This window comes from Pseudomonas kairouanensis, assembly GCF_004682055.1.
In the GTDB taxonomy this organism is placed as follows: domain Bacteria; phylum Pseudomonadota; class Gammaproteobacteria; order Pseudomonadales; family Pseudomonadaceae; genus Aquipseudomonas; species Aquipseudomonas kairouanensis.
This window is the reverse complement of record NZ_QUZU01000042.1, coordinates 1-49875: the sequence shown is the minus strand read 5'-3', so window position 1 is coordinate 49875 and position 49875 is coordinate 1. Positions and strand designations below refer to the sequence as shown.

Here is a 49875-nt window from a genome sequence, read left to right as displayed (position 1 = left end):
TTGACTGCATTCCAACGTTGGAACTCGGTCGAATGTGGGAGCGGGCTTGCTCGCGAAAGCGGTTTCAGGGTTTCTCTTGATCCCTGGGCCAACTCAAGCTGAAACATGCACCTCCAAGGTTGTTGCTCTTGCCGATCAGCGCCCGCCCACCATGCCAATGGATAATCCGCCGAACAATCGATAACCCCAGCCCATGCCCGCCCGAAGCACGGGTGCGGCTGTCGTCCAGGCGCAGGAACGGCGTGAAGATGCGCTCCCAGGCACTTTCCGGCACACCGGGCCCGTCATCCTCCACGTCGATGCGGCAGCGCACCTGGCCCACCTGGTAACTGATCAACACCTGCCCCTGCGCATGGCGCATGGCGTTGCCCACCAGGTTTTGCAGCGCGCGGTGCAGGTAGCGTGGTTCGGCGTCGACCCAGGCATCGTCCCAATGCGCCGACGACAGGCAAATACCTCGGGTGACCGTCACCTGCGGGCGCAGGGGCGATAACTCATCAATAACCTGATCAAGCAACGCACTGAGGTCGACCCGCTGGAAATTCAGCGCTGGCGCGCCTTGCTCAAGACGGGCGTAGGTGAGCATTTCATCCACCAGACCGTCCAGGTCCTGGATGTCGTTATCCATGCCTTCCATGTATTTGCGCCGAGCATCGGGAGTGGCCGCGTCGCCGATCATCTCCAGGCCAAAGCGCAAGCGCGCCACCGGGGTGCGCAGTTCATGGGATACCGCGCGCACCAGTTCACGCTGGATCGCCAGCAATTGCTGCAAGTGCTCGGCCATGCCGTTGAATGCTGCCGCCAGGCGCCCTACCGAGTCGGCGCCGCGGGCCGGCACGCGAACTTCCAGATTGCCCTTGGCAATACGCGTGGCGGCGGCTTCCAGGCCTTTGAGGCGGCGCTCAAGCTGGCGCACCAATAAATAGACGATCAGGCCGATCAGGGTCAGGCCGATCAAGGCGATCAGGATCAGCCATTGCGCCGGGTAGGGGTTCATTTGAAACAACGGGCCGATTTCCAGCACCCAGGGGGTGCCGACCATACCGGCAAACACGCGAATCGAGTCGCCGCCCTTGCCCAGGGCCATTACTGTGTCGCCCTCCGAGACGCGGCGCCGCTGGTCGTCGTCCATATCCGCCTGATCGAGGGCCATCAGGTGCATCTCAAAGCCAAAGCCCTTGGCTTCTTTTATGTCCGCCAACCGTTGTGGCTGCTCGGCTACCGGAAAACGCACCAATTCGTCGGCCAATAGGTAAATCGTCGCACGGGCCAGTTGTTCGCTGATTTGCTGCACTTCGCCGGTGAGCACCAGTTGTTCCTGGTCGCTGACCAAGCGCAGAACGCGCGCTGCATGGGGGCCGGTCTGCTCCACCAGCACCTGGCCGCGTTGCAGGCGGTTGCGCTGGCCCAGGTCCAACTGCGCATCGGTGAGGGTGCGCAGTTCCAGGGGGATGCCCAACAGGCGCTCCCATACGGCCAGGGCGCGTTGACGCTCAATGGGGCTCATGGGCTTCAGGTTGTCGCCCATCAGGGCAAAGGTGCCGTGGGCCAGGCGCTCGCGGTATTGGCCGCTGCGCACCTCGTTGAGCAGATGCAAGGCGAGCACGCCGAGCAGGGCTACCAGGATCAGCGCCGCGCACATGCCGCCATAGATACGCAGGAAGATCGAGTTCACAGCGGTAGGTCGACACAGGCTTCAGGCACGAACAGGTAGCCTTTGCTGCGGATGGTCTTGATCAGGCGTGGGTGGATCGGATCGTCGCCTATCTTGGGGCGAATGCGCGAGATGCGCACATCAATGGAGCGGTCCTGGCCGTCATAGCCAATACCCCGAAGGGCGATGAAGATTTCTTCGCGGGACAGGATGCGCCCCGCGTTGGCCACCAGCAGCCACAACAGGTCGAATTCGGCGCTGGTCAACTCGATTCCGCCTTCGTGCAACCAGGCTTCGCGCAGGGCGTTGTCCACCACCAGGGGGCCGAATTGCAGGCGGCGCAGGTTTTCCACTGCGACAGGTTCAGTGGGTTCGCTGCGCCGCAGCAGCGCCTGGATACGCGCCAGCAACAAGCGCGGGCGTACGGGCTTGCACACGTAGTCGTCGGCACCCATGTCCAGGCCGAGCACTTGGTCCATGTCGTCGGTTCGGGCAGTGAGCATCAGGATCACCCCGTCGTAGCGCTCGCGTACCTTGCGGCAGATGCTCAGGCCGTCTTCGCCAGGGAGCATCAGGTCGAGGATCACCAGGTCCGGTTGCTGCTCGATGATGCGCGCCGCGGCCTGGGCGCCGTCGCCTTCGATCGACACCCGCAGGCCGTTGCTCTCCAGATAGTCGCGGGTCAACTCAGCGAGTCGCTGGTCATCTTCGACAATCAATACCTGCCAGGCTTCTTGCTCCACGGGGGGGCCTCATTGTTATTAGAAGTTCTTCTTACCGATGGAGATCAACGGTGGGAGCGGGCTTGCTCGCGAAAGCGCAGTGTCAGTCACTGAATGTGTAGCTGATAGACCGCTTTCGCGAGCAAGCGCGCTCCCACAGTTTGATCTTCATCAGTCATCGCTTGTTTGTCATGTTTCAGGGGCATAACAAAAGCCGATTGTAGCCATGGGCCAGCCCTCTAGCACAAGCCAGGAAATCCATTCGGTGATCGCGTTTTTTTGTGATAGGGTTCGCGCCCTTCGAAAATGGGACGGCTGTTTTAAGGCTGAAACATCTAATGACAAACGGTGCAACGCAGCAGTAATGCGGCCTACACGCACATTCCACCTTTCATACACATTTTACCCACAGCGTTATCCACAGGTTACTGCGTTGCCAACCCCTACGAAACGCATTATCTTGTACCTCGGCCTCAGAGAAGACCCTATATGTGGGGTTTTTGACGAAATCGCCCAACCACACAAGTGGCTCGAAATTCAAGCGTTTTATTGCTAGCGCAGCATGGAACCAAGAGACTTTCAGTAGACCAAACCGCTCACGCGGATGGCAGCTGTTTCCCATCCCCGATATGGAAAACGGTACGGGTGTTGCAGGAAGAGCCTGGCACTCGCAATCAAATATAGAACGTGGAGACAACCCCCCATGCAAACCGACACAACTCGCGAGAACCCGCAGGGCTCCGTGCCGCAGGCCGCTGATTCGAACCTGGATCTGTCCGCCACCGCACCTGGCCAACTGCGCGTGATCAAGCGTAACGGCACTGTCGTTCCTTACACCGATGACAAAATCACCGTCGCTATCACCAAAGCGTTCCTTGCAGTTGAAGGCGGCACCGCTGCTGCCTCGTCGCGCATCCACGACACCGTTGCCCGCCTGACCGAACAAGTCACCGCGACCTTCAAGCGTCGCATGCCTTCGGGCGGCACCATCCACATCGAAGAAATCCAGGACCAGGTCGAACTGGCCCTGATGCGTGCCGGCGAGCAGAAAGTAGCCCGCGACTACGTGATCTACCGTGACGCCCGTTCCAAGGAACGCGCTGTACGCACCCCAGCCGAAGAAGCCGCGGTACAAGCTCACCCATCGATCCGCATCACCCTGGCCGACGGTAGCTTTGCACCGCTGGACCTGGGCCGCCTGAACACCATCGTGACCGAGGCCTGCGAAGGCCTGGAAGAAGTCGACGGTGACCTGATCCAGCGCGAAACCCTGAAGAACCTGTACGACGGCGTGGCCCTGACCGACGTCAATACCGCCCTGGTGATGACTGCCCGTACCCTGGTTGAACGTGAGCCGAACTACTCGTTCGTGACCGCGCGCCTGCTGATGGACACCCTGCGCGCCGAAGGCCTGGGCTTCCTGGGCGTGGCCGACAGCGCCACCCACCACGAGATGGCCGACCTGTACGCCAAGGCCCTGCCTGCCTACATCGCCAAGGGTATCGAATTCGAATTGCTCAACCCGGTCCTGGCCACCTTCGACCTGGAAAAACTCGGCAAGGCGATCAACCACGAGCGCGACCAGCAGTTCACCTACCTGGGCCTGCAAACCCTGTACGACCGCTACTTCATCCACAAGGACGGTATCCGCTTCGAACTGCCGCAAGTGTTCTTCATGCGCGTGGCCATGGGCCTGGCGATTGAAGAGAAGCACAAAGAAGATCGTGCGATCGAGTTCTACAACCTGTTGTCGTCTTTCGACTACATGTCGTCGACCCCGACCCTGTTCAACGCCGGTACCCTGCGTCCACAGCTGTCCAGCTGCTACCTGACCACCGTGCCGGATGACCTGTCGGGCATCTACCACGCGATCCACGACAACGCCATGCTGTCCAAATTCGCTGGCGGCCTGGGTAACGACTGGACGCCGGTACGTGCACTGGGTTCGTACATCAAGGGCACCAACGGCAAGTCCCAAGGCGTTGTACCGTTCCTGAAAGTGGTGAACGACACCGCCGTAGCCGTGAACCAGGGTGGCAAGCGCAAAGGCGCTGTGTGCGCCTACCTGGAAACCTGGCACATGGACATCGAAGAGTTCATCGAGCTGCGCAAGAACACCGGTGATGACCGTCGTCGTACCCACGACATGAACACTGCCAACTGGATCCCTGACCTGTTCATGAAGCGCGTCTTCGATGACGGCCAGTGGACCCTGTTCTCGCCGTCCGAAGTACCGGACCTGCACGACCTGACCGGCAAGGCCTTCGAAGAGCGCTACGAGTACTACGAAGCCCTGGCTCAGTACCCAGGCAAGATCAAGCTGTTCAAGACCATCCAGGCCAAAGACCTGTGGCGCAAAATGCTGTCCATGCTGTTTGAGACCGGCCACCCATGGCTGACCTTCAAAGACCCGTGCAACCTGCGCAGCCCGCAGCAGCACGTGGGCGTGGTCCACAGCTCGAACCTGTGCACCGAGATCACCTTGAACACCAACAAGGACGAGATCGCCGTTTGCAACCTGGGCTCGATCAACCTGCCGAACCACATCGTCAACGGCAAGCTGGACACCGCCAAGCTGGAACGCACCGTCAACACCGCCGTACGCATGCTCGATAACGTGATCGACATCAACTACTACTCGGTGCCACAGGCGCAGAACTCCAACTTCAAGCACCGTCCAGTCGGCCTGGGCATCATGGGCTTCCAGGACGCTTTGTACCTGCAGCACATTCCTTACGGTTCGGATGCTGCGGTCGAGTTCGCCGACAAGTCCATGGAAGCGGTCAGCTACTACGCGATCCAGGCTTCCTGCGACCTGGCCGACGAGCGCGGTGCCTACGAGACGTTCCAGGGTTCGCTGTGGTCCAAAGGCATCCTGCCGCTGGATTCGCAACAGATCCTGATCGAAGCCCGTGGCCAGAAGTACATCGACGTTGACCTGAACGAAACCCTGGACTGGGAGCCGGTACGTGCCCGTGTGCAGAAAGGTATTCGTAACTCCAACATCATGGCCATCGCACCGACCGCCACCATCGCCAACATCACTGGCGTATCGCAGTCGATCGAACCGACCTACCAGAACCTGTATGTGAAATCGAACCTGTCGGGCGAATTCACCGTGATCAACCCGTACCTGGTTCGCGACCTCAAGGCCCGCGGCCTGTGGGACTCGGTCATGATCAACGACCTGAAGTACTACGACGGTTCCGTGCAGCAGATCGAGCGCATCCCGCAAGAACTCAAAGAGCTCTACGCGACGGCCTTCGAAGTGGACACCAAGTGGATCGTTGACGCCGCCAGCCGTCGTCAGAAGTGGATCGACCAGGCCCAGTCCCTGAACCTGTACATCGCCGGCGCTTCGGGCAAGAAGCTGGACGTGACCTACCGCATGGCGTGGTACCGTGGCCTGAAAACCACTTACTACCTCCGTGCCCTGGCTGCGACCAGCACCGAGAAGTCGACCATCAACACCGGTAAGCTGAACGCTGTTTCCAGCGGCGGCAACCACGGTGATGACTCGGTACTCGCCGCTCCAGCCGGCCCGGCACCTGTGCCGAAAGCCTGCGCGATTGACGAGCCGGATTGCGAAGCTTGCCAATAAGCTGAGCCGGTAAGCGCCGAAAGGCGCTGACCTGAAACCCCCGCCAAGCCCACTGGGTTTGGCGGGGGTTTTCTTTTGCCCACTGATAAGTCCAATCAATGCTGCGCGCGTGCAGGCTTTTGTGGGAGCGGGCTTGCTCGCCAAAGCGGTCTGTCTGCTTGAAAATGCATTGGCTGAAACTGCGCCTTCGCGAGCAAGCCCACTCCCACATTTGCCCCCCATTGCCCTGAAGACCAGCCACAAAAAAGCCCCTCGTGTGAGGGGCTTCTTGTGGAGCGCTACCGCATCAGGTCATCTGGATGATGGTCTGCATGATGGTGCTCTGGGTGGAGATGGTCTTGGCGTTTGCCTGATAGTTGCTCTGGGCCTTGATCAGGTCCACCAGCTCGTTGGTCAGGTTGACGTTGGAGTTCTCCAGGGAGTTGGCCACGATCGAACCCAGGGTACCGGCTTGCGGGGTGTCATAACCCGGCTGGCCCGACGCGAACGTCTCTCTCCAAGTGGTACCGCCAGCAGGTTGCAGGCCCTGTTCGTTGTTGAAGCTGGCCAGGGAGATCTGGCCGATGGCCTTGCTCTGCTGGTTGCTGAACGTGGCGAACAGCACGCCGCTGCCGTCGATTTTCAGGCCGGTGATCTGGCCGGTGGCATAGCCATCGGTGACCGGCGGGTTGCGGTAGCTGGCGGAGTTGTACTGGGTGATGTTGCTCATGTTCACCGCAATGCTTTTGGAATCCGCGCCGTTGTCTGTCCACACGCCGTTAACCAGCGAACCGGGGTTCCAGTCAGCGATGGTCCAGGTGGTGTTGGAAACGGTGGCCGGCGGAACAGTGATCGTATCGAGCTTGCCTGCACCGTCAAACGACAGCAGCCGACCTTCAGGCGCCGTGGTGGTACCGTCGGGGTTGCGCCCGTCGATCAGGGTGTAGGCCATCCACTTGTTGGAGTCGGTCTTCACCATGTACTGCACCATCGGGTGCGCGTTGCCCTGGGAATCGTACAACGTGGTGCTGTATTGGGTCGTGAACGTGCTGGTGTCGGTCGGATCGAACGCCTTGACGGTCTGATCGATCGCCGGCTCCGAGGAGTTAAGGTTACTGGTGGAGTCCACTTTGCTGGACGCCTGCGGTGGCAGGTTCGCCAGGTTCAGTTGCAGGTCGGTCAGCGCGCCCTTGATGATCTTGCCATCGGCATCGGCAGCGTAGCCTTGCAGGCGCGAGGTGCCGGTATTGTTGGTGATGTAACCGTCCTTGTCGGCACGGAAGGCACCGCTGCGGGTGTACTCCAGCGAACCATCGCTGCCCTTCTGCACGAAGAAGCCACCACCCTGGATCGCCATGTCCAGGATGCCGCCGCTGCCGTTCACATCACCCTGGGTGAACTGCTGGGACACTGCCGCCAGGTTCACACCGTTGCCGATGCTGTTCTGGCCAGTACCCAGTTTGGACGCCGCGTAGATGTCGGCGAATTCCGCACGGGACGACTTGAAACCAGTAGTCGCGACGTTGGCGATGTTGTTGCCGGTCACGTCCAGTTGTTTGTTGGCCGCATAGAGGCCGCTAAGGCCGATGTTAAAAGACATGTTTCTCTCCCTCTGCCGTATTTAGCCGGCTCTATGTACCGATAGTCTGAATTTGCGACAGCTTGACGCTGCCCATGCCGCCCGCGAGGTTCAACACCATTTCGCCGCCGGTCTTGCTCAGGGTCACACTGGTGACCGTGGCTGGCAGCGACGTCACCAGGGCAACCGAATCGCCCGCGTCATTTTTGGTGGTGGCGGTGAAGGTGTAAGTACCAGCAGCGGCCACTTCACCTGCGTCGTTCTTGCCGTCCCAGATAAAGTCCGAAGAACCGGCGCTCTGGGCCCCCATGTCGATGGTGCGCACCACGTTGCCGTTCGCGTCGGTGATCTTCACCGAGACGTTACCGGTGGCAGCCGTTACGGCGACCGAACCGGTCATGCTCTTGCTGGTATCCACCAACGCCTTGTCGGTCTGGGTGATGATCGAACGCCCCACCAGCGACGACGCTTGCAACGCTTGCGACGAGCTGAAGTTGCTGGAGATCGCATTCACCGAGTCGTTCAGGGTGTTGATGCCTTCCAGGCTGCTGAACTGCGCCAACTGAGCCACGAACGCGCCGTTGTCTTGCGGTGACAGCGGGTTCTGGTTTTTCAGCTGGGTTACCAGCAGTTGCAGGAATGCGTCCTTGCCCAGGGACTGGTTACCCGTGGCAGCGGTGGCAGTGCTTGCAACGTTGTTCGTCGCCGTGGAGACCTTGGTGTTGAAAAGGTCCTGCACCGCAGTGTTGGTTGATGTGGTATCAACGATGGCCATTATTCGGTGCCCCTTATCACTGACCCAGGGTCAGGACCTTCTGCATCATGGTTTTGGCGGTGTTCATCATTTCCGCATTGGTCTGGAACGAGCGGCTGGCGGAAATCATGTCGGCCATTTCCTCGACCACGTTGACGTTGGGGTAGTAGACATAACCCTTTTCGTTCGCGGCGGGATGGTTGGGCTCGTAACGGGCTTCGAGGTTGCTTTGGTCTTCAACCACACCCAGCACCTGTACACCGGAACCTGCGGCGCCCTGCTCCTGGAACAGCGAATCGCTGCCGCCGTTCTGGCCGGCCTGGAACATGGTGGCGAACACGGGGTGACGGGCACGGTAGGTCTGGTCAATGCTCGAAGACACGGTCTCGGCGTTGGCGATGTTACTGGCGACGGTGTTCAAACGCGTGGTTTGAGCGCTCATGCCACTACCGGCAATACTGAAAACACTGGACAGGGACATGGCTTACTCTCCACGCAGGGCTGACATCAGCCCTTTGAATTTGCTGTTGAGCAGGGTGAAGCTGGCCTGGAAGTTCACCGAGTTCTCGGCATAGGCCGATTGCTCCAACTGGGCGTCGACGGTGTTCTGGTCAATCGACGGCTGCATCGGCGTGCGGTACAGCAACGATTCGTCACCATTGCTCAAACCCTGGGCTTCGATATGACGGCTGTTGGTCATGTTCAGCGCGAAGGTGCCGTTCTTGGTCTTGTCCTGCTGTGCGGCGAGCACGGCGGAGAAGTCCAGGTCCCGAGCCTTGTAGTTCGGGGTATCGGCGTTGGCAATGTTGTTGGCCAGGACTTCGGCACGCTGGGCGCGGAAGCCCAGGGCTTGTTCATGGATACCGAGCGCTTTATCGAAGCTGATGCTCATGGCGGAAACCTTTAGGCTGACCTGCTGTTCGTTAACAGGGTTATAGCAAGGTGTGTGCCAATCTACTGATAGCCCGTGTTTACAGGGCTTGGTGGACATTTGCCGGGCGGCAATGCCAGAAAAGCGGCAACGGGTTTCCGCGTGGTGCCAGTAAAGCGGCAATGGGCGTTGCCGCTATTGTCAGGATTACCGCATAACAAATGTGGGAGGGGGCTTGCCCCCGATGGCGGTGTGTCAGTGATAGATGCATCAACTGAACCACTGCTATCGGGGGCAAGCCCCCTCCCACATTTTTTACCCAGTGTTGCTTACTTGGCCTGGTAGATGATGCCCGGGCTGCACTGCACCATCTGGTAGTGATCCGGCAAACCGTTCAGTGCCTCGGAAGCACCGAGGAACAGATAGCCGCCACGCTTGAGGGTGCCGTGGATGCGCAACAGGATGTCCTTCTTTACTTCGGCCGAAAAGTAGATCAGTACGTTGCGGCAGAACACCATGTCGAACTTGCCCAGGCTGGCGTAGCTGTCCAGCAGGTTGAACGAGCGGAACTCTACCCGGCTCTTGATCGGCGCCTTGACCGCCCAACGCCCTGCCCCTTTCGGGTCGAAGTAACGCTGCAGGCGTTCCTGGGACAAACCACGGCCCAGTGCCAGGCTGTCGTACTCGCCGGTCTTGCAGTTGGTGAGCATGGTACCGGACAGGTCGGTGGCCACGATCTGCGCACCGGCCTTCAACTGGCCCATGTTGGTCCGCTCGAACTCATCGATGGACATCGAGATCGAATACGGTTCCTGCCCCGAGGAACACGCCGCCGACCAGATGCGCAAGCGCTGACCAGGGCTGGCCTTGATGGCCTCCGGCAGCACTTTGCTCTTGAGCACTTCAAAGGGGTAGGTGTCGCGAAACCACAAGGTTTCGTTGGTGGTCATGGCATCGACCACCATTTCCTTGAGACCGCTGCGCGGTTGGCCCTGGATACGCTGGACCAACTCGCCCAACGACTTGATGCCCTGCTGTTCCATCAGTTTGTTGAGACGGCTGGATACCAGGTACTGCTTGTTTTCACCGAGCAATATGCCACAGGCTTTTTCCAGGAAGACCCGGAACTGTTCAAAATCCAAATTACCCGTAGACACTGATACCGCCTCTAAAATCGTATGACCGCCAGGGACAGAAACCCTAGCCGTGATCTGCTGCCTTGATCCGGTCGACTACCCGGGCTGCCAGGTCGTCAGGACGGAATTTGGCCAAGAAGTCATCGGCACCGACCTTCTTGACCATCGCCTGGTTGAATACACCCGACAACGAAGTATGCAGGATGATATGCAGTTTTTGCATGCGTGGATCGTTGCGTATCTCAGCGGTGAGGGTGTAGCCGTCCATTTCCGGCATTTCAATGTCGGAAATCATCATCAGGAATTCATCTTCCGGTTTCTTGCCTTCGTCCACCAGCTTGCGCAGGTAATCCAAGGCTTGGCGACCATCATTAAGGGCCACCACTTCCACGCCGACGGTTTGCAGGCAACGGGTTACCTGCTTGCGCGCCACCGAAGAGTCGTCCACCGTCAGTACCCGCAGGGAGATGGCTTTGTGCGCCGTCTCTGCATCCACCACACCCACGGAAATCGATTCCGAGGTCGGCGCCACTTCGGCGAGGATCTTCTCCACGTCGATGATTTCCACCAACTGGTTGTCCACCCGCGTCACCGCCGTGAGGTAGTGGTCGCGGCCGGTGCCCTTGGGTGGCGGATGGATCTCTTCCCAGTTCATGTTGACGATACGTTCCACCGAGCGCACCAGGAAACCCTGGGTCTTGGTGTTGTACTCGGTGATGATCACGAACGGGTTTTCACGGTCCTGCAAACCTGCAGAACCGGTGGCCAATGCCAAATCAAGAATCGGGATGGTCGCGCCACGGATGTTGGCCACGCCACACACCACCGGGCTGGACTTGGGCATGATCGTCAGCTTGGGACACTGCAGCACTTCCCGCACCTTGAACACGTTGATGCCATATAACTGTTTGCCGTCCAGGCGGAAAAGCAACAACTCCAGGCGATTCTGCCCTACCAGCTGTGTGCGCTGGTTTACTGAATCCATTACACCTGCCATGCCCAGACTCCTACGCTAAAACCTTCAGGGATGCGACGCGCACCCAACACTAAACGGCACGAGCTTTGCTATTTATTGGCCATGGACATTAAAACGACAGTTTCCCGACGCCTTCAATTCCCCCTCTATCGCAGAGTGCTCTGCGCCTGGGTGGCGTTGCTCGCTTTCAGCCTGGGCACCACGGCCCGTGCAGACAACGTCACCCTGCCTGATCTACTTATCGGCGTCACCCAAGGGTTTCTTGAGTTCACTGTAGAAGATTATCTGGCGACCACGCAGACACCGGGGCGTTATGAAATCCAGGTCAACCCTCTGGACCCCCGGCTGCGCATGCCTATGTGCGACAAGGAATTGACAGCCACCCTTGAAAGCCCCGCCCAGCCCATCGGCCGCGTGACGGTGAAGGTGCGTTGTGAAGGCGCGTCGCCCTGGACGGTGTTCGTGCCGGCACAGGTCAAGCTGTTCCGCGATGTGGTCGTGGTGGCACGCCCGCTCAAGCGCCTGGGCATCATCGGGTTCGAGGACGTTGTACTGCGCGAACGGGACATCAGCCTGATCAACCAGGGCTACCTGACCTCCCTTGACCAAGCCGTCGGACAAAAGCTGACCCGACCGGTGGTCACTGACCAGGTGATCACACTGGTTCAACTGGAACAGGCCGAAGTCATTCGCAAGGGCGATCAAGTAGTGATTTCCGCCAGCAGTGGCGCCTTGAACGTAAAAATGCCGGGGGAGGCCTTGTCCAACGGCGGCATGAGCGAACAGATCAGGGTGAAGAACCTCAATTCCAATCGTGTGATCAAGGCGCGGGTGACAGCACCCGGCCAAGTCGAGGTGGCCTTATAGACTACTGGTATCGGACGCCAGCTTTTCCTACACTGTCGACGGTGATGTCGGCCAGTGTGTTTTATTGTCAATCGAGCCTAAAGTTTGTCCGGGTATGGCCGAAAACATGGCAAGCGTCCAAATACCCAGAGGTTTTTTTATTATGGTCATCGATTTCAGTCGTTTAAATAACACCCAGGCTTTGCCCGGCAGTACGCGCACCACCGGTGCCAAGGACAGCGTAGAAGCCCAGTCGCCCGCCAAGGCGGAACAGGCCAGCGCCAGCCAGAGCGGGGAATCCGTACACCTGAGCAATGAGGCTCAACAGTTGCAGAAGGTCACTGACTCGCTGCGCGATCAACCGGTTGTCAATAAAGCCCGCGTGGCCGAATTGAAACAGGCAATCGCCGATGGCAGCTATAAAGTCGACAGCAACCGTGTAGCCAGCAAGCTGCTTAATTTCGAAGCCGAGCGCTAGGCAAAGGCCTGCGCCGGGCTTTTGGACGCTTAAACCCCAAGGCCAGCCATGCATCACGACGAAAATCTGCTTCAACTGATCATTGATGATCTAGCGCCGACGCAGCACCTGCTGGAGCTGCTCAAGGAAGAATCCCTGGCCCTCTACGGCCGGGATATGCGGTTGCTGGAAGACATCCTGGCGCGCAAGCAGTCGCTGATTGTCCTGCTGGAACAGCACGGCAAGAAACGCAGCCAGATCCTCACCAGCCTGGGTCTCCCCGCAGATCATGACGGACTGGCGCAGCTGGCCAGCCACTCCTCGGTCGGCGATCAATTGCTGGCCCAGAGCAAAGCCCTCAATCATTTGCTCGCCCAGTGCCAGGAAGCCAACCTGCTCAACGGTCAGTCGATCCAGCTTCAGCAAACCACGACCGCCAACCAGTTGCGTATACTTCACGGCGGAGAGCCACCGGCGCTGTACAACGCCCAGGGCTCCACCTCACGCCTGGTCAAGCCAAGCACCCGCAGCCAAGCCTGATGCCGGTTTACAGTGCGGCCTATCCAAGGCGCGCCACATACTGGCAAAATGCCTTTTCTTGCGTGTAGTCGTATTTTGTCTGGAGATGGAAGAACCGTGTTCAACGCCCTTAATGCGGAAGATGCACCGCAGCCACCCAAGGTCCTCACCACGCCTCTGGAAATCGCCAGCACCCTGCGGATGCTGCAAGACAGCCACGACCCGCTGATCATCACCTTTCACGAACGCAGCCAGCGCTTCCAGAGCTACCTGGTGGATGTCGATCGTGACAGCGGCACCGTGGCCTTGGACGAAATGATCCCCCGCGACGGCGAACGCCACCTCGAAAACGGCGAGCCCTTCCGCATCGAAGGCTTCCACGAAGGCGTGCGTGTTGCCTGGGAAAGCAGTGGCAGCATGGCAATCAGCGAAAAAGACGGCCACCGCATCTACACCGGCAGCATGCCTGACGAGGTGGTTTACCATCAGCGTCGCAATGCTTTCCGTGCGGCGCTGAAACTGGCCCAACTGGTCAATATCGAGATGGGCGGCGAGAAGCTCAAGGCTCCCATCGGCGGCAAGCTGCTGGATATTTCCGCCACCGGCTGCAAATTGCGCTTCGAAGGCGACATCTCCGAACGCCTGCAACTGGGCCAGGTCTACGACCGCTTTATCGCCGCCCTGCCCTTTGGCAGCATGACCACCTCCGTCGAGCTGCGTTACCTGCACTTCGAAGAGAAGATCAACACCACCTTTGCCGGTGTGCGCTTCCACAACATGAGTGGGCTGGTGCAGCGTCAGGTCGAGCGTTTCGTGTACCAACTGCAACGCGAAGCGCGGCGCTTCGATAAAGACGACGACTTTTAAAGCTTAAAGATCGCGGCAAAAAAAACGGGCAGATCCTGATGGGGTCTGCCCGTTTTTGCTTTCAGGGGCGCGCCCTGCTCAGGTCATGGGGATGCTCGTCCGGCCCCGGCGGCTCGGGAGGACCGACAAAGGGTAGCTCCTCCACCGCAGGGGTCGGCTCCGTTTCCGGTTCAGGGTCTGGGACAGCAGTTTGCATCTGCTCCTGCACCACCTGCTCATCCACCCGAGGGTCCAACGCGGCCACCAAGGGTGAGCTGGACATGCTGTCAGGCATCGCCACATGCTGCAGAGGCGCGTCATCCACTTGGTGCAGGTTGGTCACCGCCTTCGGCCGGATGCGCCACACCAGGATCAACGCACACAGGCTGAAAAATGCGTACAGCATATGGCTGCCAAACATCTTCATCACTACGCCCGCCAGCAACGGCCCGACACTGGCACCAACGCCGTAGGTCACCAGCAGCATGGCTGTGAGCGATACCCGACGATCACCTTCCACATGGTCGTTGGAGAATGCCACGGCCAGCGGGTACAGGCAGAATTGCACCAGGGAGCACACAAAGCCGGCCACAAACAACACTTCCAACGGCACCTGAGTCAGTACTGCCAACGGCAATGCCGCCACCGCCAGGCACAGGGCAAAGCAGCGAATCAGCAGGGCACGGTCATAGCGGTCCGACAACCACCCCAGGGGCCACTGCACCAACAACCCGGCGAAAATGCAGCTACCCATGAACAGACCCACCTGCTCGGTGGTCAACCCTTGCTGCGATGCATAGAGCGGCGCCAAACCGTAGAACGAACCCACGATCAACCCTGCGCCCAGCACCGTACTCAACGACTGCGGCACCCGCTTGATGAAAAAACGCGGCTCCATTGGCGCAGGGTGCAGGGGCGCCGGGTGAATTCGCCGGGTCATGGCCACCGGCACCAGGCACAGGGCGAAGCACAGCGCCACGAGCATCAGCAGTTCCAGGCCAAGTTCGGGGTGCATTACCAGGATCAACTGACCCAGCACCAACCCCAGGTAGGACGCGATCATATAGCCACTGAACACCACGCCACGCTGCTTGGCGTCGGCCTGCTCGTTCAGCCAACTCTCGATGACCATGTACTGGCACATCATCCCCAGGCCCACGATCATCCGCAGCACGATCCAGGCCGGTAACCAGTTGACCAGGCCATGGCCCAACACCGCCGCACCGACAATACCGGCGCAGGTGGCATAAGCCCGGATATGCCCGACCCGGGCAATCAGGCGATGCCCGATCTTGCCGCCCAGCACCAGGCCAAAGTAGTTGGCCGCCATCAGTGCACCGACCCACAGGCTGTCCACATGGTCGGCCGCCAGGCGCAAGGCCAGGTAAGTACTGAGCAGGCCGGAGCCGATCAGCATCATCAAGGAGGCGAAATAAAGGGCTCGAAAAGATTTCCAGATCTGGCGCATCGGCGTTCCGAGCGGCTCCTTGCAGTAGGGGGACAGGGCTATCGGCATGATAGTCCGGGGCGAGCGGATCCGGACAGGCGGTATGTGCTGATTCCGGGGATTATTTTGCTTAATCGGTCAGATGCTGGCTGGCCGGTCGCAAGCTACACAGATTGCGGTAACTATACGGTGCACCTGCTGTGAACCCTGCGCATCGACAAGGTTCGACCGATCTTTGTCGAACGCCCACAAAAAAGCCCCGCCAGAACTTTCTGTGCGAGGCTTTGAATGTGGTGTCCCAGGGCCGGTTCGAACGGCCAACCTTCCCCTTAGGAGGGGGATGCTCTATCCAATTGAGCTACTGGGACAAATGACACGCATCGAGCAAGGGCTGCTGCGACGGACGGCGTGCATGTTAACGACCAAGGGGGGTTTTGTCATGTCGTCCGTTGGCTTTTTGAGTGTAGGCCGATCCCTGCGCGGGAGACTGGGGCTTCAACCCATGAATACGGGCATTTGGCCCAATCGTGCAAAATGCACTCCCCCAAAATGCCAGTATTGCAAATTGCAACCTACCAGGCGTTTAAAGTAGACTCAAACCATTGATTTTATTGAATTAATAGATTGGCACGACACCTGCAATACTTCTCCTACAAACCCCATTCAGTCACGGCGTTAGGTGGAGAACATGAACATGAACAGTGCCCTTCTGTTAGCCCTTAACACCGTAGCCCTGGCTGCACTGGTGACGTTTCACTTTCAATCGACCGGCAGCAACGACCCTGCGCAAATCAGCCAGGCTGTGCCACATCACCTGCAACAACGCCCGCAACTGGCGGTGATGACCCCCAACGCACAATCGCCAGTCCGTTTGACCCAGGGCACCCAAGCTGCACCTGCATCTGAACATTGGGTTTTCTAAGGAAACCACTCATGACCAAATCTGCCTGGCTGTTTTTGTGCCTGACTGTCGCCACTGCCTTCCTGGGCCTGGATGCCGAGTCTCAAGACGGGAAAACCATTGCGTTCGTGGCGACGGGCGTATTCGTCAGCGTATTTCTGCTAACGCTCATCGTGGGCCGCAGAATCAAATTCGACCCCGTTCTACGCTGATACGTCCCCTTCTTCCCACCTACCTTATGTCGCCTCACCCTCGCAAATCGGCAATTTGCCACTAGTCTTAAAGTTACGGGCAAAAGGCCACTTTCCTATAGGATGTGCGGCCTAAAACCTTGTGGTGGCCTGGACTTGCGGGAAGTTCCCTTGCGCAATCACGTATGGAAAAGTTTTCCAACCAGTCCGCAAAATTGCAAATCAGTGCTGGCATAAAGCCTTTAGGCAGTTCAATATTTGTCACAGAATTGACGCCAAGGAACTGGCAAATCTGAGGCATGATGCGGCCTCTTTGCAATTGAGGTTGAACATTTGGCTGCAAGCCTTGTCCTAACACACATCTTGCGGCCAATTCCAAAAACCGCTCCCCTGAACTAACCGGTTAAATATATGCGCCCATTGAAACAGGCAATTTATTCCAGCCGTACGGCTGACAAGTTCGTCGTACGTCTGCCAGACGGAATGCGGGAACGCATTGCCGAGGTGGCTCGCAATCATCACCGCAGCATGAACTCCGAAATCATCGCTCGCCTGGAACAAAGCCTTATTCAGGAAGGTGCGCTGGGCGACGAGTTGAGCATGCGCCTGGACAGCCCTGAGCTGTCACTGCACGAACGCGAACTGCTGCAGCGTTTTCGTCAGCTCTCCCACCGCCAGCAAAATGCTCTCGTCTCGCTTATCGCGCACGACGTTGAGGCGGCCGCAGAAGCCAATTGATCTGCAACTGAAAGCCGAAGCCAGCCCTGTGCTGGCTTTTTTTTGCGTGGAATTTGAGAAGGGAATGCAAGATGGGGGGGGGCAGAGTTGCCCCCCCCACAGGATAGGATCAGAGCAGGAAGATGGTTGCCAACCCCAGGAAGATGAAGAAGCCACCGCTATCGGTCATGGCGGTAATCATCACACTGGCACCCATTGCCGGGTCGCGCCCCAAACGCGCCAGGGTCATGGGGATCAACACCCCCATCAACGCGGCCAGCAGCAAGTTGAGGGTCATGGCGGCTGTCATCACGACGCCCAGGGACCAACTGCCATATAGCAAGTAGGCCACCACACCAATCACCCCACCCCACACCAGACCATTGATCAGGCCAACCGCCAGCTCCTTGCGCAGCAAGCGCGATGAATTGGCGGTACTCACCTGATCCAGCGCCATGGCGCGCACGATCATGGTGATTGTCTGGTTGCCCGAGTTACCGCCGATCCCGGCAACGATCGGCATCAATGCCGCGAGGGCCACCAGCTTTTCGATCGAGCCTTCAAACAAGCCGATCACGCGCGACGCAATAAAAGCGGTAATCAGGTTAACGGCCAGCCACGCCCAACGGTTATGCAGCGAGCGCCAGACGGAGGCGAAGATATCTTCCTCTTCACGCAAACCGGCCATGTTGAGGACTTCGGTTTCACTCTCTTCACGAATCAGGTCGACCATTTCATCGATGGTCAAACGGCCGATCAACTTGCCGTTCTTGTCGACCACAGGTGCGGAGATCAAGTCATAACGCTCGAACGCCTGGGCGGCCTCGTAGGCGTCTTCATCCGGATGAAAGCTCACCGTGTCGCTGGCCATCAAGTCAGCCACTTTTTTATCCGGGTCATTCACCAGCAGACGCTTGATGGGCAGCACGCCCTTAAGGATGCCTTCGTAATCCACCACAAACAGTTTGTCGGTATGGCCCGGCAACTCTTTGAGACGGCGCAGGTAACGCAGGACCACTTCCAGGCTGACGTCTTCACGGATGGTGACCATCTCGAAGTCCATCAGGGCGCCGACTTGGTCCTCGTCATAGGACAGCGCGGAGCGCACACGCTCACGCTGCTGGCCGTCGAGGGCCTCCATCAGCTCATGCACAACGTCTCGCGGCAGCTCAGGGGCCAGGTCAGCGAGTTCGTCGGCATCCATCTCCTTGGCGGCAGCCAGGAGCTCGTGATCGTCCATGTCGGCGATCAGGGTTTCACGGACCGAGTCGGATACTTCGAGGAGGATGTCGCCGTCGCGGTCAGCCTTGACCAACTGCCAGAGGGTCAGTCGATCATCCAACGGCAAGGCTTCAAGGATGTAGGCAACGTCGGCGGAGTGCAGGTCATCGAGCTTGCGTTGCAACTCGACGAGATTCTGCCGGTGAACCAGGTTTTCGACCAGGTTGTTATTCGGGCCGTCCTGGCGGTGCGTAAGGTCTTCGACCACGCGCTGACGCTGCAGCAGCTCGATGACTTGAGCCAGGCGATCCTGCAGGCTTTCTTGTGTTTTCTTAACTTCTACTTCGGTCATAGGCGAACTCCACTCCCAGCAGCGGGGCACGCCGGAAGGATCAATCAGTCAATTCATGATTGGTAAAACGGGGTACTGAGTAACTACTGGGTAAGTCCATGGAGGTATTCCACAAGCCCCGGCGGGGCTGACGGGCGCAATGATACACGCTGCGTGCGCTTTAGACGTCAAAAAACTGGAAAGAACAAGCGCTTGCGAGACAAAGCTGAGCTTTGGCTGCATCTATGAACTGCGACGACGCAGGCCGGAAGGAAAACACATGGGCCAGGATAAAAAGATAAAACCCCAGACGGCAAAAAGCCCGCACTAGGCGGGCTTTTTGTTTGTATGGTGCACTCGACAGGATTCGAACCTGTGACCGCTCGGTTCGTAGCCGAGTACTCTATCCAGCTGAGCTACGAGTGCAGATTGTGTTTTTAGACCAGATCACAACTGGTTGGAGCCAAGTCACCTGCATTGCTGCAACTGACTCTTAAATGGTGCACTCGACAGGATTCGAACCTGTGACCGCTCGGTTCGTAGCCGAGTACTCTATCCAGCTGAGCTACGAGTGCATTTGTTGCCGCGCATTATAGGCCGTTCAATCTCTATGTAAAGCTATTTTTTCGTTTAATTTCAACCACTTAACGAAAAAACCAGATTGCAACGTACTAAGCAAATAATGGCGGAGAACGGGGGATTCGAACCCCCGACACCCTTTTGAGGTGTACTCCCTTAGCAGGGGAGCGCCTTCGGCCACTCGGCCAGCTCTCCGCAACACGGGGCGTATATTAACCACGTTCATCCCCGTTTGCAAACATAAAAAACGATAAAAATTAAAGGCTTGGTTCTTCGTCCTTCTCTTTCTTGATCCGCAGGTAGATTTCCTCGCGGTGGACCGCTACCTCTTTCGGAGCGTTAACCCCAATACGCACTTGATTGCCTTTGACGCCGAGCACGGTCACGGTGATTTCGCCATCACCGATAATCAGGCTTTCTGCGCAACGACGAGTCAGAATCAGCATACCTTTCTCCTCACGCATTTCAGTTCAGGAACAACAGTCTGCAAAAAAAAGGCCTTCGACCTACAACCAAATGGCCATAGACCTACCGCCTTAGTATTGTCGAGCGCACGAAAAAGAACATGCGCCCTACAAAAAAAGGAAAGGCGCGGTAATCCGCGCCTTCCTGGCATTACATCACTCGCCCTGTCGGGCCGGAGCGTCCAGCTCGAAAGCCGTGTGCAGCGCGCGTACAGCCAGTTCAAGGTACTTCTCTTCGATCACCACCGAGACCTTGATCTCCGAGGTGGAGATCATCTGGATGTTGATGCTTTCCTTGGCCAGGGCCCCAAACATGCGGCTGGCAACGCCGGCGTGGGAACGCATGCCCACGCCCACGATCGACACCTTGGCAATCTTGGTATCGCCGATCACTTCACGGGCGCCAATCTCGCTCGCAGTGTTCTCCAGGATCTTCAGCGCCGCATCGTACTCGTTGCGGTGCACGGTGAAGGTGAAATCGGTGGTGTTATCGTGCGAAACGTTCTGCACGATCATGTCGACTTCAACATTGGCCTCGCTGATCGGGCCCAGGATCTTGAACGCCACGCCCGGGGTGTCTGGCACGCCACGGATAGTCAGCTTGGCTTCATCACGGTTGAATGCGATACCGGAAATGATCGGCTGTTCCATGGATTCCTCTTCATCAATAGTAATGAGGGTACCCGGACCCTCTTTGAAGCTGTGCAATACGCGCAGCGGAACGTTGTACTTGCCGGCGAACTCCACCGCACGGATCTGCAACACCTTGGAACCGAGGCTGGCCATTTCCAGCATCTCTTCAAAGGTGATCTTGTCCAGGCGCTGGGCCACGGACACGACACGCGGGTCAGTGGTGTAGACACCGTCCACATCCGTGTAGATCTGGCATTCATCAGCCTTGAGAGCCGCTGCCAGCGCTACACCGGTGGTGTCCGAACCGCCACGGCCCAGGGTGGTGATATTGCCCTGCTCGTCCACACCCTGGAAGCCTGCTACTACTACCACGCGGCCGGCTTTCAGATCGGTACGGATTTTCTGATCGTCGATCTGCAGGATCCGCGCCTTGGTATGCGCGCTGTCGGTAAGGATGCGCACCTGACTGCCAGTGTAGGACACCGCTGGCACACCACGTTTGTTCAGCGCCATGGCCAGCAAGGCGATCGTCACCTGCTCACCGGTGGACACAATCACATCCAGCTCACGCGGCAGCGGTTGTTGATCGCCGCTGATTGCCTTGGCCAGTTCGATCAGGCGATTGGTCTCGCCGCTCATGGCCGACAGCACCACCACCAGGTCGTCGCCGGCATCGCGGAATTTCTTAACCTTGTCAGCCACCTGTTCGATTCTTTCGACAGAACCGACCGAGGTGCCTCCAAATTTCTGTACGATCAAAGCCATTTCTAAGCCGCCTCAGCCCGTAAAGGGGCGCCCAATAAACCAATCTTCCAGCACTTGAGCGCGCCCATGACTAGACCATGGGCTCGCTCACAGCGCCTTAAATACCCGCCTCGACAAACGGCACGGTCAGGGCCAGGGCCGCGTCCAGGGCACCGGCATCTACACCACCGCCTTGCGCCATGTCCGGACGACCACCGCCCTTCCCGCCCACTGCCGCAGCGGCTTGCTTCATCAAATCACCGGCCTTGAGTTGGCCAGTCAGGTCCTTGGTTACACCGGCAACCAGAACGACCTTATCCTCATGGACACTGCCGAGCAGGATCACTGCGCGGCCGAGCTTGTTCTTCAACTGATCGACCAGCGCCAACAGCGCCTTGCCGTCCTGACCGTCCAGGCGTGCAGCCAGAACCTTCACATCCTTGACGTCCACCGCTGCAGCCGACAGATCGTCGCCCGCCGCGCTGGCTGCCTTGGCCTGCAATTGCTCCAGCTGTTTCTCCAGCGCACGGTTGCGCTCCAGCACAGCCGACAGCTTGTCGATCAGGTTGTCGCGGCTGCCCTTGACCAGGCTGGCCGCTTCCTTGAGTTGTTCTTCTGCGGCATTGAGGTAGGCCAGGGCCGCAGCGCCGGTGACTGCCTCGATACGCCGTACACCGGAGGCCACGCCGCCTTCGCTGATGATTTTAAGCAGGGCAATGTCGCCGGTACGGTTGGCATGGATACCGCCACACAGCTCTACCGAGAAATCGCCGCCCATGCTCAGCACGCGCACGCTGTCGCCGTACTTCTCGCCGAACAGCGCCATGGCGCCCTTGGCCTTGGCGGTCTCAATGTCGGTTTCTTCGGTCTGCACCGGGGTGTTCTTGCGAATCTCGGCGTTGACGATGTCTTCCAGAGCCTTGATCTGCTCAGGCTTGATCGCTTCAAAGTGGCTGAAGTCGAAACGCAGACGCTGGCTATCGACCAACGACCCCTTCTGCTGAACGTGCTCGCCCAGTACCTGGCGCAGCGCAGCGTGCAACAGGTGAGTGGCCGAGTGGTTCAGCGCGGTAGCGTGGCGCACGTCAGCATCAACCTGGGTGTCCACCGGCGCACCGATGGTCAGGTTGCCCAGCACCAGCACGCCGTGGTGCAGGAACGCGCCGCCAGTCTTGGTGGTGTCGCGCACTTCAAAACGGCCGGAGGTCGAACTCAGGAAGCCACAGTCGCCAACCTGGCCACCGGACTCGGCGTAGAACGGCGTCTGGTCCAGGACCACAACGGCCTCTTCGCCCTCGTTCAATACGTCGACCGACTGGCCGTCTTTATAGATGGCAACGATCTTGGCCGAACCCACGGTGGCGCTGTAGCCGGTGAACTCGGTCGGCACGTCGACCTTGACCAGGGTGTTGTAGTCCAGGCCAAACGAGCTGGCGGAACGTGCACGCACGCGCTGGGCTTCCATCTCGCGCTCAAAACCGGCCTCATCGATGGTCAGCTCGCGCTCGCGGGCGATGTCGGCGGTCAGGTCCATCGGGAAGCCGTAGGTGTCATACAGCTTGAACACCACGTCGCCCGGCACCACGGTGCCTTTGAGTTCGGCCAGATCCTGTTCCAGGATCTTCAGGCCATGCTCCAGGGTCTTGGAGAACTGCTCTTCTTCGGCCTTGAGCACGCGCTCGATGTTGCCTTGCTGCTGCTTGAGTTCCGGGAAGGCTTCGCCCATCTCGGCAACCAGTGCAGCGACGATCTTGTAGAAGAAGCTGCCAGTGGCGCCCAGCTTGTTCCCGTGACGGCAGGCGCGACGGATGATACGGCGCAGCACATAACCACGGCCTTCGTTCGACGGCAGCACGCCATCGGCAATCAGGAAGCCGCAGGAACGGATGTGGTCCGACACCACCTTGAGGGACGACTGGCTTTCATTGGCGCAACCAATGGCAGCGGCCGAAGCGCTCAGCAGGTTGGTGAACAGGTCGATTTCGTAGTTGGAATGCACATGCTGCATCACCGCACTGATCCGCTCCAGGCCCATGCCGGTATCCACCGACGGTGCTGGCAACGGATGCAACACGCCATCGGCGGTGCGGTTGAACTGCATGAATACGTTGTTCCAGATCTCGATGTAGCGGTCGCCGTCTTCTTCCGGCGAGCCTGGCGGGCCGCCCCAGATGTCGGCGCCGTGGTCGTAGAAGATCTCGGTGCACGGGCCACACGGGCCGGTATCGCCCATGGTCCAGAAGTTGTCGGACGCGTACGGCGCACCTTTGTTGTCGCCGATGCGGATCATGCGCTCTTGCGGTACGCCGATTTCCTGGGTCCAGATGTCATAGGCTTCGTCGTCGGTGGCGTAGACGGTGACCCAGAGTTTTTCCTTGGGCAGCTTCAACACGCCGGTCAGGAAGGTCCAGGCGAAGGTGATCGCATCTTTCTTGAAATAGTCACCAAAGCTGAAGTTACCCAGCATTTCGAAGAAAGTGTGGTGGCGAGCGGTGTAGCCCACGTTTTCCAGGTCGCTGTTCTTACCGCCGGCCCGCACGCACTTCTGGCTGCTGGTGGCACGGGTGTAGGCACGTTTTTCCTGGCCCAGGAAGCAGTCCTTGAACTGGTTCATCCCCGCGTTGGTGAACAGCAGGGTTGGGTCATTGCCTGGGATCAAGGAGCTGGAGGCGACACGGGTGTGACCTTGCTCTTCGAAGAAGCGAAGGAAGGCTTCACGGATTTCTGCGCTTTTCATTAGGTTCTTCCACGGAGGCTGCGGCCAAAGGCCAGTGCGCAACATCATCAGACGGAGCGACGGCAAAGGGCCGCATTATATCGGCCCTTTGCCGGTGGTACAGCGTGTTTATGCGATAGAGCGGTTCAATTAGACGGCCTGCAAGGTCATTTGCGCGAAAATTCGACGAATGTCGCCAGCACCTGCTCGATCTGCGCCCGGCTGACGTCCAGATGCGTGACCATGCGCAAGCGCGCAGCGGCGCTCAACTTGATCCCACGCTCGGCGGCAAAGGCTTTGAGGGCCTGGGCCTGGTCGCCGATCTGCACATAGACCATGTTGGTCTGCACCGGCTCCACCTCGAAACCGGCCTTGCGCAATTCATCCCCCAGCCATTGGGCGTTGGCGTGGTCGTCGGCCAGGCGCTGAACCTGGTGATCCAGCGCGTACAACCCCGCCGCCGCCAGGGAACCGGCTTGGCGCATGCCGCCGCCAACCATTTTGCGCAAGCGCCGGGCCTTGGCGATCAACGCTGTGGTGCCGCACAACACCGAGCCAATCGGCGCCCCCAAGCCCTTGGACAGGCACACCGACACCGAGTCGAAGTGCTGGGCAATCTCCCGCGCATCCACCCCAAGCTTCACGGCCGCGTTGTAGAGGCGCGCGCCGTCCAGGTGCAAGGCCAGGCCGTGCTCACGGGTGAACGCGCGCGCCTTGGCCAGATAGTCCAGGGGCAGTACTTTGCCCTGCATGGTGTTTTCCAAGGCCAGCAGGCGGGTACGGGCGAAGTGGAAGTCATCGGGCTTGATGGCCGCCAGCACTTGGTCCAGGTCCAGTGAGCCGTCCGCCTGCACCTCCAGCGGCTGCGGCTGGATCGAACCGAGCACTGCCGCGCCCCCGCCTTCGTATTTGTAGGTGTGGGCCTGCTGACCGACGATGTATTCCTCGCCGCGCTCACAGTGGGCCATCAACGCCAGCAGGTTGCTCATGGTGCCGGTGGGCACGAACAACGCGGCTTCAAAGCCCAGGCGCTTGGCCAGCTCAGCCTCCAGATGGTTGACGCTTGGGTCTTCGCCATACACGTCATCGCCACTGGCGGCAGTGGCCATAGCGTCCCGCATGCCGGGGGTGGGTTGGGTCACGGTGTCGCTGCGCAGGTCGATAACAGACATGTAACAAGCCTCTGAAGGTTTGAGTAAGTTCCTTTTGAGGGTGATTACTGCGGGCAAAGCCACGGAATATCAAGCCCCACGCGCATTCAATCGAATACCAACCAAACAAACCGATATAGCCTATCGATACGACAGTGGTGCAGTTTATGAAAAACCATGTTAAAAACTCTCCGCCGCCAGGGTTCTGGCGGCAACGTTCTCAGGGCGGGGTGCAATTCCCCACCGGCGGTAATTGCACGCAATGTGCATAGCCCGCGAGCGCTTGGCGCCTCGAACTGCTCACGCAGGACGGCGACAAGGTCAGCAGACCCGGTGTGATCCCGGGGCCGACGGTCATAGTCCGGATGAAGAGAGAACGGGATTGGCACCTAAGGGCCGCCTTGTTTGCGTACCCTTAAATCCCATTCGATTCATAACGCCCTGTTTTTTTCTTAAACAGGAGTCAGAACATGCAACCCACCGCAATCGACAGCAAAAGCAAAAACCACCACGGCGAGCGCGTCGCGTTTATCCAGGCCTGCTGGCACAAGGATATTGTCGACCAATCCCGTAAAGGCTTCCTCGCCGAAATGATCGCCCAGGGCTATCAGGAATCGGACATCGATTTCTTCGAAGTCGGCGGCGCCTTTGAAATGCCCCTGCACGCCAAGCTGCTGGCCAAGACCGGTCGTTACGCCGGTATCGTTGCCGCGGCGCTCGTGGTGGACGGTGGTATCTACCGTCACGAGTTCGTGGCCCAGTCGGTGGTCAGCGGCCTGATGCAGGTGCAGCTGGAAACCGAAGTGCCGGTGTTCTCGGTGTCCCTGACCCCGCATCACTTCCACGCCGGCAGCGAGCACCATGCATTCTTCCATGATCACTTCGTGCACAAGGGCCAGGAAGCAGCCAAGACTTGCGCAGATACGCTGCACAAAGTCCGTGCGATTCGCCGTAGCGAGCCACGGGCGGTAGCGGTCTAAGCCACACTGCAAACCAAATGTGGGAGCGGGCTTGCTCGCGAATGCAGGGTGTCAGTCACTGAATAAGTTGACTGATACACCGCATTCGCGAGCAAGCCCGCTCCCACATTGGGTAGTGCTAGACCTTGAGATTTACGCCAGGCCAGCATCCGTCGTCGGCACAATCAAGATGCCCGCCCGCAACCCGTTCTTCACTTTCGGGTTAGGGAAGATGATGCGCGCCCCCTCCTCCTCGATCACCCAACGGGTCTTGGCCACGTCTTCGGCCAGCAAATAGCCCTTGGCCAACTCCGAAAAGTTTTCCACGTCCGCCGGCAAATGCAGGATGAACGCATCACTGTGCTTGATCACTTCGCGTGACACGGCAAACAGTTTCAGACCGTCGAGGCTGCCGGTTTCAGGCTCAGCGCCTTCGATGATCTGTTTGAGACGAGCTTCCAGGCGCGACACATCCACACCCTGGTTCTGCCCGAACGGCCGCGCCTTGCCCAACTCCAGGGTAAAGGCCTCGGCACCCAGCTGCTCGTAGGTAAACGCAGTGAAGGTGATGGAGGTCTTGTTCTGCAGCAACACCGCCTCCATGCCGGCGGCACGCAGGCGTTCCAGTTCGCGGCGGGAATGCTGGCGCCCATCCTTCCACGGGTACAGGGCGAACTGCTCGATCTTCGAGCCGCGAATGGCGGTGTGCAGGTCGTAATGCAGGCGCGAACGGTCAGGCAGGCTGAAGAAGCTGCGGGCCAGTTGCTCAAGCTCGGCGGCACGCATGGCCTCCGGGCCGATGTTTTGTTCGTGACGACCATTGAACAGCCGGTTGACGTCCAGCTCCAGGTAACGCTCACCGCGGCGCATGGCCTCGGGGTTGCCGAACAGGAACAGGATTCGGTTGCGGGGTTTGATCTCCCCACGGGCAATGCCATGCAACAGGCGGTCGAGCAGTTCGATCGGCGCCGTTTCGTTGCCATGGATGCCGGACGACAGCAGCAGGTCGCCGCCATGGTCCTTGCCCTGCGGCGGGCGCACTTCAAGTGCGCCCTCGCTGAGCCAGCGCATCTGCACGCCGTCGACAGTCAGTTGAATCTTTTGCGCCGGTTCACGACCGGCGAGGGTCAGTTCAAGCAGTTTGCCGAGGGCGAGCATAAGCACACTTCCTTAGTGGTTGCAGCCTGGGCCGTGGACGTGATCGTCGTCATCACCTTCAACGTCGGCCGGTTCCATTTCCAGTTGCAGGCTCATCAGGTTGGTAGCCAATGGGCGCATCAGCAGGTTGGCGTACTCGGCGTCGCCCTCTTCCACGTCTACACCGATCAGCAGTTGGCCGCGACCGTCGTGCTGGATCCAGATTTCCTTGCCCTGCCAGACCACGGCGACGCGGGTGCAGAAGGTTTCCAGCTGGGTGCCGTCGGTGTCTTCAAGGATCAGCTTCAGGGTGTCGGTGGTCATATTTAGCTCTCAGCCGTGCGGCGTTTAATTGATCTGGAAAGGGTAAACCGAGCCCAGTTTAAGGATTTGCGTCAGTTCATCCAGTGCCGTCCGGCACTCAAGCAGCAACTGCGGGTCAGCCAGGTCGCTTTCGCGCAGGCTGTCGCGGTAGTGCTTGTTAACCCATTGGGTCAGGGTGTCGTACAACGGCGCCGTCATGATAACCCCTGGATTCACCGCCGCCAGTTCCGTTTCGTTCAAGGCCACACGCAAGCGCAGGCACGCCGGGCCGCCGCCGTTCTGCATGCTTTGCTTGAGGTCGAATACTTTCACTTCGCGGATCAGCCCACCGGAGGCGGTCAGGCCTTGCAGGTAATTCCACACGCGTTCGTTGGCGCGGCACTCTTCCGGCACGATCAGCAGCATCGAGCCGTCGGCGCGGGTCAGCAATTGGCTGTTGAACAGGTAGGAACGCACCGCATCTTCAACGCTGACCTGGGCACGAGGCACGCAAACGGACTGGAAGTTGCCCCCCAGCTTGCCCAGCTTGGCTTGCAACTCGGCCAGCATCGGCTCGGTATTGAGGAAGGCGTCCTCGTGAAAGAACAGCACTTCGCCGTTACCCACCGCGATCACGTCGTTGTGGAATACCCCGGCATCGATCACTGCTGGATTCTGCTGGGCGTAGACCACGCCTTGCTCTTTAAGCCCGTGCAGGCGTGCAACCGCCTGGGAAGCTTCAAGGGTCTGGCGCGCCGGGTATTTCTGCGGCGCTGGATAACGCGGGTCGAACGCACTGCGACCGAACACAAAAAACTCAACGCCTGCCTCGCCGTATTCACGGCAGAAACGCGTGTGGTTGGCCGCACCTTCATCGCCAAACTGCGCCACCGCCGGCAAGGCGGCGTGGTGGGCGAAGTGCTTTGCATCGGCAAACATGGCACCCAAAACGCGGCTGGTGGTCGGGTGCTCGATGCTGCGATGGTATTTGCAGTTGAGGTTGGCGGCGGTGAAGTGCACGCGGGCATCAAAGGTGTCGGCGCTCGGGCTGACGGTGGCGGCGTTGGCCACCCACATGCTCGATGCGGAGCAGCTGGCGACCAGCAACGGCATGGCTTCTTTGGCCGCGTGCTGGATAACCTGGGCGTCGGTGCCGCTGAAACCAAGGCTGCGCAAGGCGGCCACATCAGGACGTTCCTGGGGCGCCAATACACCTTGCACAAAGCCCATGTCCATCAGGGCTTTCATTTTCTGCAGGCCCTGCAACGCCGCTTCCTTGGGGTTGGAATGCTGCTGGCTGTTGCTTTGGGACGCGACGTTGCCGAAGGACAAACCGCCGTAGTTATGGGTCGGCCCCACTAGACCGTCAAAATTGACTTCATAGGATTTCATCGGCGAGGCTCCACGAACATCTGTTTTTATAGGCAATCTTCAGCACTACAGAGATCCAATGTGGGAGGGGGCTTGCTCCCGATAGCAATCTGTCAGTTGATAAATCAGGTGACTGACACACCGCCATCGGGAGCAAGCCCCCTCCCACCTTTAGATCAGCGTAATGCCGGGGGTTAGGGTGGCAGGCACCACCAGGCTCGGCGTCTCAAGCGAAGCCACCGGATACGCACAATAATCGGCCGCGTAATACGCACTGGCGCGATGATTGCCCGAGGCCCCTACCCCACCGAACGGCGCGGTGCTGGCGGCGCCCGTCAGCTGCTTGTTCCAGTTGACGATCCCCGCGCGGCTTTCCAGCCAGAACTGCTGGTAGCGCGCTTCGGAGTCCGACAACAAACCCGCAGCCAGGCCGTACTGGGTGTTGTTGGCCTCGGCAATCGCCGCTTCAAAATCTGTGTAGCGAATCACTTGCAACAGCGGCCCGAAGAGTTCTTCGTCTTCACGCTCGGTTACGCCGGTCACGTCGATGATGCCCGGCGTCAACAGCGCGGCCTGATCCTGCGGCTGGGTCATTTCCAGCAGCGCCACGGCACCGTTGGCCAACATCAGCGCCTGGGCATCCATCAAGGCTTTGGCTGCCGCCAGGGAAATCACCGAGCCCATGAATGGCGCCGGTTGCTGATCGAATGCGCCGACTTCAATCGTTGCGCTGACCGCCACCAGACGCGCGAGCAACGCATCGCCCCACGCGCCTTGCGGCACCAGCAGGCGACGGGCACAGGTGCAACGCTGGCCTGCGGAGATAAACGCCGACTGAATAATGGTGTAGACGGCCGCATCCACATCCGCTACCTCATCGACCACCAAAGGGTTGTTGCCGCCCATTTCCAGGGCCAGGATCTTGTCCGGGCGCCCGGAGAATTGCTGGTGCAGATGGTTGCCCGTGCGGCTGGAGCCGGTGAAGAACAACCCGTCGATACCTGGGTTGGCCGCCAGGGCGATGCCGGTTTCCCGCGCGCCTTGCAGCAGGTTCAACACACCCGCCGGCAAACCGGCTTCGATCCAGCACTGCACGGTCAGCTCGGCGACCTTGGGGGTCAGCTCGCTCGGTTTGAACAGCACGGTATTGCCCGCCAGCAGCGCCGGGACGATATGGCCGTTGGGCAAGTGGCCAGGGAAGTTGTACGGGCCAAACACCGCTACCACACCGTGGGGTTTGTGACGCAACACAGCGGTGGCGTCGCCCAGGGGGCCGCTCTTCTCGCCGGTACGCTCGCGGTAGCTTTGCACCGAGATGGCGATCTTGTTGGCCATGCTGGTGACTTCGGTGGCCGATTCCCACAGAGGCTTGCCGGTTTCCTCACCGATGCAACGGGCGATTTCGTCGGCGCGCGCTTTCAGGGTCGCGGCGAAGCTTTCCAGCACGCTGATGCGCTCTTCCAGCGAACGGCGGGCCCAGGCCGGGAATGCCTGGCGGGCAGCCTGCACGGCGGACTCAACCTGTTCGGCCGTAGCGCCATTGCCAGCCCACAGCACCTGCTGGGTCACCGGGTTACGCGACTCGAACAGCTCACCCTGACCAGCCAGCCAGCTACCTGCGATATACAGCGAATTCATGGTTTCGACTCCCGAGCAGCAGATAACGGAACAGCGCGCACTTGATCGCCCACCACCAGTTGCAGGCGCTTGGCGGTCAGAGGGTCGACCACCAATGTGCCTGCCGCCAGACGGGCGGGGGCGGCGGTGATGCGGCACTCCTCGCGCTTGCGGTTGTGGATCAGGAACGGCGTGGCGTCGTCCCCCGGCGTGCCGATGGCCAGTACCAGCGACTGGCTGTCGCGCACCGCACGGATCTTGGTGGTTTCACACTCCACCGCCGGGCCCGCGTCAAAGATATCGACGTAGCCCTGGTAGCTGAACCCTTCGCTCTTGAGCATGCTCAGTGCCGGCTCGGTGTCTGGGTGGACCTTGCCGATCACGTTGCGCGCATCCTCGGACAGGAAGCAGCTGTACAGCGGAAACTTGGGCATCAGTTCGGCGATGAACGCCTTGTTGCCCACGCCAGTGAGGTAGTCGGCCTGGCTGAATTCCATCTTGAAAAAATGCCGACCCAGGCTTTCCCAGAACGGCGAACGCCCCGCGTCGTTGGACACCCCACGCATCTCGGCGATGATCTTGTTGCCAAACAGCTGCGGGAACTCGGCGATAAACAGCATGCGCGCCTTGGCCAGCATGCGGCCATTGAGGCCGGTGCGGTAATCGGCATGCAGAAACAACGAGCACAACTCGGAATTGCCGGTGAGGTCGTTGGCCAGAAACAGCGTGGGGATCTCGCGGTAGATATTCAGCTCCTGGGAGGCGCTGACGGTCAGGCCCACCCGGAAGTTGTACCAAGGCTCGCGCAGGCCAACGGCGCCAGCGATGGCGGAAATGCCCACCACACGGCCTTCGTCGTTTTCGAGCACGAACAGGTAGTCGGCATCGCCGCGCCCGGCATCGCCACGAAAGGTTTTTTCGGCCCAGCCAACCCGGTGGGTCAAGCGCTCTTCGTTGGCCGGCAAGGTGGTGAGGCCGGTGCCGGTGCTGCGCGCCAGATCAATCAGGGCCGGTAAATCGCTGCTGCGTACGGGACGAACGATCATGCTATCTCCTCAGACGGGCCGCTGCGTGGCAGCCACCCGCGACACTCAATTCTTTAAACCGCGACCAGGCGCACGCTCGCGCCTTCGCCGACGCCCAGGGCTTCGGCGGCCGCCAGGTCCAGGGTCACCGGTTTGCCCGGCGCATAGTCCAGCTCCAGCATCACCGCGCGGTAATCCTGCAACGACGCGTTGCTCACCAGGTACTGGCGGCCGGCCCCCTTGACCATCTCGCCAATCTTCACCGGTACCACGCGGCTCTGGGCGATGGAGCGAATGCCCGAAACCCGTGCGTGCAGCGTCGGGCCGCCGTCGAAGATGTCGATGTAGTGGTCGGTTTCAAAGCCTTCGCGCATCAGGATGTCGAAGGTGATCTGGGCACGGGGGTGCACCTGGCCCATGGCCTCCTGGGCTTCATCAGGCAGCAACGGCACGTAGATCGGGTAGTGCGGCATCAGCTCGGCGAGGAAGGTACGGCTTTTCAGCCCGCACAGACGCTCGGCGGCGGCGTAGTTGAGGTCGAAGAAGTTGCGGCCGATGGCGTCCCAGAACGGCGAGTCACCGTTCTCGTCGCTGTAGCCGACAATCTCGGTCACCACCGAGTCGGCAAAACGCTCGGGGTGGCTGGCGACAAACAGCAGGCGGCCACGGGAATTGAGTTCCGACCAGGGCGAGCCGACCAGCTCGGGCACTACGTAGAAGCTGGTGAGCAGGCTGTTGCCGGTGAGGTCGTGGCATTGGGAAAGCACGTGGATCTTGTTATGGATCTTCAGCTCGCGGGAGGCGTGCACAAAGGTCTCATTACGAAAACTGTAGAAGGGTTCCGAATAGCCGGCCGATGCAACGATGGCCGAGCAACCGGCGAGCTTGCCGGTGTCGGTGTCTTCGAGTACGAAGAAATAGCTTTCTTCGCCATTGAAACTCACCTCAGCCGCGAAAGACGCTTCGCTGGCGGCGATCTTGTCGCTCAGGCGTTCGACATCATCCGGCAAGGAGGTGACACCAATCGGGCTGTCTGCGGCCAGACGCTGTACCTCGCCCAGATCAGCCATTTGCGCGGGGCGCATCACCAGCATGGTGTCACTCCTTAACTCGAAAAACTCATAGAGGGAAAAATGCCGGACACAGAATCTGAATTCACCCAGATTCAATGTGGGAGGGGGATTGCTCCCGATAGCGGTGGTTCAGTCACCAGATTTATCAACTGACAGACTGCTATCGGAAGCAAGCCCCCTCCCCCATTTTTGACCAAGTCCGGCCAGTAGAAGGTGAAGCTTTCAGGCTTGGGTCAGCGCCTTCACAGCACGCTCAAAACGGTCCAAACCTTCCTGGATATCCGCCTCTTCCACCACCAGGCTCGGTGCAAAGCGCACCACATCCGGGCCGGCTTGCAGGATCATCAGGTTTTCTTTTTCGGCCGCGTTGAACACGTCCTTGGCCTTGCCCTTGAACGCGTCGCTCAACACGCAACCGATCAACAGGCCCATGCCACGTACTTCGGTGAAGATGCCGTATTGCTTGCCGATCTGCTCCAGGCGCGCCTTGAACAGGTCGTGCTTGGCATTCACGCCAGCCAGCACTTCGGGGGTGTTGATCACGTCGATCACCGCCTCGGCCACCGCGCACGCCAGCGGGTTGCCGCCGTAGGTGGTGCCGTGGGTGCCAACCACCAGGTGCTTGGCCAGCGCTTCAGTGGTAAGCATGGCTGCAATCGGGAAACCGCCGCCCAGGCTCTTGGCGCTGGTGAGGATGTCTGGCACCACGCCGTAGTGCTGGTAAGCGAACAGGTGGCCGCTGCGGCCCATGCCGGTTTGCACTTCGTCGAACACCAGCAGCGCGTTGTTGGCGTCGCACAGGTCACGGGCGCCTTGCAGGTAAGCCAGTTCGGCCGGCAGTACGCCGCCTTCGCCCTGGATCGGCTCCAGTACCACGGCACAGGTCTTGTCCGACACGGCGGCTTTCAGCGCGTCCAGGTCGTTATAAGGAACGTGGGTGATGCCGGTAATTTTAGGCCCGAAGCCGTCGGAGTACTTGGACTGGCCACCGACGTTGACGGTGAACAGGGTACGACCGTGGAAGCTGTTAAGCGCGGCGATGATCTCGTACTTCTCGCTGCCGAAGCGGTCGAACGCCACGCGACGGGCCAGCTTGAACGCAGCCTCGTTGGCCTCGGCGCCGGAGTTGCAGAAGAACACACGCTCGGCAAAAGTGGCGTCGATCAGCTTGTGGGCCAGGCGCAGGGCCGGCTCATTGGTGAATACGTTGGAGACATGCCACAGCTTGTTGGCCTGCTCGGTCAGTGCTCCGACCAGCGCCGGGTGGGCATGGCCCAATACGTTGACCGCGATGCCGCCGGCAAAGTCGATCAGCTCGCGACCGGCCTGGTCCCATACACGGGAACCTTCGCCACGCACGGGAATGAAGGCGGCAGGTGCGTAGTTAGGCACCATGACCTGGTCGAAATCGGCACGTTGCACCGGGGCTTGCTCAACGGACATCGGAGTCTCCTGAAGAGGAACGCCTGCCTGGACATGGCGGGCGATGCAGGGATTGTAAGGACAGTTTTCAGTGCGGCCTTGTCGCCAAGCGACAACTTCTTATAGCGCCAACCCGCGATTTTGGCGGGTTTACGCCAATGCGACAAATAGCATCGCAATGGCGCAGTTTAAACTAACTATCTAGAGCCGGCGGCGTGAAACGCGCTGATCTACTGATGCGCTTTCCCGTTATCCGAGATTGAGCATGAGTACTCCTTCATTCACCGACGCCACCGACCAGCCCGACAGTCATTACCAACTCTTGATACACGCTATCCCGCCTTGGCTAGGCACGGCATCGAGCCTCAAGCAGCAAGCCCTGTCCAAGACCCAACTCCGACCGCTGACAGCCAGCCCCGAACTTAAACGCCTGAACGCCGCCCATTGGAGTGCACAAAACGCCGTGGATGCAGCACTCCAGCAAGTGCAAGGCCCACGGGCGTTTGCCCGCAGCGTGCTCGAAGAAGCCCTGTTGACCCGTTACGGCGTGGGTCTCAACAGCGAAACCGTGTACCTGCGCCTCTATATTCCCCAGCATATACCGTGGTTTTCCATCCCCTCCGGTGCCGCCCGCACCTGGACTGTGTCGCTGCTGGATGCCGCGCTGCACAACTTCGAACACAGCGAAACCGTCAAGGACGCGTTTGAGCCCGACTCGACCTTTATCACCCAACCCAATGCCACCGGCCAGTTCGATACCCTGCCCGCCATCCTGCAAAAAATCAGCATTACCACCTTCACCGCGTTGTGCCGCGAACTGGATATCGGCGCACGCTACCAGACGTACCTGCGCACACAATTGGGCCTGAACGAACCGGTCAGTGCCGCCGCGCTGCAAGCCAAGCTCGGCACCAGTCACAAAGCCGCCCTGCGCACCGCCCTGCACGTGGCGCGCTTGCAGGGTGACATCCAGGACGACTTCGCGCAGCAGGTCGAAGGCCTGTTGCAAGGCCGCAGCGACCTGACCTTGAACAACCTCGCGCTGCACTGCTACACCTTGCAGATAATGGAAGCGCCACTGACCGGCATCCTGCTGCTCGCCCCCGACCTGGAGTCCACCCGCTCCGTACAGCGCCTGGTCGCCTATGTGCCGGATGACCCGCAACACCCCCTCAAGGAATACGCCTCGGCACTGGCCTTCAAGCAGGAACTGACCCGCCAACTGCGCGAGGCCGATTACCAAACGTTTTTCAGTCGCTTCCTCGCCCATGAACACCGAGGTGTATTCTTTGCAGACTTGAGCCAACGCCTGGGCCGTATCACTTGGCACCCCACCGAGTACGGCAGCGGACTTGCGCCCTGGCGCGTTGAGCCCACCGATGATCCCAAGCTGCAATTTGTCGCAACGCCGGTGCAAGGCGATGTGTGGCTGCACCTGTACCAGCAGAAGCTCAACCAAATCCTCAATGATGCCCGCACCCAGGCGGTGTCCACGGCCATGGTCGACCGCAACGCACGTTGGGCACTGTGGGACTCGTTCGTGAACGTGGCCTCTTCGATCCTCAACGCCGCACTGCTGATCGTCGCGCCGTTTATTCCGGGGCTGGGGGAATTGATGCTGGGCTATATGGCCTGGCAACTGCTCGATGACGTCTTCGAAGGCGTGGTCGACTGGGCCGAAGGCTTGCCCCAGGAGGCCTTCGCCCATTTGATGAGCGTGCTGCAATCATTGGTGCAACTGGGTGCGTTTGGTGCAGGCACCACCATTGGCGTCACCGAATTGCGCAAGGTACTGCCTGCAGATGTCGTGACGTTTTTTGATCGTTTCAAACCGGTCACCCTTGCCAACGACGCAAAACGCTACTGGAAACCAGACCTGGCGCCCTACCAACAAACCATCAGCGTGCCGCCACGGTTGGGGGTCGACGCGCTGGGGCTGCATCAAGTGCGCGCCGAATCGGTCCTGCCCCTGGAAAACCAGCAGTACGCCGTGCAAGCCCTCGCCGACGGCCAGCGCCATGTGATCAAGCACCCTACCCGTGCCGATGCCTACACCCCCAGCCTGCAACACAATGGCGCCGGGGCCTGGCACACCGAGCTCGAAGCCCCCGCGCAGTGGGATCGCGCCACCTTGCTGCGCCGCCTGGGCCACAGCGTGGAGAGCTTGAGTGAAGCCGATCGCGACCTGGCGCTGAGCCTCAGTGGCGTCAATGAAAACGCCCTACGCCAGATGCATGTGCGCGGCGATCCGGTCCCACCGCTTCTGGACGATACCCTTGAGCGCTTGCGTATCGACCGCAGCCTGCAAACCCTGATCCAGCGGCTCGACAGCGACGATCCGGCGCAGTACGCGCAAGTCGACCCGCAGGACGAACTGCAACTGCTCACCACCTACGGCGACTGGCCCAAGACTCGCTGCCTGCGCATGCTGGATACCGCAGGCGAGACCGCCTGGGAATTTGGTGACACGCGCATGCCGGTGGTGCAGGTCAACGAAGCACAACTGGGCAAAGGCGAACTGCTCAAGACCGTCTTGCAAGCCCTGACCCCGGACGAAGTACGCGCGCAGTTCGGCGAGCGCGCAGCCGATCCCGAATTAAGCCTGGATAACCGGGTCAAGCAACTGCGCAAAAAACTTGCGCGCCTGGCCCGGACCCATCGCCGCGCCCTATTCGATTCGCGCTACGCCCAACGGCAAATGACCACAGACGCCCACGCCCAGCACCTGATGCAAACCACACCCGGCCTGCCGGCAACGGTCACAACTCAACTGCTCGCCCAGGCCAACGGACGGGAACTGCAAGCGCTGGACAACCGCCACACCCCCCCGCGCCTAGCCGATATGGCCCGCAGCGTGCTGGACGAACTGCGCGTGAACCGCGCCTATGAAGGCCAGTATCTGGAAGCGGTGCAGAACCTCGACACCGATCGCCTGGCGCTCAACACCTTGAGACGACTGCCCGGCTGGTCGGATCAAGTGCAGCTTGAGGCCACGCACCTGTCGCCCGGGGGCACCCGTTGGCTGCAGATCGGTGCGCAGGATGCGCCGATACGCCGTACGCTGGTGCGCACCGCCTCGGGCCGCTATGTACCCCACGATCAAAAAGGTGCGCTGTTCGGCGAAACCGATCTGTACACCGCGATTCTCAATGCCCTGCCGGATACGCAACGAGAGGCACTGGGGATCGACATCACCCAGGCTGCCGAGCTCAAGCAACGCCTGCGCTATAAACCGCTGGAGCGTGAAGAGCTGCGCACCGTGCTGATGATTGAGCCACGGGAGCCGGTGTTGGAAACCCTGCGCCTGCTGGGTAGCGACAGTGGCTACCCGGCGCAGTCTGCGCCCGCCGCGCGCCCACCAACCTTGAGAGAACGTGCAACCCAGCTGTACCCGGCGCTCAATGAGCATCAGATCCAGGACCTGCTCAACCATTTGCGCACCTTGCCCGAAGGCCCCGCCAACGCACTCGGCGCCCTGGCCGATGAATATGCGCAACTGCGCAGCGACCTTTCAGCCTGGGAGCAACAGATTCCCACTCAGCATCCACGCACCGGCAACCCGCTGTCGGCGGCCCAGCAACGCGGCGAACGCCGTAACCGGCGCCTTATCGCCTCGACACTGCGGCGCTGCTGGCGACGTGAATCAATGATCGATCATTACTACGGCGACCCAGCGCGCGACGGCCACACCCTGCGCCTGGACTCGTCCATGCTGGGCGCATTGCCCGAACTGACGGCCAATTTCGACCATGTGTCGCTGCTGACCCTGGCCGGCAGCACCGATACCACGGGTGCCAACGCATTCCTGGGACGCTTCCGGCAATTGCGCCACCTGCGTGTGGACGGCTTCGACCTGGGCGCGCCACCGGCAGAAATCTACGCCATGCCACGCCTGGTCACGCTGGACCTGAGCAACTGCAACATCGCCCTCACCCCCACCAACCAGGCACAGATCGCCGCCCTGAGCCGCTTGAAGAACCTGGTGCTGTTCGGCAACCCACTGGGGCGGGTGCCCAGCGTACAAGGCATGCCCGAACTGGCACATATCGACCTGTCGCAAACCGGCATCACGCAATTGCCCGACGGGCTGCTCAGCCGTCCCGAGTTGCGCCTTGGCCTGTTCAGCGGCAATCAACTGCAGGAACTGCCCGCCGACCTGTTCCAACGCCCGGCCAACCAGCCGGACGAATTTGATTTCAGCGACAACCCACTGTCGACCGAGACCCTCGAACAGGTCAAAGGCTATTTCCAGCGCTATGACACCTACTGGGAAGTCGACGCCCCGCCCAGCGATATACGTGACGCCCAAGCGCTGTATCCGAGCCTGAACCAGGACGACCTCAACCGCGTGATCTACGCACTACCGGGCTCACTGGAAGCCGGTCGGGTCGAATTGGCCAGGTTGGCCGACGAGCTGCAAACCCTGCTACAACAACTGGCCCACTGGGAACACACGCCCGACCTGGGCCCGCAAGAGTTCGCCAGACGCACTGCCCTGCGCAACCTGCTGGAAAAGAGCTGGCGCCGGGAACCGGCGGTGCACGACGAGCCCCTGCATGCGCTGACCATCACCCGCAACCTGGCGGGCGAGCTGCCCACCTTGAGCGCCACCTTCAGGCACATCAGGGCGCTGAAGCTTGAAGGCACTGGCCAGGCAATCGAGCTGGACGGCTTTCTTGAGCGCTTCCCCAGGCTGCGCATTCTCAATGTTGGCAACGTGGTGCTGGGGGATATCCCGCCAAAAGTCTTCGACCTGACCCTCCTGTGGGTACTCGAATTGAGGAACTGTTCGATCACCCTGTCTGCCCGCTCAAGCGCGGCGCTGGAGCGCATGGCACTGCTGCAACACTTGAACCTGAACGGGAACCCCCTGGGGGTATGCCCGGACTTCGCCAAGCTGCCAGGTTTGAATGCGATTGTTCTGGAAGCCGCCGGGCTGGACTCAGTGCCGCCCAGCCTGTTGAACCCCATACCGCGCCAAATCATCGACCTCAGTGCCAATAGGATCGAACAATTACCGCCCGCCCTCTTCACCCTGCCGCAAAGCGTCAGCCAAGCCTTCGACTTGTCCGGCAACCCGCTGTCGCAACAGGCGCTGGAGCAGATCAAAACCTACTGCCAACGTACCCAGGAGCACTTCAAGGCACAGGCGCCCGCGGCACAGCGCGCCTGGGTCCAGCGCCTGTATCCAAAGATGAACAATACCGCCGCAGACAGCTTCGTGTTTGGCCTGCCGGGGCGTATGGACGATGTGGACACAGCACTGCGCGAACTTGAAACCGACTACGAACACCTCACCACCGACCTGCAGGAATGGGCCACTGATGTACCCAGGCTGCATCCGAATCTGGGTGTCGTGCTGGACACCGGCACCCGCGCCCAGGAGCAAATCAACCGCCTCAGTTTCAAGCGCCTGGTGGAAGAAGCCTGGCGCCGGGAAAGCGCGCTGGACGAAGAAAGCCTGGATGACCAGCCCACCCATGCGATGGTACTCGACACGCCGATCATGGGCGCCTTGCCAGAACTGCGCGTGCGCTTCAAACATGTCACCACCGTGGAACTCAACGGTGAGGCCACGACCACCCAGGCGGATCAATTCCTGCGCAGCTTCCCCCATCTGCAAACGCTCAGGCTGAGCGGATGCAGCCTGGGCAGCCTGCCTGGGGCGCTGTTTGAATTACCGAAGTTGACCACGCTGGAACTGCGCCGCTGCGCAATCAAGTTGACTGCATCCACAGCGCGATCAGTGAGCGACTTGCAGTCCCTGGAGTTCCTGGAGCTGAGTGACAACCCTCTGGGCCACGCGCCGGACGTCAGCCGACTGCAGGAGTTGACTTCATTGCACCTGCGCAATACACGCATAACACAGCTTCCCACCGGCCTGTTCCAACTGACCAATCTGCATAACCTGGACTTGAGCCGCAACCAGATCCACGAACTGACGCCAGACCTGCTGGATATGCTGCAAAACTTCCACGAGGACAGCGACCTCAGCGCCAACCCCTGGTCGGCTCAAAGCCTCGAATACTTGCGGGAGTATTACGGCAAGACCGGCATCGACTTCCAGATTGTGGAGGCAACCCTGGACGCCCAGGGCAACCCGTTGCAGCCGCCACTGGAAGAACCTATGGATGAGGAGTAACGCTAGCCCCGTTCGGCAGGCACCGACGACAACTCGAACGGGCTGCTGCTGCGCCGTTGGTTGCGGTCTTCACGGGGGGTGGCGCCGAAGAAGTTGCGGTAGGCGCTGGAAAAGTGCGGCCCCGAGGAGAAGCCGCATGACAGGCCGATCTGGATGATCGACTTGCTGGTTTGCATCAGCATCTGGCGGGCCTTGTTCAGGCGCAGTTCCAGGTAGTACTGGCTGGGGACGCGGTTGAGGTATTGCTTGAAGATCCGCTCAAGCTGTCGTCGTGACACGCAGACATGCTGGGCGATCTCGTCGGTGGTCAGCGGCTCTTCAATATTGGCTTCCATCAGCAACACCGCCTGGGTCAGCTTGGGATGGCTGGAGCCCAGGCGGTTCTGCAGCGGAATACGCTGGCGCTCGCCGCCTTCGCGGATGCGCTCCACCACCAGCTCTTCGGAGACCGCACCGGCCAACTCGGCGCCGTGGTCACGGGCCAATACCGCCAGCAGCAGGTCGAGCACCGACATGCCACCGCAGGCGGTGAGGCGGTCGCGGTCCCAGTCGAACAAATGGCTGGTGGCAATCACCTTGGGGAAGCGCTCGGCAAAATCATCCTGCCAGCGCCAGTGCACGGCGGCGCGGTAGCCGTCGAGCAGGCCGAGTTGGGCCAGCGGGTACACACCGGCCGACAGACCACCGATCACGCAACCGGCGCGCACCAGCTGCTTGAGGGCTGTACTGAGCTGTGAAGCAATGGCAGTGGGTGGCTCATCCGCCAGCAGGAACAGCTTGTGCAAGCCCTCAAGCTTGCCGGCCCACGGCTCGCCCGGCAGCTGCCAAGCGCCATTGCCGGCCGGCTCGGCAAGCAGGAACGACAGCTCGTAGACCACATCCGGATGCACCCGCTGAGCAACGCGCAAGGCCTCCTCAGCCAGCGCAAGCGTGAGTGCTTTTGTGCTGGGCCAAATCAGGAAACCTATTTTGTGGGCGGTCATGGAGTGCTATCCGAAGCCAGTAACGGTAATGAAGACAGGGGCTAATGCTAGCCCGTAAACGAGCACAAATCTCAAAAACGATGAAGACCTGCTCTTCTGTAGGAGCGAGCTTGCTCGCGAAAAAGCTGAGAACGCCACGGGGTGTCAGGTTTCCCGCGTTATCGTTGACGCCCTTCGCGAGCAAGCTCGCTCCTACAGGGGTGGATAGCAGCCTTGTTATTTCAAGCTGCCCGACAAAAACTGCTGCAAACGCTCGGACTGCGGGTTCACCAGCACTTCCCGCGGGTTGCCGCGTTCTTCGACAATGCCTTTGTGCAAAAACACCAACTGGTTCGACACCTCGCGGGCAAAGCCCATCTCGTGGGTCACCACCACCATGGTGCGGCCTTCCTGGGCCAGGTCCTGCATCACCTTGAGCACTTCGCCCACCAGTTCCGGGTCGAGGGCCGACGTGGGTTCGTCGAACAGCATCACCTCCGGCTCCATCGCCAGGGCGCGGGCAATGGCCACGCGCTGCTGCTCACCACCGGACATATGGCCGGGGAACGCATCCTTGCGATGGCCCACGCCGACTTTGGCCAGGTAGTGCTCGGCCTTTTCACGGGCCTCTTTCTTGGACACGCCCAGCACATGCACCGGCGCTTCCATCACGTTTTCCAACGCGGTCATGTGGGACCACAGGTTGAAATGCTGGAACACCATGGACAGACGCGAACGCATGCGTTGCAGTTGCTTGGGGTCGGCGGCCTTCATGGCGCCGTCCTTGCCGGCCACCAGTTTGAGCTCTTCGTTGTTGAGCAGAATCTTGCCGGCGTGGGGTTGCTCCAGCAGGTTGATGCAGCGCAAAAAGGTACTTTTGCCCGAACCACTGGAACCGATGATGCTGATCACATCACCGGCCGCGGCGGCCAGGGACACGCCTTTGAGCACTTCATGACTGCCATAGCGTTTATGCAGGTCTTGGACTTCAAGTTTGTACATGCGGTCGGTTCTCACAAAAACAGGTGGTCAGTCGTTGAGCAAGCGCCCGTGACGCAGCGCTTCGCGCCCCGCCACCTTGGCCAGCCAGAAACCCGCTTGGGCATAACGTAGCCGTTCAACGGCAAACAACACCCCCGAGGTACCCGCACAAATCGTGCTGACGCGGTCTTCCAGGGGGTCAATCACTTCAAAAATCGGCTCGCCGGTTTCCACCCAGTCGCCGGCTTTACGCAGGTAACTGATCACCCCGGCGTGGGGTGCGAACAGCAACTCGGTGCCTTCGAAGGGCACGCCTTCGCAAGGCTCGTGCTGCGGTGCGGGCCACTCGCCCTTGATCAAGCCTTGCTCGGCCAGGAACGCGAGGATGCCTTCGGCGTGGAAGATCGCTTCATCGCGCCCCGTATCGGCCTGGCCGCCCAATTCAAGGGTCGTCGCCAGGCACGCCAGCGGGATCTGCGCTTCGGGGAACGCCCGCGACAACCGCAACCACGGCAGCGAACAGGCTTCATCGAACGAGCTGCCGCCGGAGTCTTCAGCCAGCAAACCGACTTTCACATTCAGGTGCGCCGACAGCGAACGCCACTGGGGCCAGTGCTGCGGCAGCGCGTACATGTGCAGCGCGGCTTCGGCGTCGCAATGCAGGTCGAGCACCACGTCGGCGGTGCAAGCGTGGCTGAGCAGGATACGTTGCATGCCTTGCAGCTGACTGCTCGGTTCTGGCAGTGCCTGCAGCGCATCGCTCATGGCCTGACGGATCAGGCGCACGTTGGCGTGGGGATCATCCCCCAGCTTGCCGTCGAGCAGCGCCGCGACCGGCTCGCTCAACTCAACGAAATCACGGTTGAAGTTCTTGCCGCTGCCAATCTCGAAACGCCCCTGGTGGCTGCCTTGCAGCAACTGCCCCAGGCCCATCGGGTTGGCCACTGGCACCAGCTCGATCACGCCGTTGAGGGCACCTTGTGCTTCGAGTTCGGTGAGGCGTTTTTTCAGCTCCCAGGCGGCGCGCATACCGGGCAATTCATCGGCGTGCAGACTGGCCTGGATATAGGCCTTGCGCTCGCCTTTGCCGAAGCGGAACACGCTCAGTTGGCGCTCGCAGCCCAGGTGGCCCCAGGGCAACAGGTGATCGATACGTTCCATATCAATGCTTCCGTGGAGCCAGGTAGCTCAACCAGCGGCGCTCGGCCAACTTGAACAAGCGCACCAGGATGAACGTGAGGCACAGGTAGAACGCGCCGGCGGTGATATAGGCTTCGAACGGCAGGTAGAACTGGGCGTTCACGGTACGTGCGGCACCGGTGATGTCGATCAGGGTCACGATGGAGGCCAGGCTGGTGGTTTGCAACATCATGATCACTTCGTTGCTGTACTGCGGCAGCGCCCGGCGCAGGGCCGATGGCAGCAGGATGCGGCGGTACAGCTTGTAGCGCGACATGCCCATGGCCTTGGCGGCTTCGATCTCGCCATTGGGGGTGGCCTTGAGGCTGCCGGCAATGATCTCGGCGGTGTAGGCACTGGTGTTGATCGCAAACGCCAGGCACGCACAGAACGTGGCGCTGGACAGCAGTGGCCACAGGAAGCTTTCGCGCACCGCTTCGAACTGGGCCAGGCCGTAGTAGATCAAGAACAGCTGCACCAGCATCGGTGTGCCACGGATCACATAGGTGTAGAGCCAGGCCGCGCCGTTGACGATGGGCTGCTTGGACACCCGCATCAAGCCCAGGGGCAAGGCGGCGAGCAGGCCGAAGAGCAGCGAGATGGCGAGCAGTTTGAGGGTGGTCAGCAGGCCGCCAAGGTACAGCGGCATGGCCTCCCAGATGACGTTGTAGTCGAAGATCATAGATCAGCCGCCCTTACGCCTACCGAGTAGCGCTTCTCAAGATGACGCAAGGCCAGCAACGACACGCTGGTGATCACCAGGTACATCGCCGCCACTGCGAGGAAGAAGGTAAAAGGCTCGCGGGTGGCATCTGCCGCCTGCTTGGCCTTGAACATCATGTCTTGCAGGCCCACCACCGAAATCAGCGCAGTGGCCTTGGTGAGCACCAGCCAGTTGTTGGTGAAACCGGGGATCGCCAAGCGAATCATCTGCGGCACCATCACCCGGAAAAACACCTGGAAACTGCTCATGCCATACGCAAGGCCGGCCTCGGCCTGGCCCTTGGGAATGGCCATGAAGGCGCCGCGGAAGGTTTCCGAGAGATAGGCGCCAAAGATGAAACCCAGGGTGCCGATACCGGCGGCCAAGGGGTTCAAGTCGATATAGTCGTCGTAGCCAAGCATTGGCGCGACGCGGTTGAGCAGGTCCTGACCGCCGTAGAAAATCAGCAGGATCAGCACCAGGTCAGGGATCCCGCGGATCACTGTGGAATACAAATCGCCCAGCCAGGCCAACCAGCGCACCGGCGACAGGCGTAACGCAACCCCGATCAGACCCAGAACAATGGCCAAGGCCATGGACGACAAGGCGAGCTGAAGCGTCAACCATGCGCCATCGAGGATGACGGCCCCGTAGCCTTTCAACATGATTCAGGTCCTCGAAAAGGGGGATGAAAAAATGGCGCAAACCTCAGGAATTCTGTTGCTTGCGCCATTTCAGACAGACAGCTAAGACGATTTACTTGGCTTCAGGGCCGTAAATGTCGAAGTTGAAGTACTTGTCCTGGATTGCCTTGTACTTGCCATTGGCGCGGATCGCGGCGATGGCAGCGTTGATGCGGTCCAGGTTTTCCTTGTCGCCTTTACGTACCGCGATACCTACGCCGTCGCCGAAGTATTTGACGTCGGTGAAGGACGGGCCAGTGAACGCGTAGCCTTTGCCGGCTGGGGTGTCGAGGAACCCTTCCTGCAACAGGGTGGCGTCCGCCACGGTACCGTCGAGGCGACCGGCTTCTACGTCCAGGTAGATTTCGTTCTGGGAGCTGTAAGGCACAACGGTGGCGCCTTTAGGCGCCAGGACTTCCTTGGCGAAACGGTCGTGGATCGAACCGCGCTGCACGCCAATCTTCTTGCCTTTCAATTCATCCAGGCTGTCGCTGACCGCAGTGCCTTCCTTCAACACCAGGCGAGCCGGGGTCAGGTAGTAGCGGTTGGTGAAGTCCACGGACTTCTTGCGGTCGTCGGTGATGGACATGGACGACAGAATCGCGTCGATCTTGCGCACTTTCAGCGCAGGGATCAGGCCGTCAAACTCTTGCTCGACCCACGTACATTTGACCTGCATCTCTTCGCACAGGGCGTTGCCGATGTCGTAGTCAAACCCGACGATGCTGCCATCCGGCGCCTTCGAGGCAAACGGAGGGTAAGCTGCTTCGATACCAATTTTCAGAGGCTTGCCTTCAGCGAAAGCCTGCATGGACAGCACGGACAGCGCCAGGGCGCCCAACAGCACGAGTTTCTTCATCTTGGGACTCCATCGGTATAGGGCAAAACAGCAGTATGAGCCATGGCCCACGATGCGGCGAAGGTGAAACCGAATAGCGGTGCTGCGTCCTACACCAGTTACACACCGGAGACGACGAGCGAGTGATCGGCATTCTAACGATAGGCCGGAAGCCGATATTTCCTCAATGCGACAACAATTTACAGAAGCACTGAGAAAGCGGTTCCAGCACATTGACAGCCTCTGTTTTTTATGCAGAAGCAAAAGACATTAAACCTGTAAATACTGCAAATTGCGGGCCTATTATTCGCAAACCCTTCTGGGACGGCAAGTCTGGCGTTTAATCTTATTTCTTGGGGTGTCTGGAATGCGGCTTTTCGGGGCACGTATGTAGCACATTGCCTCATGATTGGGCGCGAGGTTACACATTTTGCAACGGCGGTAACATTCAGAAACCTCCTACAAGAGAGACCGATATTTATTGGGTTGAGGGTGGTGCAGGTCTGTCATACCAGCACCACCCTCGCTATGAAATGCAATCCAAATGTGGGAGCGGGCTTGCTCGCGAATGCGGTGGGTCAATCAACATCTCCAGCGACTGACACCCTGCATTCGCGAGCAAGTCGAATCGTCGCACCGCCGCTCCCACAGGGGATCTTCATTGGTTTTGAGATCCCACAAAAAAGCCCCATCCGGCTCACACCGAATAGGGCTATTTCTGACTATCGAGCTTTACGCGACGTTCATGGTCTTGTGCGTCTCAATCAAATGCGCCACCACCCCTGGGTCCGCCAAGGTGGAGATGTCCCCCAACCCGTCGTACTCAGCCGTGGCAATCTTGCGCAGGATACGGCGCATGATTTTCCCCGAACGCGTCTTCGGCAAGCCCGGCGCCCATTGGATTACATCCGGCGATGCAATCGGCCCGATCTCTTTACGCACCCAGTTTTTCAGCTCCAAGCGCAGCGCTTCGTTCGGCTCTTCGCCATTTTTGAGGGTGACATACACATAGATGCCCTGCCCCTTGATGTCGTGCGGTACACCCACAACCGCTGCCTCAGCGACTTTAGGGTGGGCCACCATCGCACTTTCAATCTCGGCGGTGCCCATGCGGTGGCCGGACACGTTCAACACGTCATCCACACGGCCAGTGATCCAGTAGTAGCCGTCCTCGTCGCGACGGGCGCCGTCGCCGGTGAAGTACATGCCACGGAAGGTCTTGAAGTAGGTATCGACAAAGCGGTCATGGTCGCCGTACAGGGTACGAGCCTGGCCCGGCCACGAATCGAGGATCACCAGGTTGCCTTCGGCGGCGCCTTCGATCAGGTTGCCCAGGTTGTCCACCAGCGCCGGCACCACACCGAAGAACGGCCGTGCGGCCGAACCCGGCTTGAGCGCATGGGCGCCTGGCAGCGGGCTCATCATGTTGCCGCCGGTCTCGGTCTGCCACCAGGTATCGACGATCGGGCAACGGGATTGGCCGACATTCTTGTAGTACCAATCCCAGGCTTCCGGGTTGATCGGCTCGCCCACCGAGCCCAACAAGCGCAGGCTGCTGCCATCGGCGCCTTCCACGGCAGCGGTGCCGGACGCCATCATGGCGCGGATCGCGGTTGGAGCGGTGTAGAGGATATTGACCTTGTGCTTATCGACGATCTTCGCCACCCGCGTGATATCCGGGTAGTTCGGCACGCCTTCGAACAACAGCGTGGTCGCGCCATTGGCCAGCGGGCCGTAGACGATGTAGGTGTGGCCAGTGACCCAGCCGACGTCAGCGGTGCACCAGTAGATTTCGCCTGGGCGGTAGTCGAACACGCGCTCGTGGGTCAGGGCGGCGTAGAGCAGGTAGCCACCGGTGGTGTGCTGCACGCCTTTGGGCTTGCCGGTGGAGCCAGAGGTATAAAGGATGAACAGCGCTTCTTCGGCGCCCATCTCTTTAGGCGCACACACGGTGCCCGCCACTTTCATCAGGTCTTCGTACCAGATGTCGCGATGCTGGTTCCACTTGATGTTGCCATTGGTGCGTTTGCACACGATGACTTTCTGGATGCTGTTGGTTTCCGGGTTGGTCAGGGCGTCGTCGACGTTGGCCTTCAGTGGAATCTTCTTACCGGCACGAATGCCTTCGTCAGCCGTAATCACCACCTTCGACTTACAGTCGATGATGCGACCGGCCAGGGCTTCCGGCGAAAAACCACCGAACACGACGGAGTGAATCGCACCGATGCGAGTACAGGCCAGCATGGCCACCACGGCTTCGGGGATCATCGGCATATAGATAGTCACCACGTCACCGCGATGCACATCCTGGCCGCGCAGGGCGTTGGCGAACTTGCAGACTTCTTCATGCAGCTCGCGGTAGGTGATGGTGCGGCTCTCGGAAGGGTCATCGCCTTCCCAGATGATGGCTGCCTGGTCGCCACGCTCGGCGAGGTGGCGGTCCAGGCAGTTGTAGGAAACGTTCAAGGTGCCATCGGCAAACCACTTGATGTCGACATGGTGGTCGTCGAATGAGGTCTGCTTCACCGCGGTGAAAGGCTTGACCCAGTCAAGGCGCTTGGCTTGCTCACGCCAGAAACCGTCGGGGTTGACCACCGACTGCTGGTACATGGCCTTGTAGGTCGCCTCGTCGGTCAGCGTGTTGGCTGCTACATCGGGGCGAACGGGGTACAGGGAAGCCGCACTCATCTTTCTTACCTCGGTGACAATAGTTGTTGTTGTATGGCCCTGTTGTAGCCGGGGCGGCCCCATAGAACCATTCGACGATGGTAGTAACAAGCCCCTACATTTTGCCCTGACATGCCTTTTTACCGCTCTAGCCCGCAGGCTGCGGCGCTTTGCTGCGTGCATGAAAAAAGCTTTACCTCAGGATTGTTACAAAAACCGCCAATAGTGTTTATCAAAAGCACGGGTATATGAATATAACCCGCACGCCTAAAATCAACTCCGCCAACCAAGGCACTGTGATTAACACCGCAACAGCCCCCACGAAGGCAACGTTAATCCGAACTAACCCACTTTAAGTTACACACGTGGCCCCACAAGGGCCTCGTGACCCCTTTCGACCCAACAAAGGTAATTACCGAGATGAAAACTGCATTAGTTATCGCCCTCAGCAGCTTGTTTGCCACAGCCGTCATGGCTGACGAAGCCCCCGCCGAAGTGGCCAGCCAGAACGCACCTATCGTTGAAGACTACACTTACAGCACCCACTTGGATGTCGCCAAAGTGTTGTCCATGAGCAGCATTCCAGAAGTGTGCGAAGTTGTACCGGTAAAAATGGAATATGAAGATTCACACGGTCAGCGTCACATTCTTAACTACCATGTAATGGGCAACGGTTGCTCTAACGGTTAATAACTTCGTTAGTCTGATCTGCACCCGATCTTACTCGCCGCAAGAAATTGTTCTTGCGGCAAAGAATCGGCCCCGAGCACACCCCAATCCCCCTGTGGGAGGGCGCTCGCCCCCGATAGCAGTAATCGCCACCCCCCCCCTCTATACAGCCTTGCCTGACACGCCCTCCCCCCGCCAGCAAAACCCTGCTGCCGCCCGTCAAAAAAATCCAACCCCGGCAAAGCCTTGCAAATACACGCCTTGGCTTGAAACCATGCCATTTTGGCGCACCTGCGTGACCATCCGCCTCAACACAAACCGGTTTTTTTCCCCTACAATGCGCGGGTAAATCGGGCCTGCAATATCCCTTTACACTGGGATGAAGAGCCAGACCTGAGGCCTCCCGCGCGAGCTTGCACCTACCGCTGCGCACCTCAAGCCTCACGCAGAGCACCCGAACACCCAATTGCGTTTAATGCGTGCGCTAGCTGCAACAAACGATTCCTTAAGATCCACCGCGGCCTCAGGGCCGTGTGAACACCCAACCATCCGGTTTCACACGGGCACCTTTGAGCCCTCACGCAGGAGACGACACGTCATGCTGAGCTGGGACGAATTCGACAAAGAAGAAGAAGGCGAAGTAGCCACCAAAGGCGCCAACGCCGGCCACGCCACCGAAGCCAACATGGACCGTCTCGACGGTGCCGGCGCTGCCGCCGCCATCGAAGCGCGCGCCGTCACCGCCAACGACTCCGCCGCCATCGTGCGTGCCAAGGCCGCCCTGGACAAACTCGACGTCGCCGAAGGCCTCGCCGAGCTCGAAGGCTCCGCTGCCCGCGTCGCCGTTGACGAAAAGCGCATGATCAACTGCCGCGCCGACCTCAACCAACTCGTGCCGTTCAAGTACGACTGGGCCTGGCAGAAGTACCTCGACGGCTGCGCCAACCACTGGATGCCGCAAGAGGTCAACATGACCGCCGACATCGCCCTGTGGAAAAACCCCGAAGGCCTGACCGACGACGAGCGCCGCATCGTCATGCGCAACCTGGGCTTCTTCTCCACCGCCGACTCCCTGGTGGCCAACAACCTGGTACTGGCCGTATACCGCC

The 49875-nt window shown here is 59.9% G+C and carries 40 protein-coding genes, 4 tRNA genes and 1 riboswitch; of the genes, 12 read left to right on the top strand and 32 right to left on the bottom strand.

The window, feature by feature from the left end; genetic code table 11:
* Window positions 1-64: 64 nt before the first annotated feature.
* Window positions 65-1675 (bottom strand): ATP-binding protein, encoded by a 1611-nt coding sequence (locus DYL59_RS25300; RefSeq protein WP_135291633.1) that lies wholly within the window; start codon window positions 1673-1675, stop codon window positions 65-67.
* Entirely contained in the window at window positions 1672-2397 is a 726-nt protein-coding gene (locus DYL59_RS25295; RefSeq protein ID WP_135291632.1) for a response regulator, read from the bottom strand. The genes DYL59_RS25300 and DYL59_RS25295 overlap by 4 nt, the downstream gene beginning before the upstream one ends.
* Before the next feature lie 682 nt (window positions 2398-3079).
* On the opposite strand from DYL59_RS25295, the gene DYL59_RS25290 reads away from it, so the two are divergent.
* Complete coding sequence (locus tag DYL59_RS25290; RefSeq protein WP_135291631.1) at window positions 3080-5977, top strand: ribonucleoside-diphosphate reductase subunit alpha; 2898 nt, start codon at window positions 3080-3082, stop codon at window positions 5975-5977.
* Window positions 5978-6263: 286 nt separating this feature from the next.
* On the opposite strand, the gene flgE is transcribed toward DYL59_RS25290, so the two are convergent.
* The 6 genes from flgE to DYL59_RS25260 form a co-directional block, all read right to left on the bottom strand.
* Window positions 6264-7556 (bottom strand): flagellar hook protein FlgE, encoded by a 1293-nt coding sequence (gene flgE / locus DYL59_RS25285; protein ID WP_135291630.1) that lies wholly within the window; start codon window positions 7554-7556, stop codon window positions 6264-6266.
* Window positions 7557-7587: 31 nt separating this feature from the next.
* On the bottom strand, window positions 7588-8310 hold the full coding sequence (flgD, locus tag DYL59_RS25280; protein WP_135291629.1) for a flagellar hook assembly protein FlgD: 723 nt from the start codon (window positions 8308-8310) through the stop codon (window positions 7588-7590).
* Between the two features lie 16 nt (window positions 8311-8326).
* Entirely contained in the window at window positions 8327-8770 is a 444-nt protein-coding gene (flgC, locus tag DYL59_RS25275) for a flagellar basal body rod protein FlgC (RefSeq protein WP_135291628.1), read from the bottom strand.
* A gap of 3 nt (window positions 8771-8773) precedes the next feature.
* Complete coding sequence (flgB, locus tag DYL59_RS25270) at window positions 8774-9181, bottom strand: flagellar basal body rod protein FlgB (RefSeq protein WP_010208346.1); 408 nt, start codon at window positions 9179-9181, stop codon at window positions 8774-8776.
* A 308-nt stretch (window positions 9182-9489) separates the two neighbouring features.
* Window positions 9490-10317, bottom strand: a complete 828-nt coding sequence (cheR, locus tag DYL59_RS25265) for a protein-glutamate O-methyltransferase CheR (protein ID WP_016979774.1) — start codon at window positions 10315-10317, stop codon at window positions 9490-9492.
* A gap of 43 nt (window positions 10318-10360) precedes the next feature.
* Window positions 10361-11293, bottom strand: a complete 933-nt coding sequence (locus tag DYL59_RS25260; RefSeq protein WP_135291627.1) for a chemotaxis protein CheV — start codon at window positions 11291-11293, stop codon at window positions 10361-10363.
* Between the two features lie 81 nt (window positions 11294-11374).
* On the opposite strand from DYL59_RS25260, the gene flgA reads away from it, so the two are divergent.
* The 4 genes from flgA to DYL59_RS25240 all read left to right on the top strand — a co-directional run bounded on the left by flgA (window position 11375) and on the right by DYL59_RS25240 (window position 13961).
* Entirely contained in the window at window positions 11375-12139 is a 765-nt protein-coding gene (gene flgA, locus DYL59_RS25255) for a flagellar basal body P-ring formation chaperone FlgA (RefSeq protein ID WP_135291626.1), read from the top strand.
* Window positions 12140-12281: 142 nt separating this feature from the next.
* Window positions 12282-12596, top strand: a complete 315-nt coding sequence (gene flgM, locus DYL59_RS25250) for a flagellar biosynthesis anti-sigma factor FlgM (protein ID WP_135291625.1) — start codon at window positions 12282-12284, stop codon at window positions 12594-12596.
* Between the two features lie 48 nt (window positions 12597-12644).
* The gene (locus tag DYL59_RS25245) at window positions 12645-13115 is read left to right on the top strand and encodes a flagellar protein FlgN (RefSeq protein WP_135291624.1); all 471 of its coding nucleotides are present in this window, start codon (window positions 12645-12647) and stop codon (window positions 13113-13115) included.
* A gap of 96 nt (window positions 13116-13211) precedes the next feature.
* On the top strand, window positions 13212-13961 hold the full coding sequence (locus DYL59_RS25240) for a flagellar brake protein (RefSeq protein WP_135291623.1): 750 nt from the start codon (window positions 13212-13214) through the stop codon (window positions 13959-13961).
* 61 nt (window positions 13962-14022) lie between these two features.
* On the opposite strand, the gene DYL59_RS25235 is transcribed toward DYL59_RS25240, so the two are convergent.
* Both DYL59_RS25235 and DYL59_RS25230 read right to left on the bottom strand, forming a co-directional pair.
* Window positions 14023-15408 carry an MFS transporter gene (locus DYL59_RS25235; RefSeq protein ID WP_135291634.1) on the bottom strand — a complete coding sequence of 462 codons (1386 nt, stop codon included), beginning with the start codon at window positions 15406-15408 and terminating at the stop codon, window positions 14023-14025.
* A gap of 270 nt (window positions 15409-15678) precedes the next feature.
* Window positions 15679-15755 (bottom strand) — tRNA-Arg (locus tag DYL59_RS25230).
* Between the two features lie 326 nt (window positions 15756-16081).
* Here DYL59_RS25230 and DYL59_RS25225 point away from each other — a divergent pair.
* From DYL59_RS25225 to DYL59_RS25210, 3 genes are all read left to right on the top strand, one after another.
* Entirely contained in the window at window positions 16082-16309 is a 228-nt protein-coding gene (locus tag DYL59_RS25225; protein WP_015885464.1) for a hypothetical protein, read from the top strand.
* An 11-nt stretch (window positions 16310-16320) separates the two neighbouring features.
* Window positions 16321-16500, top strand: coding sequence for a PA3371 family protein (locus DYL59_RS25220; protein ID WP_135291622.1), 180 nt, complete (start codon window positions 16321-16323; stop codon window positions 16498-16500).
* A gap of 390 nt (window positions 16501-16890) precedes the next feature.
* Entirely contained in the window at window positions 16891-17217 is a 327-nt protein-coding gene (locus DYL59_RS25210) for an Arc family DNA-binding protein (RefSeq protein WP_003175643.1), read from the top strand.
* A gap of 109 nt (window positions 17218-17326) precedes the next feature.
* On the opposite strand, the gene mgtE is transcribed toward DYL59_RS25210, so the two are convergent.
* The 8 genes from mgtE to ltaE all read right to left on the bottom strand — a co-directional run bounded on the left by mgtE (window position 17327) and on the right by ltaE (window position 25056).
* Complete coding sequence (gene mgtE, locus DYL59_RS25205) at window positions 17327-18769, bottom strand: magnesium transporter (RefSeq protein WP_135291620.1); 1443 nt, start codon at window positions 18767-18769, stop codon at window positions 17327-17329.
* A 328-nt stretch (window positions 18770-19097) separates the two neighbouring features.
* Window positions 19098-19174: transfer RNA gene (locus tag DYL59_RS25200), tRNA-Arg, on the bottom strand.
* A 72-nt stretch (window positions 19175-19246) separates the two neighbouring features.
* Window positions 19247-19323: transfer RNA gene (locus DYL59_RS25195), tRNA-Arg, on the bottom strand.
* Window positions 19324-19431: 108 nt separating this feature from the next.
* Window positions 19432-19522 (bottom strand) — tRNA-Ser (locus tag DYL59_RS25190).
* Between the two features lie 62 nt (window positions 19523-19584).
* A complete protein-coding gene (gene csrA, locus DYL59_RS25185) occupies window positions 19585-19773 on the bottom strand; it encodes a carbon storage regulator CsrA (RefSeq protein WP_003175645.1) in 189 nt (62 codons plus the stop codon).
* Window positions 19774-19947: 174 nt separating this feature from the next.
* Window positions 19948-21189: an aspartate kinase gene (locus tag DYL59_RS25180; protein WP_135291619.1), complete on the bottom strand. Its 1242-nt coding sequence runs from the start codon at window positions 21187-21189 to the stop codon at window positions 19948-19950.
* A 97-nt stretch (window positions 21190-21286) separates the two neighbouring features.
* Window positions 21287-23905, bottom strand: a complete 2619-nt coding sequence (alaS, locus tag DYL59_RS25175; protein WP_135291618.1) for an alanine--tRNA ligase — start codon at window positions 23903-23905, stop codon at window positions 21287-21289.
* Between the two features lie 146 nt (window positions 23906-24051).
* The gene (gene ltaE / locus DYL59_RS25170; protein ID WP_135291617.1) at window positions 24052-25056 is read right to left on the bottom strand and encodes a low-specificity L-threonine aldolase; all 1005 of its coding nucleotides are present in this window, start codon (window positions 25054-25056) and stop codon (window positions 24052-24054) included.
* Window positions 25057-25247: 191 nt separating this feature from the next.
* Window positions 25248-25417, top strand: a riboswitch (FMN riboswitch).
* A gap of 88 nt (window positions 25418-25505) precedes the next feature.
* On the opposite strand from ltaE, the gene DYL59_RS25165 reads away from it, so the two are divergent.
* Window positions 25506-26015 carry a 6,7-dimethyl-8-ribityllumazine synthase gene (locus DYL59_RS25165; RefSeq protein ID WP_101272595.1) on the top strand — a complete coding sequence of 170 codons (510 nt, stop codon included), beginning with the start codon at window positions 25506-25508 and terminating at the stop codon, window positions 26013-26015.
* Between the two features lie 132 nt (window positions 26016-26147).
* On the opposite strand, the gene astE is transcribed toward DYL59_RS25165, so the two are convergent.
* The 7 genes from astE to DYL59_RS25130 all read right to left on the bottom strand — a co-directional run bounded on the left by astE (window position 26148) and on the right by DYL59_RS25130 (window position 33963).
* Window positions 26148-27152, bottom strand: coding sequence for a succinylglutamate desuccinylase (astE, locus tag DYL59_RS25160; RefSeq protein WP_135291616.1), 1005 nt, complete (start codon window positions 27150-27152; stop codon window positions 26148-26150).
* A gap of 12 nt (window positions 27153-27164) precedes the next feature.
* Window positions 27165-27455 carry a topoisomerase II gene (locus tag DYL59_RS25155; protein ID WP_135291615.1) on the bottom strand — a complete coding sequence of 97 codons (291 nt, stop codon included), beginning with the start codon at window positions 27453-27455 and terminating at the stop codon, window positions 27165-27167.
* Between the two features lie 24 nt (window positions 27456-27479).
* On the bottom strand, window positions 27480-28826 hold the full coding sequence (astB, locus tag DYL59_RS25150) for an N-succinylarginine dihydrolase (RefSeq protein WP_135291614.1): 1347 nt from the start codon (window positions 28824-28826) through the stop codon (window positions 27480-27482).
* Window positions 28827-28976: 150 nt separating this feature from the next.
* Window positions 28977-30443 carry a succinylglutamate-semialdehyde dehydrogenase gene (gene astD, locus DYL59_RS25145; protein ID WP_135291613.1) on the bottom strand — a complete coding sequence of 489 codons (1467 nt, stop codon included), beginning with the start codon at window positions 30441-30443 and terminating at the stop codon, window positions 28977-28979.
* Window positions 30440-31468, bottom strand: coding sequence for an arginine N-succinyltransferase (astA, locus tag DYL59_RS25140; protein ID WP_135291612.1), 1029 nt, complete (start codon window positions 31466-31468; stop codon window positions 30440-30442). The genes astD and astA overlap by 4 nt, the downstream gene beginning before the upstream one ends.
* 53 nt (window positions 31469-31521) lie before the next feature.
* Window positions 31522-32541: an arginine/ornithine succinyltransferase subunit alpha gene (aruF, locus tag DYL59_RS25135; protein WP_105525015.1), complete on the bottom strand. Its 1020-nt coding sequence runs from the start codon at window positions 32539-32541 to the stop codon at window positions 31522-31524.
* A gap of 201 nt (window positions 32542-32742) precedes the next feature.
* On the bottom strand, window positions 32743-33963 hold the full coding sequence (locus DYL59_RS25130) for an aspartate aminotransferase family protein (RefSeq protein ID WP_135291611.1): 1221 nt from the start codon (window positions 33961-33963) through the stop codon (window positions 32743-32745).
* A gap of 244 nt (window positions 33964-34207) precedes the next feature.
* Here DYL59_RS25130 and DYL59_RS25125 point away from each other — a divergent pair, with 244 nt between their 5' ends.
* The gene (locus DYL59_RS25125; RefSeq protein ID WP_135291610.1) at window positions 34208-40084 is read left to right on the top strand and encodes a dermonecrotic toxin domain-containing protein; all 5877 of its coding nucleotides are present in this window, start codon (window positions 34208-34210) and stop codon (window positions 40082-40084) included.
* 2 nt (window positions 40085-40086) lie between these two features.
* Here DYL59_RS25125 and argR read toward each other — a convergent pair whose 3' ends face one another.
* From argR to acs, 7 genes are all read right to left on the bottom strand, one after another.
* On the bottom strand, window positions 40087-41067 hold the full coding sequence (argR, locus tag DYL59_RS25120; protein WP_135291609.1) for a transcriptional regulator ArgR: 981 nt from the start codon (window positions 41065-41067) through the stop codon (window positions 40087-40089).
* 216 nt (window positions 41068-41283) lie between these two features.
* Entirely contained in the window at window positions 41284-42048 is a 765-nt protein-coding gene (locus DYL59_RS25110) for an ABC transporter ATP-binding protein (RefSeq protein ID WP_105699328.1), read from the bottom strand.
* Window positions 42049-42075: 27 nt separating this feature from the next.
* Window positions 42076-43188, bottom strand: a complete 1113-nt coding sequence (locus tag DYL59_RS25105) for a succinylglutamate desuccinylase/aspartoacylase family protein (protein WP_135291608.1) — start codon at window positions 43186-43188, stop codon at window positions 42076-42078.
* Between the two features lies 1 nt (window position 43189).
* Window positions 43190-43888 carry an ABC transporter permease gene (locus DYL59_RS25100; protein WP_135291607.1) on the bottom strand — a complete coding sequence of 233 codons (699 nt, stop codon included), beginning with the start codon at window positions 43886-43888 and terminating at the stop codon, window positions 43190-43192.
* Window positions 43885-44574 carry an ABC transporter permease gene (locus DYL59_RS25095; protein WP_010208305.1) on the bottom strand — a complete coding sequence of 230 codons (690 nt, stop codon included), beginning with the start codon at window positions 44572-44574 and terminating at the stop codon, window positions 43885-43887. The genes DYL59_RS25100 and DYL59_RS25095 overlap by 4 nt, the downstream gene beginning before the upstream one ends.
* 91 nt (window positions 44575-44665) lie before the next feature.
* Complete coding sequence (locus tag DYL59_RS25090) at window positions 44666-45451, bottom strand: ABC transporter substrate-binding protein (RefSeq protein ID WP_135291606.1); 786 nt, start codon at window positions 45449-45451, stop codon at window positions 44666-44668.
* A gap of 711 nt (window positions 45452-46162) precedes the next feature.
* Window positions 46163-48118 (bottom strand): acetate--CoA ligase, encoded by a 1956-nt coding sequence (acs, locus tag DYL59_RS25085; RefSeq protein WP_135291605.1) that lies wholly within the window; start codon window positions 48116-48118, stop codon window positions 46163-46165.
* A gap of 399 nt (window positions 48119-48517) precedes the next feature.
* Between acs and DYL59_RS25080 the strand changes: the two genes are divergently transcribed.
* Both DYL59_RS25080 and DYL59_RS25075 read left to right on the top strand, forming a co-directional pair.
* Entirely contained in the window at window positions 48518-48787 is a 270-nt protein-coding gene (locus DYL59_RS25080) for a DUF2790 domain-containing protein (RefSeq protein ID WP_135291604.1), read from the top strand.
* A gap of 577 nt (window positions 48788-49364) precedes the next feature.
* Window positions 49365-49875, top strand: a 511-nt coding sequence (locus DYL59_RS25075) for a ribonucleotide-diphosphate reductase subunit beta (RefSeq protein ID WP_193557582.1), incomplete at its 3' end; no start/stop codon positions are given.

Coding starts and splice junctions, on each gene's coding strand:
- DYL59_RS25290 (WP_135291631.1), top strand. CDS start 3,080: ATGCAAACCGACACAACTCGCGAGAACCCGCAGGGCTCCGTGCCGCAG.
- flgE (WP_135291630.1), bottom strand. CDS start 7,556: ATGTCTTTTAACATCGGCCTTAGCGGCCTCTATGCGGCCAACAAACAA.
- flgD (WP_135291629.1), bottom strand. CDS start 8,310: ATGGCCATCGTTGATACCACATCAACCAACACTGCGGTGCAGGACCTT.
- flgC (WP_135291628.1), bottom strand. CDS start 8,770: ATGTCCCTGTCCAGTGTTTTCAGTATTGCCGGTAGTGGCATGAGCGCT.
- flgB (WP_010208346.1), bottom strand. CDS start 9,181: ATGAGCATCAGCTTCGATAAAGCGCTCGGTATCCATGAACAAGCCCTG.
- DYL59_RS25260 (WP_135291627.1), bottom strand. CDS start 11,293: ATGGCAGGTGTAATGGATTCAGTAAACCAGCGCACACAGCTGGTAGGG.
- flgA (WP_135291626.1), top strand. CDS start 11,375: ATGGACATTAAAACGACAGTTTCCCGACGCCTTCAATTCCCCCTCTAT.
- flgM (WP_135291625.1), top strand. CDS start 12,282: ATGGTCATCGATTTCAGTCGTTTAAATAACACCCAGGCTTTGCCCGGC.
- DYL59_RS25245 (WP_135291624.1), top strand. CDS start 12,645: ATGCATCACGACGAAAATCTGCTTCAACTGATCATTGATGATCTAGCG.
- DYL59_RS25235 (WP_135291634.1), bottom strand. CDS start 15,408: ATGCGCCAGATCTGGAAATCTTTTCGAGCCCTTTATTTCGCCTCCTTG.
- DYL59_RS25225 (WP_015885464.1), top strand. CDS start 16,082: ATGAACAGTGCCCTTCTGTTAGCCCTTAACACCGTAGCCCTGGCTGCA.
- DYL59_RS25220 (WP_135291622.1), top strand. CDS start 16,321: ATGACCAAATCTGCCTGGCTGTTTTTGTGCCTGACTGTCGCCACTGCC.
- DYL59_RS25210 (WP_003175643.1), top strand. CDS start 16,891: ATGCGCCCATTGAAACAGGCAATTTATTCCAGCCGTACGGCTGACAAG.
- mgtE (WP_135291620.1), bottom strand. CDS start 18,769: ATGACCGAAGTAGAAGTTAAGAAAACACAAGAAAGCCTGCAGGATCGC.
- csrA (WP_003175645.1), bottom strand. CDS start 19,773: ATGCTGATTCTGACTCGTCGTTGCGCAGAAAGCCTGATTATCGGTGAT.
- DYL59_RS25180 (WP_135291619.1), bottom strand. CDS start 21,189: ATGGCTTTGATCGTACAGAAATTTGGAGGCACCTCGGTCGGTTCTGTC.
- alaS (WP_135291618.1), bottom strand. CDS start 23,905: ATGAAAAGCGCAGAAATCCGTGAAGCCTTCCTTCGCTTCTTCGAAGAG.
- ltaE (WP_135291617.1), bottom strand. CDS start 25,056: ATGTCTGTTATCGACCTGCGCAGCGACACCGTGACCCAACCCACCCCC.
- DYL59_RS25165 (WP_101272595.1), top strand. CDS start 25,506: ATGCAACCCACCGCAATCGACAGCAAAAGCAAAAACCACCACGGCGAG.
- astE (WP_135291616.1), bottom strand. CDS start 27,152: ATGCTCGCCCTCGGCAAACTGCTTGAACTGACCCTCGCCGGTCGTGAA.
- DYL59_RS25155 (WP_135291615.1), bottom strand. CDS start 27,455: ATGACCACCGACACCCTGAAGCTGATCCTTGAAGACACCGACGGCACC.
- astB (WP_135291614.1), bottom strand. CDS start 28,826: ATGAAATCCTATGAAGTCAATTTTGACGGTCTAGTGGGGCCGACCCAT.
- astD (WP_135291613.1), bottom strand. CDS start 30,443: ATGAATTCGCTGTATATCGCAGGTAGCTGGCTGGCTGGTCAGGGTGAG.
- astA (WP_135291612.1), bottom strand. CDS start 31,468: ATGATCGTTCGTCCCGTACGCAGCAGCGATTTACCGGCCCTGATTGAT.
- aruF (WP_105525015.1), bottom strand. CDS start 32,541: ATGCTGGTGATGCGCCCCGCGCAAATGGCTGATCTGGGCGAGGTACAG.
- DYL59_RS25130 (WP_135291611.1), bottom strand. CDS start 33,963: ATGTCCGTTGAGCAAGCCCCGGTGCAACGTGCCGATTTCGACCAGGTC.
- DYL59_RS25125 (WP_135291610.1), top strand. CDS start 34,208: ATGAGTACTCCTTCATTCACCGACGCCACCGACCAGCCCGACAGTCAT.
- argR (WP_135291609.1), bottom strand. CDS start 41,067: ATGACCGCCCACAAAATAGGTTTCCTGATTTGGCCCAGCACAAAAGCA.
- DYL59_RS25110 (WP_105699328.1), bottom strand. CDS start 42,048: ATGTACAAACTTGAAGTCCAAGACCTGCATAAACGCTATGGCAGTCAT.
- DYL59_RS25105 (WP_135291608.1), bottom strand. CDS start 43,188: ATGGAACGTATCGATCACCTGTTGCCCTGGGGCCACCTGGGCTGCGAG.
- DYL59_RS25100 (WP_135291607.1), bottom strand. CDS start 43,888: ATGATCTTCGACTACAACGTCATCTGGGAGGCCATGCCGCTGTACCTT.
- DYL59_RS25095 (WP_010208305.1), bottom strand. CDS start 44,574: ATGTTGAAAGGCTACGGGGCCGTCATCCTCGATGGCGCATGGTTGACG.
- DYL59_RS25090 (WP_135291606.1), bottom strand. CDS start 45,451: ATGAAGAAACTCGTGCTGTTGGGCGCCCTGGCGCTGTCCGTGCTGTCC.
- acs (WP_135291605.1), bottom strand. CDS start 48,118: ATGAGTGCGGCTTCCCTGTACCCCGTTCGCCCCGATGTAGCAGCCAAC.
- DYL59_RS25080 (WP_135291604.1), top strand. CDS start 48,518: ATGAAAACTGCATTAGTTATCGCCCTCAGCAGCTTGTTTGCCACAGCC.